General features: G+C 56.3%; 55 protein-coding genes and 2 tRNA genes (2 of these 57 cut by a window edge). 22 read left to right on the forward strand and 35 right to left on the reverse strand.

Annotated elements, in window-relative coordinates; translation table 11 throughout:
* Nucleotides 1–1,614, forward strand: partial view of a ribonuclease E gene (rne, locus tag EDF81_RS21915; protein WP_123350285.1) — the 3' portion only. 1,548 nt of this gene lie to the left of the window's left edge; 1,614 of the gene's 3,162 nt are visible here — the last part of the coding sequence; its start codon lies off the left edge, out of view; the stop codon is at nt 1,612–1,614.
* A 40-nt stretch (nt 1,615–1,654) separates the two neighbouring features.
* On the opposite strand, the gene EDF81_RS21920 is transcribed toward rne, so the two are convergent.
* A complete protein-coding gene (locus EDF81_RS21920) occupies nt 1,655–2,587 on the reverse strand; it encodes a LysR family transcriptional regulator (RefSeq protein ID WP_123350286.1) in 933 nt (310 codons plus the stop codon).
* Nucleotides 2,588–2,696: 109 nt separating this feature from the next.
* Here EDF81_RS21920 and EDF81_RS21925 point away from each other — a divergent pair, with 109 nt between their 5' ends.
* Nucleotides 2,697–3,914: an MFS transporter gene (locus EDF81_RS21925; protein ID WP_123350287.1), complete on the forward strand. Its 1,218-nt coding sequence runs from the start codon at nt 2,697–2,699 to the stop codon at nt 3,912–3,914.
* 85 nt (nt 3,915–3,999) lie between these two features.
* On the opposite strand, the gene flgL is transcribed toward EDF81_RS21925, so the two are convergent.
* The 11 genes from flgL to flgB all read right to left on the reverse strand — a co-directional run bounded on the left by flgL (nt 4,000) and on the right by flgB (nt 13,852).
* Nucleotides 4,000–4,953, reverse strand: coding sequence for a flagellar hook-associated protein FlgL (flgL, locus tag EDF81_RS21930; protein ID WP_123350288.1), 954 nt, complete (start codon nt 4,951–4,953; stop codon nt 4,000–4,002).
* A gap of 13 nt (nt 4,954–4,966) precedes the next feature.
* The gene (flgK, locus tag EDF81_RS21935) at nt 4,967–6,616 is read right to left on the reverse strand and encodes a flagellar hook-associated protein FlgK (RefSeq protein WP_123350289.1); all 1,650 of its coding nucleotides are present in this window, start codon (nt 6,614–6,616) and stop codon (nt 4,967–4,969) included.
* A 75-nt stretch (nt 6,617–6,691) separates the two neighbouring features.
* Nucleotides 6,692–7,639, reverse strand: a complete 948-nt coding sequence (flgJ, locus tag EDF81_RS21940; protein ID WP_123350290.1) for a flagellar assembly peptidoglycan hydrolase FlgJ — start codon at nt 7,637–7,639, stop codon at nt 6,692–6,694.
* The gene (locus tag EDF81_RS21945; RefSeq protein WP_123350291.1) at nt 7,639–8,736 is read right to left on the reverse strand and encodes a flagellar basal body P-ring protein FlgI; all 1,098 of its coding nucleotides are present in this window, start codon (nt 8,734–8,736) and stop codon (nt 7,639–7,641) included. The genes flgJ and EDF81_RS21945 overlap by 1 nt, the downstream gene beginning before the upstream one ends.
* Nucleotides 8,737–8,747: 11 nt before the next feature.
* The gene (locus tag EDF81_RS21950; RefSeq protein WP_184999577.1) at nt 8,748–9,446 is read right to left on the reverse strand and encodes a flagellar basal body L-ring protein FlgH; all 699 of its coding nucleotides are present in this window, start codon (nt 9,444–9,446) and stop codon (nt 8,748–8,750) included.
* A 56-nt stretch (nt 9,447–9,502) separates the two neighbouring features.
* A complete protein-coding gene (gene flgG / locus EDF81_RS21955) occupies nt 9,503–10,285 on the reverse strand; it encodes a flagellar basal-body rod protein FlgG (protein WP_123350293.1) in 783 nt (260 codons plus the stop codon).
* A 13-nt stretch (nt 10,286–10,298) separates the two neighbouring features.
* A complete protein-coding gene (locus EDF81_RS21960) occupies nt 10,299–11,054 on the reverse strand; it encodes a flagellar basal body rod protein FlgF (protein ID WP_123350294.1) in 756 nt (251 codons plus the stop codon).
* Nucleotides 11,055–11,074: 20 nt separating this feature from the next.
* On the reverse strand, nt 11,075–12,319 hold the full coding sequence (gene flgE, locus EDF81_RS21965; protein WP_123350295.1) for a flagellar hook protein FlgE: 1,245 nt from the start codon (nt 12,317–12,319) through the stop codon (nt 11,075–11,077).
* A 25-nt stretch (nt 12,320–12,344) separates the two neighbouring features.
* Nucleotides 12,345–13,016: a flagellar hook assembly protein FlgD gene (flgD, locus tag EDF81_RS21970; protein WP_123350296.1), complete on the reverse strand. Its 672-nt coding sequence runs from the start codon at nt 13,014–13,016 to the stop codon at nt 12,345–12,347.
* A gap of 11 nt (nt 13,017–13,027) precedes the next feature.
* Nucleotides 13,028–13,432: a flagellar basal body rod protein FlgC gene (flgC, locus tag EDF81_RS21975; RefSeq protein WP_123350297.1), complete on the reverse strand. Its 405-nt coding sequence runs from the start codon at nt 13,430–13,432 to the stop codon at nt 13,028–13,030.
* 3 nt (nt 13,433–13,435) lie between these two features.
* On the reverse strand, nt 13,436–13,852 hold the full coding sequence (flgB, locus tag EDF81_RS21980; RefSeq protein ID WP_123350298.1) for a flagellar basal body rod protein FlgB: 417 nt from the start codon (nt 13,850–13,852) through the stop codon (nt 13,436–13,438).
* Nucleotides 13,853–14,009: 157 nt separating this feature from the next.
* Between flgB and flgA the strand changes: the two genes are divergently transcribed.
* From flgA to flgN, 3 genes are all read left to right on the forward strand, one after another.
* Nucleotides 14,010–14,669, forward strand: coding sequence for a flagellar basal body P-ring formation chaperone FlgA (gene flgA, locus EDF81_RS21985; RefSeq protein ID WP_123350299.1), 660 nt, complete (start codon nt 14,010–14,012; stop codon nt 14,667–14,669).
* A gap of 92 nt (nt 14,670–14,761) precedes the next feature.
* The gene (gene flgM / locus EDF81_RS21990) at nt 14,762–15,055 is read left to right on the forward strand and encodes a flagellar biosynthesis anti-sigma factor FlgM (RefSeq protein ID WP_123350300.1); all 294 of its coding nucleotides are present in this window, start codon (nt 14,762–14,764) and stop codon (nt 15,053–15,055) included.
* 4 nt (nt 15,056–15,059) lie between these two features.
* Complete coding sequence (gene flgN, locus EDF81_RS21995; RefSeq protein WP_123350301.1) at nt 15,060–15,485, forward strand: flagella biosynthesis chaperone FlgN; 426 nt, start codon at nt 15,060–15,062, stop codon at nt 15,483–15,485.
* Nucleotides 15,486–15,556: 71 nt separating this feature from the next.
* Here flgN and murJ read toward each other — a convergent pair whose 3' ends face one another.
* The 4 genes from murJ to rimJ all read right to left on the reverse strand — a co-directional run bounded on the left by murJ (nt 15,557) and on the right by rimJ (nt 19,371).
* On the reverse strand, nt 15,557–17,092 hold the full coding sequence (gene murJ / locus EDF81_RS22000) for a murein biosynthesis integral membrane protein MurJ (protein WP_123350302.1): 1,536 nt from the start codon (nt 17,090–17,092) through the stop codon (nt 15,557–15,559).
* A 111-nt stretch (nt 17,093–17,203) separates the two neighbouring features.
* On the reverse strand, nt 17,204–18,130 hold the full coding sequence (locus tag EDF81_RS22005; RefSeq protein WP_260232763.1) for a Gfo/Idh/MocA family protein: 927 nt from the start codon (nt 18,128–18,130) through the stop codon (nt 17,204–17,206).
* A gap of 2 nt (nt 18,131–18,132) precedes the next feature.
* On the reverse strand, nt 18,133–18,777 hold the full coding sequence (locus EDF81_RS22010; RefSeq protein ID WP_123350303.1) for a YceH family protein: 645 nt from the start codon (nt 18,775–18,777) through the stop codon (nt 18,133–18,135).
* Between the two features lie 9 nt (nt 18,778–18,786).
* Nucleotides 18,787–19,371, reverse strand: coding sequence for a ribosomal protein S5-alanine N-acetyltransferase (rimJ, locus tag EDF81_RS22015; RefSeq protein ID WP_123350304.1), 585 nt, complete (start codon nt 19,369–19,371; stop codon nt 18,787–18,789).
* A gap of 229 nt (nt 19,372–19,600) precedes the next feature.
* On the opposite strand from rimJ, the gene mdtH reads away from it, so the two are divergent.
* The 9 genes from mdtH to EDF81_RS22060 all read left to right on the forward strand — a co-directional run bounded on the left by mdtH (nt 19,601) and on the right by EDF81_RS22060 (nt 26,949).
* On the forward strand, nt 19,601–20,809 hold the full coding sequence (gene mdtH / locus EDF81_RS22020) for a multidrug efflux MFS transporter MdtH (protein WP_123350305.1): 1,209 nt from the start codon (nt 19,601–19,603) through the stop codon (nt 20,807–20,809).
* A 63-nt stretch (nt 20,810–20,872) separates the two neighbouring features.
* Nucleotides 20,873–21,520, forward strand: coding sequence for a glutaredoxin 2 (gene grxB / locus EDF81_RS22025; protein WP_123350306.1), 648 nt, complete (start codon nt 20,873–20,875; stop codon nt 21,518–21,520).
* A gap of 123 nt (nt 21,521–21,643) precedes the next feature.
* The gene (locus EDF81_RS22030) at nt 21,644–22,204 is read left to right on the forward strand and encodes a lipoprotein (protein WP_123350307.1); all 561 of its coding nucleotides are present in this window, start codon (nt 21,644–21,646) and stop codon (nt 22,202–22,204) included.
* 128 nt (nt 22,205–22,332) lie between these two features.
* On the forward strand, nt 22,333–23,376 hold the full coding sequence (gene pyrC / locus EDF81_RS22035; protein ID WP_123350308.1) for a dihydroorotase: 1,044 nt from the start codon (nt 22,333–22,335) through the stop codon (nt 23,374–23,376).
* Nucleotides 23,377–23,441: 65 nt separating this feature from the next.
* The gene (gene dinI, locus EDF81_RS22040; RefSeq protein ID WP_123350309.1) at nt 23,442–23,687 is read left to right on the forward strand and encodes a DNA damage-inducible protein I; all 246 of its coding nucleotides are present in this window, start codon (nt 23,442–23,444) and stop codon (nt 23,685–23,687) included.
* 280 nt (nt 23,688–23,967) lie between these two features.
* A complete protein-coding gene (gene bssS, locus EDF81_RS22045; protein WP_123350310.1) occupies nt 23,968–24,222 on the forward strand; it encodes a biofilm formation regulator BssS in 255 nt (84 codons plus the stop codon).
* A gap of 137 nt (nt 24,223–24,359) precedes the next feature.
* A complete protein-coding gene (gene solA, locus EDF81_RS22050) occupies nt 24,360–25,481 on the forward strand; it encodes an N-methyl-L-tryptophan oxidase (RefSeq protein WP_123350311.1) in 1,122 nt (373 codons plus the stop codon).
* Between the two features lie 322 nt (nt 25,482–25,803).
* Nucleotides 25,804–26,370, forward strand: a complete 567-nt coding sequence (locus EDF81_RS22055) for a cytochrome b (RefSeq protein WP_123350312.1) — start codon at nt 25,804–25,806, stop codon at nt 26,368–26,370.
* Nucleotides 26,371–26,373: 3 nt separating this feature from the next.
* A complete protein-coding gene (locus tag EDF81_RS22060) occupies nt 26,374–26,949 on the forward strand; it encodes a YceI family protein (protein ID WP_123350313.1) in 576 nt (191 codons plus the stop codon).
* A 35-nt stretch (nt 26,950–26,984) separates the two neighbouring features.
* On the opposite strand, the gene EDF81_RS22065 is transcribed toward EDF81_RS22060, so the two are convergent.
* A complete protein-coding gene (locus tag EDF81_RS22065) occupies nt 26,985–28,049 on the reverse strand; it encodes a rhodanese-related sulfurtransferase (protein ID WP_123350314.1) in 1,065 nt (354 codons plus the stop codon).
* Between the two features lie 224 nt (nt 28,050–28,273).
* Here EDF81_RS22065 and EDF81_RS22070 point away from each other — a divergent pair, with 224 nt between their 5' ends.
* Nucleotides 28,274–29,197 carry a Kdo(2)-lipid IV(A) acyltransferase gene (locus EDF81_RS22070; RefSeq protein WP_123350315.1) on the forward strand — a complete coding sequence of 308 codons (924 nt, stop codon included), beginning with the start codon at nt 28,274–28,276 and terminating at the stop codon, nt 29,195–29,197.
* 17 nt (nt 29,198–29,214) lie between these two features.
* On the opposite strand, the gene EDF81_RS22075 is transcribed toward EDF81_RS22070, so the two are convergent.
* From EDF81_RS22075 to mdoG, 3 genes are all read right to left on the reverse strand, one after another.
* The gene (locus EDF81_RS22075) at nt 29,215–29,442 is read right to left on the reverse strand and encodes a YceK/YidQ family lipoprotein (protein WP_123350316.1); all 228 of its coding nucleotides are present in this window, start codon (nt 29,440–29,442) and stop codon (nt 29,215–29,217) included.
* A 73-nt stretch (nt 29,443–29,515) separates the two neighbouring features.
* Nucleotides 29,516–32,050 (reverse strand): glucans biosynthesis glucosyltransferase MdoH, encoded by a 2,535-nt coding sequence (mdoH, locus tag EDF81_RS22080; protein WP_123350317.1) that lies wholly within the window; start codon nt 32,048–32,050, stop codon nt 29,516–29,518.
* Nucleotides 32,043–33,596 (reverse strand): glucans biosynthesis protein MdoG, encoded by a 1,554-nt coding sequence (gene mdoG / locus EDF81_RS22085; protein WP_184999576.1) that lies wholly within the window; start codon nt 33,594–33,596, stop codon nt 32,043–32,045. The genes mdoH and mdoG overlap by 8 nt, the downstream gene beginning before the upstream one ends.
* Nucleotides 33,597–33,847: 251 nt before the next feature.
* Here mdoG and mdoC point away from each other — a divergent pair, with 251 nt between their 5' ends.
* A complete protein-coding gene (gene mdoC, locus EDF81_RS22090) occupies nt 33,848–35,008 on the forward strand; it encodes a glucans biosynthesis protein MdoC (protein WP_123350319.1) in 1,161 nt (386 codons plus the stop codon).
* 37 nt (nt 35,009–35,045) lie between these two features.
* Here mdoC and ymdB read toward each other — a convergent pair whose 3' ends face one another.
* From ymdB to ghrA, 6 genes are all read right to left on the reverse strand, one after another.
* Nucleotides 35,046–35,573 carry an O-acetyl-ADP-ribose deacetylase gene (gene ymdB, locus EDF81_RS22095; RefSeq protein WP_123350320.1) on the reverse strand — a complete coding sequence of 176 codons (528 nt, stop codon included), beginning with the start codon at nt 35,571–35,573 and terminating at the stop codon, nt 35,046–35,048.
* Between the two features lie 88 nt (nt 35,574–35,661).
* A complete protein-coding gene (locus tag EDF81_RS22100) occupies nt 35,662–35,988 on the reverse strand; it encodes a type 1 fimbrial protein (RefSeq protein WP_148049950.1) in 327 nt (108 codons plus the stop codon).
* 208 nt (nt 35,989–36,196) lie between these two features.
* Entirely contained in the window at nt 36,197–36,679 is a 483-nt protein-coding gene (locus EDF81_RS22105; RefSeq protein WP_221180839.1) for a DUF1097 domain-containing protein, read from the reverse strand.
* Nucleotides 36,680–36,782: 103 nt separating this feature from the next.
* Nucleotides 36,783–37,337 carry a molecular chaperone gene (locus EDF81_RS22110; RefSeq protein WP_123350323.1) on the reverse strand — a complete coding sequence of 185 codons (555 nt, stop codon included), beginning with the start codon at nt 37,335–37,337 and terminating at the stop codon, nt 36,783–36,785.
* 22 nt (nt 37,338–37,359) lie between these two features.
* A complete protein-coding gene (locus EDF81_RS22115; RefSeq protein WP_123350324.1) occupies nt 37,360–38,097 on the reverse strand; it encodes a phosphatase in 738 nt (245 codons plus the stop codon).
* An 87-nt stretch (nt 38,098–38,184) separates the two neighbouring features.
* Nucleotides 38,185–39,123, reverse strand: coding sequence for a glyoxylate/hydroxypyruvate reductase GhrA (gene ghrA / locus EDF81_RS22120; protein ID WP_123350325.1), 939 nt, complete (start codon nt 39,121–39,123; stop codon nt 38,185–38,187).
* 272 nt (nt 39,124–39,395) lie between these two features.
* Between ghrA and EDF81_RS22125 the strand changes: the two genes are divergently transcribed.
* The 4 genes from EDF81_RS22125 (at nt 39,396) to EDF81_RS22140 (ending at nt 41,537) form a co-directional block, all read left to right on the forward strand.
* Nucleotides 39,396–39,483 (forward strand) — tRNA-Ser (locus EDF81_RS22125).
* A 225-nt stretch (nt 39,484–39,708) separates the two neighbouring features.
* A tRNA-Ser gene (locus EDF81_RS22130) sits at nt 39,709–39,796 on the forward strand.
* Nucleotides 39,797–39,985: 189 nt separating this feature from the next.
* Entirely contained in the window at nt 39,986–40,618 is a 633-nt protein-coding gene (locus EDF81_RS22135; RefSeq protein ID WP_123350326.1) for a TetR/AcrR family transcriptional regulator, read from the forward strand.
* Between the two features lie 109 nt (nt 40,619–40,727).
* The gene (locus EDF81_RS22140; protein ID WP_123350327.1) at nt 40,728–41,537 is read left to right on the forward strand and encodes a CPBP family intramembrane glutamic endopeptidase; all 810 of its coding nucleotides are present in this window, start codon (nt 40,728–40,730) and stop codon (nt 41,535–41,537) included.
* A gap of 87 nt (nt 41,538–41,624) precedes the next feature.
* Here the strand turns inward: EDF81_RS22140 and wzz(fepE) are convergent, their stop codons facing one another.
* From wzz(fepE) to efeU, 5 genes are all read right to left on the reverse strand, one after another.
* Nucleotides 41,625–42,731, reverse strand: coding sequence for an LPS O-antigen length regulator Wzz(fepE) (gene wzz(fepE) / locus EDF81_RS22145; RefSeq protein ID WP_123350328.1), 1,107 nt, complete (start codon nt 42,729–42,731; stop codon nt 41,625–41,627).
* A 239-nt stretch (nt 42,732–42,970) separates the two neighbouring features.
* Nucleotides 42,971–43,759 carry a phosphate starvation-inducible protein PhoH gene (gene phoH / locus EDF81_RS22150; protein WP_184999575.1) on the reverse strand — a complete coding sequence of 263 codons (789 nt, stop codon included), beginning with the start codon at nt 43,757–43,759 and terminating at the stop codon, nt 42,971–42,973.
* A 511-nt stretch (nt 43,760–44,270) separates the two neighbouring features.
* Complete coding sequence (gene efeB, locus EDF81_RS22155; protein ID WP_123350330.1) at nt 44,271–45,554, reverse strand: iron uptake transporter deferrochelatase/peroxidase subunit; 1,284 nt, start codon at nt 45,552–45,554, stop codon at nt 44,271–44,273.
* Between the two features lie 5 nt (nt 45,555–45,559).
* Nucleotides 45,560–46,687, reverse strand: coding sequence for an iron uptake system protein EfeO (gene efeO, locus EDF81_RS22160; protein ID WP_123350331.1), 1,128 nt, complete (start codon nt 46,685–46,687; stop codon nt 45,560–45,562).
* A gap of 55 nt (nt 46,688–46,742) precedes the next feature.
* Complete coding sequence (efeU, locus tag EDF81_RS22165; protein ID WP_123350332.1) at nt 46,743–47,576, reverse strand: iron uptake transporter permease EfeU; 834 nt, start codon at nt 47,574–47,576, stop codon at nt 46,743–46,745.
* A 259-nt stretch (nt 47,577–47,835) separates the two neighbouring features.
* Here efeU and EDF81_RS22170 point away from each other — a divergent pair, with 259 nt between their 5' ends.
* Entirely contained in the window at nt 47,836–49,020 is a 1,185-nt protein-coding gene (locus EDF81_RS22170; RefSeq protein WP_123350359.1) for a NupC/NupG family nucleoside CNT transporter, read from the forward strand.
* A 30-nt stretch (nt 49,021–49,050) separates the two neighbouring features.
* Here EDF81_RS22170 and EDF81_RS22175 read toward each other — a convergent pair whose 3' ends face one another.
* Both EDF81_RS22175 and putP read right to left on the reverse strand, forming a co-directional pair.
* Nucleotides 49,051–49,473 carry a DUF3574 domain-containing protein gene (locus EDF81_RS22175; protein ID WP_123350333.1) on the reverse strand — a complete coding sequence of 141 codons (423 nt, stop codon included), beginning with the start codon at nt 49,471–49,473 and terminating at the stop codon, nt 49,051–49,053.
* A 102-nt stretch (nt 49,474–49,575) separates the two neighbouring features.
* Complete coding sequence (gene putP / locus EDF81_RS22180; RefSeq protein ID WP_123350334.1) at nt 49,576–51,087, reverse strand: sodium/proline symporter PutP; 1,512 nt, start codon at nt 51,085–51,087, stop codon at nt 49,576–49,578.
* 409 nt (nt 51,088–51,496) lie between these two features.
* Here putP and putA point away from each other — a divergent pair, with 409 nt between their 5' ends.
* Nucleotides 51,497–55,456 (forward strand): trifunctional transcriptional regulator/proline dehydrogenase/L-glutamate gamma-semialdehyde dehydrogenase, encoded by a 3,960-nt coding sequence (putA, locus tag EDF81_RS22185; RefSeq protein WP_123350335.1) that lies wholly within the window; start codon nt 51,497–51,499, stop codon nt 55,454–55,456.
* Nucleotides 55,457–55,508: 52 nt separating this feature from the next.
* Here the strand turns inward: putA and rutR are convergent, their stop codons facing one another.
* Both rutR and EDF81_RS22195 read right to left on the reverse strand, forming a co-directional pair.
* Entirely contained in the window at nt 55,509–56,150 is a 642-nt protein-coding gene (gene rutR / locus EDF81_RS22190) for an HTH-type transcriptional regulator RutR (protein WP_123350336.1), read from the reverse strand.
* 44 nt (nt 56,151–56,194) lie between these two features.
* Nucleotides 56,195–56,876, reverse strand: partial view of a DMT family transporter gene (locus tag EDF81_RS22195; protein WP_123350337.1) — the 3' portion only. Its footprint extends 242 nt past the window's final position; 682 of the gene's 924 nt are visible here — the last part of the coding sequence; its start codon lies off the right edge, out of view — the gene reads right to left on this strand; it ends in the stop codon at nt 56,195–56,197.

A 56,876-nucleotide genomic window follows, 5' to 3' on the forward strand; every position in this document is an offset into this window, starting at 1 on the left:
GAGCGCACCGAACGTAAGCTTCCGGAGCAGCCAGCCCTGGCCGCTTTCGTCATGCCTGACGTACCGCCAGCACCGCCGGCTGAAAATGCACCGCGTAACGCGCCTGCCGCTACAGCCACAGCGCCAGCTGCTGCCCCGGCCGCACCTGGCCTGCTTAGCCGCTTCTTTGGTGGTCTGAAACAGCTATTTGCCGGTACGCCGGAAAGCAAACCGGCTGAAGAAGTCGTCACCGAGAAGAAAGAACAGAAGCAGGAACGTTCTCAGGAACGCCGTAAGCCGCGCCAGAACAACCGTCGTGACCGCAACGACCGTAACGATCGCCGTGATAATCGCGCCGAAGGCGGTGAAGCCCGCGAAGGCCGTGAGAATCGCGAAGGTCGTGAAAACCGTGAAGGCCGCGAGGGTCGTGATGACAACCGCCGTAATCGCCGCCAGGCCCCGCAGCAGAACGCCGAAACGCGTGACGCTCGCCAGCAGCCGCAGGCCGACGATAGCGAGAAGGCCAAAGGACGTGAAGAGCAGCAGCCGCGCCGCGAACGCAATCGTCGCCGTAACAGCGATGAGAAGCGTCAGGAGTCGCAGGACGTTAAAGCCATTGACGAACAGCAGCCGGTCGCGGTTCAGGAAGACGATCAGGAAACCCGCGGTCAGGTGATGACGCGTCGTAAACCGCGTCAGCTGAGCAAGAAAGTGCGCTTCACGTCTGAGGCCGATGCCGCAGCCGAAAGCGCTGCCGTCGCTCAGGTACAGGACAAGGTTGAGACCGGCACGCCGGAAGTTGCAAAACGCGATCTTCCTGCCGTCGTCGAGACGCCGGTTGAGCAGGATGAAAACACAGAATCACGTGATACCTCAGGTATGCCGCGTCGTTCACGCCGTTCACCTCGCCATCTGCGCGTCAGCGGCCAGCGTCGTCGTCGCTATCGTGACGAGCGTTACCCGCTGCAGTCCCCGATGCCGCTGTCCATCGCCTGTGCCTCACCTGAAATGGCCTCCGGCAAAGTGTGGATCAACTACTCTCTGCCGCGTCAGCAAGAGCAGGAGCAGATTGTTGAAGAGCAGGTTGAGCAAGAGATCGCACAGCCGGTTGCAGAAACCGTTAACGACGCCGTTGTCGCTGAACAGGTTGAGCAGGCCGTCATTGCTGAGCCAGAAGCTCCGGTTAGCGAACCGCAGGCTCCGGTCGTTGAGACTGCCCATCCTGAAGTGATTGCTGCCCCGGTTGACGAGCAGCCTGAGCTGATTGAACCGCAGGATCGCGTTGTTGCTGAAGAGACCGCTGACGCTGCTGAACCGGCTGCCGAAGCACCGGTAGCAGAAGAGCCAGTTGTTGCCGCTGAGCCAGCGCCGGTGGTACAGCCGCAGCCTGAGCCTGTTGCAGCGGCACCTGTTGCAGCGGCACCTGTTGTTGCTGCACCTGTTGTTGCTGCGCCGACCCGTTACGCCACCGCGCCGATGACCCGTGCTCCGGCACCGGCCTACGTCGCGGAAGCACCGCGTCACAGCGACTGGGTTCGCCCGGCGTTCGACTTCGAGGGTAAAGGTGCTGCGGGTGGCCATAGCGCAACCCACACTGCCACCGCAGAAGCGACGCGTCCGCAGTCTGTTGACTAAGCGAACGCGCTCTGAAAAACCGGCCTGATGGCCGGTTTTTTTATGCCTGCGATTTACGCATCCCGGAAACCTGCGGCATAACCTCGCGCATCAGCTCGAGAAACTTACGCAGACGCGCCGGATAGTATCGCGCCCACGGATAGACCAGATGCACCGGGAGCGGTGCCGCCTGCCACTCGGGAAGCAGCTCAACCAGGCGTCCCTCACGAATATCCTCTTCCACGGTCCAGCTGGAGACAATCGCCACGCCCAGACCGGCCAGCGCGCTGTTACGCGCCACGTAAATGCTGTCCGTGCTGAGCCGCGGCGAAATCGCGATGGTTGCCGTCTGCTGCCCGTCCCGATGCGTCAGCACAACCTGGTGCCGGTAAAAGGAGCTGACGGCAATCCACGGCAGTGCGGAGAGCGATTGCGGGTCGTGAGGGTTATCAAGAGAGGCCGCAAGTGACGGGACGGCGACCAGGCTGCGGGGCACCTCCGCCAGCTGTACCGTTACCGTGGCCGGGTCAATCTCCGCCCCAACCCGGATCGCACAGTCGATATTGTCGCTGAGAAAATCGACGGCTTTATCATTCAGCATCCACTCCACGTCCAGTTTCGGATGGCGGGTGAGAAAGGCAACCAGCGGCGTTAACAGCTGCTGCTGACCAAACGCGTGAGGTGCCCGCACCCGCAATACCCCGACCGGATCGTCCCCGGACTGCTGGAGCTCATCTTCCAGCGCCAGCCAGCCGTCGATGAGCTGCTTCGCATGCTGATAGCAGCGCTCGCCGTCATCGGTCAGCTTCATGGCGTGCGTGGTACGCAGGATCAGCTTCGCGCCCAGGAGCAGCTCAAGCGACTGCAGACGGCGGCTGATCGTCGCCTGGGTTGTCGCCATCTGCCCTGCCGCCGCCGACAGGGAACCCGCCTCCACGATACGGACAAACGTCCGCATCAGCTCAATACGGTCTATACGCTCAGCTCTTTTCATTATCGCCATAGTTATACGCTACATGTATAACCGTTTTACCACCGCAGCGGCTACCGCGCCAGCGTCCGGCGGGTAAAAATAGCCTCACTTTGATGTTGAGGAAACAACCATGACGACCCATACAGCTCCATCTGCCGCCGCCCGCTGGATAATTTTTATCCTTGCCCTCGGCGCCGGCACCAGCGTTGCCGCAATTTACTACGCCCAACCCCTGCTCCCGCTGATCGGCAACGATCTGCATCTTAGCGTTGAAGGAATGGGGCTGGTGCCGACGCTGACCCAGGCGGGCTATGCCCTGGGCATTCTCTTTCTGCTGCCGCTGGGCGACCGCTATGACCGCCGGACGCTGATCCTGGTCAAGAGCGCCGTACTGGCCTTACTGCTGTTCGCCTGCAGCCTCTCCGGGCAGCTCAACTCCCTTCTGGTGATGAGCCTGCTGCTGGGGATGGCAGCCACCATGGCACAGGATATTGTCCCGGCGGCGGCGATCCTCGCCCCTGCCGGTCAACAGGGTAAAATGGTCGGAACGGTGATGACCGGTCTGCTGCTGGGGATCCTGCTGTCGCGTACCGTCAGTGGTCTGGTCGGTGCCGCGTTCGGCTGGCGAATCATGTATCAGGCTGCGGCGGCCTGTATCGCGCTGATCGGTATCCTGATGTGGCGCGTCCTGCCACACTTTACCGTCCAGTCAGATTTGAGTTACCCGGCACTGATGCGTTCGATGGCTCAGCTCTGGCAGCGCTACCCGGCTCTGCGCCGTGCCGCGCTGGCTCAGGGGTTCCTTTCCATTGCCTTTAGCGCCTTCTGGTCAACTCTGGCCGTGATGCTGCTGGAACGCTATCAGATGGGCAGCGCTATTGCCGGGGGGTTCGGTATTGCCGGGGCCGCAGGTGCGCTCGCCGCGCCTCTGGCAGGTGGCCTGGCGGACAAAATCGGTGCCGAACGGGTGACCCAACTGGGTGCAGCCCTGGTTACCGCCTCTTTTGCGCTAATGTTCTTCCTCCCCGCACTGCCGCCGCATGCTCAGCTGGTGCTGATTGCGCTGTCGGCGGTAGGATTTGACCTTGGCCTGCAGTCCAGCCTGGTGGCGCACCAGAACCTGGTGTACGGTCTTGAACCCCAGGCGCGTGGCCGCCTTAACGCTCTGCTGTTTACCGGCGTGTTTATCGGGATGGCGTTGGGTTCAGCGGTGGGCAGCAAGCTTTATACCCTGGCAGGCTGGCCGGGCGTGGTGATACTGGCAACGGTGACGGGAGGGATTGCCCTGGCTATCCGCATCGCAGAAAGTGCACGCCTTGCCAGAGTACAAATTTCACACGCGGAATAAAAAAAAGCCCGCTCCGGGGTGGTGGAGCGGGCAGACAAAACATACCCAGTTTCGAAGCATGTTTTAAAGCGAAGATTCAATCGTGTTATCTATTCAGCTGGAACAGGGACATTCCCTGCAGGTCGCTAAACGCTTTATAGGAGGCCTGAAGCGCCGCCTGATTCATGATGTAAGACGAAATGGCCGCGGTGGTATCCACATCAACCAGATTACTCATCTGCTCTTTCTGACCCAGTTCACGGTCTTCACCCAGTTCGTTCAGTGCTGTCAGTTCCTGCATCTGGACACCGACTTCAGCGCGTACAGTAACAACGTTATCCAGTGAGTTTTTCAGCCCACGTTGACTTTTTTCGATACGCGCCGTTTGTGCAGCCTGTGCGGTGGCATCACCGTCAGTCGGCGTTTTCAGGGCAGCAATAGCCGTGTCAAGCATGACAAAAAGACTGGTTTCCGTATCCGCAGGGTTGGCTTCCTGAGTCGCATTACTGGTGATGCTGTCAAAAATTTGCTTGCCCGTATGACCAATGACCATCGAACGAGCCGCATCAACCTGCTGGGTTACCGCATTCGTTCCGCCCTGATAGACACCGGTCGCCGGATCGAATGAGGGGTCTTCCGTTTTAAAGCCACCAAAAATATAGCGACCGTTGCCATCAGACGTATTGGCCAGGTTCATCAGCTGATCGCGAATCCCCTGCAATTGCGTGGCCAGAGAAGCACGGTCAGAATCTGCCAGTACGCCGGTGTTAGCCTGAATCAGCGTTGATTGAGCAGATGAAATAACAGTAGCAACATTACCCAGAACGCTATCTTCAAGCGCCACGCGCTGATAAGCAAAGCCACGCGCCGTCGCATACTGGCTGTTCTGCGCCTGCGCCTGGGAGAGCACAACCGCCTGCGCCGCCGCAACCGGGTCGTCAGAGGCGTTGACGACGCGTTTACCGGTCGACATCTGCTCACCGCTCTTCAGCCATTCGGCCTGGCTGCTGGTGACGCTACGCATATTCTGGTCATACATCATTTGAGTACTAATACGCATCTTTCATTACTCCTTAGCGAATGCCCAGTATCGCGTCAAAAAGCGCGTTGGCGGTTTGCAGAACCTGGGCATTAGCCAGATAGTACTGCTGATAACGCTGCAGATTGCCGTACTCTTCGTCAAGGTTGACGCCAGAGATGGACTGCTGCTGGTTGCTCAGTTGTGTCACAACGTTGGCCTGCGTGGTGCTGGTGGTTTTCAGGCTCTTGGTGGTGTTACCCACTTCGCTGACCAGGGTCGCATAGGCATCGTTAAAGCTTTTTTTGCCGCCAACGAGGGTGCCGTCTTTCTGCAGATCCAGCAGTTTCTGGCCGTTACGGTTATCGCTCGCGCCGTTATCCGCATCGTCCACCCCAAGGGCAATTTTCGATTCGTCTTTAATCAGCAGTTCCATATTGATAATGGTGTCGCTGACCGGACGAACGGTAAAGCTGTCATTTTCGGCGGCCGTTCCGGCGATGGAGACTTCCATTCCGCCGAAGGTCAGCGTCCCGGCACCGGCATCGAAGTTTGCGGCAACGGGCGCGTTATCGGATAGACGCGTCACCTGCCAGGTCCCGCCGGTAAACGCAACTTTATAGTCGGATGCCGTCACGTCTTTTGCCGTCTGAATAGTCGGCGTCAACACCGCATTACCGGCGTTTTTGGTGTTATTCAGAGAATACGGCTGACCCAGTTTAAAGAAGTCGGTGCCGTCAGCGCCGTCGGCATCGATACCCTGCTTATGCTGGGCGTTAAACGCGCTGCCGAAGGCCATAGCCAGCTGGTTGACGCTGTTACGCGCGCCGTCCAGATCTTTGCTGCGGAAGCTCAGCAGGCCGCCAAGGCTACCGTTGGTAATCAGCTTCTCAGGAATTTCAATGTTACCGGCCAGGGCATCAACATAGGCAACGGTAGTACGGGTTGGGTCCGCGCTGGACGGTACTGCCGCCAGCTGACGTGCGGTGCTGCCCTGAACCAGGGTGTAGCCGTTCGCCATGGTGATGTTGTAGTTCTTGCCGTCCTGGACGGAGACATCAACACCGACAATTTTATTCAGGTTGCTGACCAGCTGATCGCGCTGATCCAGCAGGTCGTTCGGCGATGCACCGCCGCCCACCGCGGTCAGGCGAGAAATCTGCTCGTTAAGCGAGGCGATTTGCTTGCTGTAGGTATTGATCTGCTCAACGCTGGAGGTCACCGCGAGATTGACCTGTTTATCCTGATCGCGCAGGTACTGGTCGGTGACTTTAAACTGGTTAACCAGTCCTTCAGCCTGACCCAGCAGAGACTGGCGCGACGCCGGGTCTTCTGCGTTACCGGCCAGGGTTTGCAGCGTCGAGAAGAAGCTCTGCAGCGTGCTGGAGAGCGTGTTGGTTGAGCCAGAGAGAATATTGTCGATTTTCGACATCTGCTCATACTGCGTGGTCAGACCGGCACTCTGGGTCTGCGCACCGCGCAGCTGATTGGTGATAAACGAATCATATTCACGCTGCACGCCGGCCACGTAAACACCGTTACCGATCCAGCCGCCCGAGGTCAGCGTGTTGTTCGACTGACCCAACAGCGTCGTCTGGCGGGTATAGCCAGCAACGTTATAGCTGGCAATGTTGTTACTGGCGGTATTCAGAGCAGCCTGGGCTCCGCTTAGCCCGCTCATGGCGCTGTTAATCAAACTCGACATGGAGATTCCTTATACTCGTTCAGACTGAAGTCTTGATTATCTTTATCGGCACCAGTGCCATGAACTTGAGACGTTTCAGAACAGATTTTCGATATCGTTGCTGTAAGCTTTGCTGACTTTTTCACCCATCGATTTCATCTGCTGGATCATACTGGTCAGCTTACGGGCATAGTTCGGGTCAGTGGCATAGCCTGCGCTCTGCAGCGCCTGTGCGCCCTGCTCTGCGGTCGATGCCGTAGTCACCGCGGCGTAGCGCGGGTTACGGGTCAGCAGACCAACATAGTCGGACAGCGCTTCAAGATAAGAGCTATAGACGCGGAATTTGGCTTTCACCTTCTTCGCTTCGCCGTTTTCAAATTCGGTGGTGGTAATTTCCGTGACCGGACCTTTCCAGTTGCCAGACGCTTTCACACCAAACAGGTTAAAGCTCGGATCGCCGTTTTCACGGCGAATCTGCCGCTGACCCCAGCCCGATTCCAGCGCCGCCTGGGCCAGAATCAGATGATGCGGGATCCCGCTCTGCTGGCTCGCCAGACGCGCAGGCAGCGAGAGCTGGGCCAGGAAGTCTTTACTGTCACCGGAGAGATCGGCATCAGAACCATCCGGCGCTTTCGGCATGGCTTTACGTACCATCTGCGTCAGCGCCTGATTCTGATAGCTGGTCACCGTTTCGAGATCGAACTTCATCGGCACCTGCGGGGTTTCATCCGTCGGTCCCTGGGCTGCCGTCATCTGCTTCACCATCATATCCGCCAGTCCCAGCCCCTTGCCCGCCGTCATCTGCTGGGCAATTTGCTGGTCATACATACTGGTGTATAGCCGGGTTGAATCGCTGCTGAATAAACCGTCCTTCGGCAGCGCTTCACGCATGCTTTTCAGCATCATCTGGACAAACATCCCTTCCACCTGACGGGCCACAGGCTTGAGATTCGCCTGCGGATCCTGTCGGGTGCTGGATTTCAGTTCGTTCAGCGACTGGGCATCCCATGCCGCACTGGAGAGCAATCGGCTATCGGTCAGCATTAGATGATTTCCACTTTAGCGCGCAGGCAGCCCGCGGTTTGCATTGACTGAATAATCGACATTAAATCGATCGGCGTTGCGCCAAGCGCATTCAGTGCCCGCACCACGCTGTTCAGGTTGGCGCTGGAACGCACGCTCTGCAGGGAGCCGCCGCTCTGACGCATATCGATCTGCGTTTGCGGGGTGACCACCGTCTGCCCACCGCCAAACGGCGTGTTCGGCTGGCTGACGTTCGCGGTCTGGTTAACCGTCACGGACAGATTACCCTGAGCAATAGCACAGGTGTCGAGCGTCACTTCGCGGTTCATTACCACCGAACCGGTACGCGAGTTGATAATGATTTTGGCATCCTGAACCGGAACATTGACTTCCAGGTTCTGGATATCGGCCAGCAGACGGACCTGATTACTGGCACCCGATGAGGCGCGAACCTGGACGGTACGAGCATCCAGCGCCGTGGCGCTGCCGAAACCGCCGCGACGATTGATGGTGTCAGCAATCTGCTGCGCCATCGTAAAGTCTTCCTGGTTCAGCTGCAGGTTAATGCTGTTACCGGCACCAAACTGGGTCGGCAGCTCACGCTCGATAGTTGCACCGTTAGTGATACGACCACCGTTAAGCTGGTTGACCTGAACGCTACTGCCGCCAGCCGCCGCACCGGCACCGCCGACCAGGATGTTACCCTGCGCGAGGGCGTAAACCTGGTTATCAACGCCTTTCAGCGGCGTCATCAGCAGCGTACCGCCACGCAGACTTTTGGCGTTACCCATAGAGGAAACCACCACGTCGATGCCCTGCCCCTGGCGAGCAAACGCCGGGAAGTTGGCCGTCACCATCACCGCAGCCACGTTTTTCAGCTGCATGTTGGTGCCCGTGGGAACGGTAATCCCCATCTGGGACAACATGTTGTTAAGACTCTGCGTCGTAAACGGAGTCTGGGTCGTCTGGTCACCCGTTCCGTCCAGACCGACCACCAGACCATAACCAATCAGTGAGTTTCCACGCACGCCCTGTACGCTGGTGAGATCACGGATGCGCTCGGCCTGGGCAAAGGTTGCCGCCAGCGTCAACACAACACAAATCAGTGATTTAAACATAGTCACCTCGCTTACATCGGCGATAAATTCAGGAAGAAACGTTGCAGCCAGCCCATATTCTGCGCTTCGTTGATGTAGCCGTTGCCGACATACTCAATGCGCGCATCCGCCACCTGAGTGGAGGGTACGGAGTTGCTGCCACTAATGGTGCGGGGGTTAACCACACCGGAGAAGCGGATGAATTCAGTGCCCTGGTTGATGGCAATCTGTTTTTCACCCACGACGTGTAAATTGCCGTTCACCAGGACCTGATCGACGGTCACGGTCAGCGTGCCGCTAAAGGTGTTGGTAGCGTTGGCGCCGCCTTTACCGTCAAAGGTGTTCCCGCCGGACGCGCTCATATCAGCGCGCGCATTGCCGAACAGTCCCTGCAGATAACGCGGTACGGTATCGAAGCCAAACGAGCTGTTGCTGGTACGGCTGGCATTGGCCGAAGAACTCTTACTGGCACTGACGTTTTCCTGGAGGACAATCGTCAGCGTATCGCCGATATTGCGCGGGCGACGGTCTTCAAACAGCGGCTGATAGCCGGTGTTAACAGGCTGCGCAATCTGGAAAATAGACCCGTTCGCTACCATTACAGGGCCAGGCGTCGGCTGTGCCGTCGTGGCACCGGCGACCAGCGGTTTAGAGGGAACCAGGGCGCATCCGGTCAGGGATATCGCCAGTATGGCCAGGAGCGGATAGCGTAACGCAGCAGTTTTTAGCATTGCTTTCATCTTCAAAATCAGGGTGCCGGTGCAGCCAAAGCCACACCGGCTACGCCTTAGAGTTGCGTCAGTTTTTGCAGCATCTGATCGGTCGTCGACACGGCCTTGCTGTTAATTTCGTAAGCGCGCTGAACCTGGATCATATTGACCAGCTCTTCGGCTACGTTAACGTTAGAGGTTTCAACATACCCCTGGTACAGCAGACCGGCACCGTTCAACCCAGGCGTGCTGTCGGTCGGCGCGCCGGAAGAGAGGGTTTCGGTGTAGAGGTTTTCACCAATACTCTCAAGACCGGTATCGTTCATAAAGGTGGTCAGGTTGAGCTGGCCCACCTGGACAGGCGCAGCCTGACCCTGCTGGGTAACGCTAACCACACCGTCACGCCCGATGGTGATGCTCAGGCTGTTGGCCGGAATGGTAATCGCCGGCTGAACCTGGAAGCCACCGGCGGTAACCAGCTGACCATTCTGATCGACCTGGAAAGAACCGTCGCGGGTGTAAGCAGCCGTTCCGTCTGGCAGCGCCACCTGGAAGAAGCCCTGGCCTTTAATCGCCACGTCTTTACTGTTGTTGGTCTGCGACAGGTTACCCTGGCTATGCAGGCGTTCAGTCGCTACCGGACGAACACCGGTACCAATCTGCAGGCCAGACGGCAGGTTAGTCTGCTCGGAGGACTGTGCGCCCGGCTGACGAATTGTCTGGTACAGCAGATCTTCAAAGACCGCACGCTGACGCTTGAAACCATTGGTGCTTACGTTCGCCAGGTTGTTGGCGATCACGTCCATATTGGTTTGCTGAGCGTCCAGACCGGTTTTAGCAATCCACAATGAATTGATCATAAATATCCCGTTATTAACTCATGTTCAGCAGCTGGTTAGCACGCTGCGCGTTCTCGTCCACGCTGCCGATAACCTTCATTTGCATTTCAAACCGGCGGGCGTTGGCGATCATATCGGTCATCGCGTCAACGGCGCTTACGTTACTGCCTTCCAGCACGCCCGACATCACGCGGATGGTGGCATCAGCCTGCAGAACAGGACCACGCGCCGCGGTCGCCGCCTGGCTCAGACGGAAAACACCGTCGTCACCGCGAACCACTTCATTGGCATCGGCTTTGACCAGCTTGAGCCGGCCAACCGGTGCCACGGTGTTCGGCGGATCGCCCGGGTTCATCGCGGAGATAGTCCCGTCGGCGGCGATCGTGATCTGGCTGCCTTCCGGAACCGTAATCACCCCGGCTTCACCCACGACCGGACGGCCCTGAATGGTTAACTGCCCGGTGGCGCTCACCTGAATATTACCGTTACGGGTATACCCTTCCGTACCGTCCTGCGTTTGCACCGCCAGCCAGCCATCCTGCTGCAGGGCAACGTCCAGCGGACGGGAAGTGTAATCAAACTTACCCGGCGTCATGTCGGCACCCGGCGTGGACGCCGTAACCAGCGTACGCGTTGGCAGCGACAGGCCTTCAACCGGCACCGCACGCAGCGCATTAAGCTGCGCACGGAAGCCCGGCGTGGAGGCGTTGGCGAGGTTGCTTGCGGTGACAGCCTGCTGATTCAGCGTCTGGCTGGCGGCCCCCATCGCGGTATATATTGCGTGATCCATTAAGCCATCCCGTCAGGCGCTTAGCGCAGGTTAACCAGCGTGTTAAGGATCGAGTCCTGAGTCTTGATGGTCTGCGCGTTCGACTGATAGTTACGCTGCGCGACGATCATGTTGACCAGCTCTTTACTCAGATCGACGTTCGAGGACTCCAGTGCACCGTTGGTCAGCTTACCGAAGTTACCGGTACCGGCGAGGCCAAGCAGCGGAACGCCGGAAGCCTGAGTGGCGGACCAGACGTTGTCACCTTCGGACTGCAGACCTTCGTTGTTGGCGAAGTTTGCCATCACGATCTGGCCCAGCAGCTGGCTCTGCTCGTTCGAGTAAGTGCCGGTTACGGTGCCGTCGTCGTTAATCGCGTATTTCACCAGCTCGCCCGGCTTGTAGCCGTTCTGAGTATTGGAGCCAATGGAGGTTGCGCCGTTGTTCTGCTGGATGGAGCCCAGCATATTCAGCGAGAATGTCGATGGCGCAGACCCGTTCAGGGCCGCAATCGGCACGCCGATCGTACGGTTACCACCGGGAGCAACTTCGTTGGTCATACCGGTCAGAACACCATTGGTATTGAAGGTCATGGTGGTCAGAGCGGCTTTACCGCCCGCAGGCCAGGTTTCACCGGTGCTGGCGTCCATGGAGTAGACATTCCAGACATTGTCGCCAGTCTTGACGTAGTACATGTTCAGGTTGTGCTCATTACCCAGGCTGTCATAGACGGTCATCGGCACGCTTTTGTTATAGCTGTCGACGTTGGTCGGGTTGAACGGGGTAATGGTCGGAACTTTATCCGTTGAGTTCAGGTTCATCACCAGCGTACCGCTGGTGGTGGCGCTGGCCGGCATCAGTCCGTTAGGAATGGTGATCGGCGTCGGTGCAGCACCCTGCTGAATGGTCGGCGGTGTGCCGGTTGCCGGATAGCCCGTCAGCTTCATGCCGTTCATGTTGACGATGTTACGGTCGGAATCCAGTTTGAACTGGCCGTTACGGCTGTAGTACACCGCGCCGCTGTCGTCAGTCAGGCGGAAGAAGCCGCTCTGGCTGATCGCCACGTCCAGGCCACGACCGGTGTTGGTGGTGGTACCGTCGGCAAAGTCCTGGGTAATCGCCTGTACTTTTACGCCCAGACCCGCTTTCGAACCGGCAAACATATCGGCAAAAGAGACGGAGCCAGACTTAAAGCCATAGGTGGCGGAGTTGGCGATGTTGTTACCAATGACATCGAGGTTGGTGGCCGCAGCATTCAGGCCGCTAACCGCTTGAGAAAAGGCCATGACTTACTCCTGATAGTTTTAAGTCTTAGATGATCTGCCGAACTTCATCGAGTGTGGTGGTACCGTAAGTACCCAGGTCTAACAAGTTACCGGTACTGCTGCGGGTAACACCCTGCACCAGCGCAAACTGCAGCGGCTGGGCAACAAGCTGGGTGCTGCCACTGCTGGCGGCAATGCTGACGTTATAAGCACCGTCCGGGGCTGTTGAACCATCGGTCATGGAGCCATCCCAGGTAAAGGAGTGAACCCCTGCCTTGAGTGCGCCGATATCAATGGTCCGAACCACGGCACCGCTCTTGTCGGTGACGGTGACGGTGACTTTGTCCGCCGGCTGCTGCAGCTCAATACCAAATGGCGTAGTGGTTTCACTCCCCGCAAGAACTTTCGTCCCCGGGATCATGACACCGTGACCGATCAGGTTACTGGCCGCCAGCGACTGGCTGTTGTCGATCTGACCGGAAATAGAACCCAGAGTGGTGTTCAATTTTTCAATGCCGCTTACGGTACTGATCTGCGCCAACTGAGTGGTCAGTTCGTTGTTCTGTAGCGGGTTGGTCGGATCCTGGTTTTTCAACTGCGCCACCAGCAGCGTCAGGAAGCTGCTCTGCAGATCGGAGGCGCTGTTCGTGCCCGTCGCCGAGGTGCTGCTGGTCGCGGAGCTGCTGTATGTGTCGTTAACATTTACTGCAATAGACATCAGAGCCTCCTTTACTGGCCAAGAGTCAGCGTCTTGAGCAGCATGCTCTTGACGGTGTTAAGTACTTCAACGTTTGCCTGGTAGCTGCGGGATGCGGACATGGTGTTCACCATTTCGCCTACCACATCCACGTTTGGCATCTTCACATAACCGTTGGCATCCGCCAGCGGGTTGCCTGGCTGATAAACCAGCTTGTCCGGGGCCTGACTTTCCACAACGTCAGACACCTTCACCCCGCCCGTCGCCGCACCCGGTGCTGCATCAAGCTGGAAGACAACCTGTTTTGCACGGTACGGCTGTCCGTCCGGTCCGGTAACGCTGTCGGCGTTGGCCAGGTTACTGGCGGCAACGTTCAGTCGTTTGGACTGGGCGGTCAGCGCTGAACCGGAGATTTCAAAAATATTCAGCAACGCCATCTATTAATTCCCCCCTTGCAGGACGGTCATCATGCCTTTGATCTGGCTTCCCAGCAGGGTCAGACCGGTCTGGTACTGCAGGCTGTTATCAGCAAACTGCGTCCTCTCGCGATCCATATCGACGGTATTACCATCCAGCGCAGGCTGGTCGGGAATGCGGTACAACAGATCGACAGAAGGAGTAGAAATAGTCTGGGCCGGAATATGACGAGAAGATGTCAGTGCCAGAGAAACGCCACTGTTTTCCGCCCTTCCTCGCTCCATCACTTTTTTCAGTTCACTGGAAAAATCCACATCGCGCGCCTGATACCCGGGGGTATCCGCGTTGGCGATGTTGGCAGCCAGAATCTCCTGGCGCTGCGCGCGTAGATTCAGCGCTTCCTGTTGGAAACGAAACGCGGCATCGAGCTTATCGATCATGTTTCCTCCGCTGGTGGTAAATTTTCAGTCAACAGCTTAATTCTCCTTATGCCCGCACCATCGTCAGAATAAGCGCTAAATGCGTCGCTATTTATTGCGTTGATAGATCTTGTGCGCGGGTAGAATGAGGCCATTCCTGAACAGACCGGAGCTTGCGATGTACACCGTTAAAGGCAGTATTGCCGCGATCTTGCTGCTATTGAGTCCCCTTGCGCTGGCGCAGGATCTCAATGCTCAGCTGACAGATTTTTTTGTTCAGCGTCTGTCCGGGTTCAGTGATGAAGTGACGGTTAAAGTGCGCACCGCGGAAAAGATGTGGCCGACATGCGAGCAGCCTCAGCTCAGCGTTCTTTCCAGCGCAAAGCTGTGGGGAAATCTGAATGTGCTGGCGCGTTGCGCCGGTGAGAAACGCTATTTGCAGGTCCAGGTACAGGCTGTCGGTAACTATGTTGTTGCGGCTGAACCGATCGTCCGCGGCAGTACGCTGCAAAGCAGTAGCGTAGAGCTTAAGCGTGGCCGTCTCGATCAGCTTCCTCCGCGTACGATGCTCGATATCAATCAGGCGCAGGAATCGGTCAGCCTGCGCGATCTGGCTCCGGGTCAGCCGCTTCAGCTGTCGATGCTGCGCCAGGTCTGGCGGGTCAAAGCCGGGCAGAAGGTGCAGGTTGTCGCCTCCGGCGATGGCTTTAGTGTAAATGGTGAAGGTCAGGCGCTGAATAATGCTTCCGTTGCGCAGAATGCGCGTGTCAGAATGGCTTCAGGCCAGATAGTCAGCGGCACCGTCGATTCTGATGGGAATATTCTTATTAATTTATAATCGCTGTAAAGAATTCACGGCTCCTGCCGATAAGAAATTAACAAATGACGAAGCAGGCCATAAACGCCGCGAAACCTCAATGAGGACCTGATATGAGCATTGACCGTACATCGCCACTGAAACCAGTAACAACTGTTCAATCTCGCGAGACCACCGACTCTTCTGTTGCTAAAACGCGCCAGGAGAAATCTTCGGCTGCCAACAGTACCAGCGTGACCCTGAGCGATGGGCAGGCAAAACTGATGCAGCCGGGTCCCGCTGATATCAACATGGAGCGTGTTGAAGCATTGAAAACCGCCATTCGTAACGGTGAACTGAAAATGGACACCGGTAAGATTGCGGATGCACTGCTGGAAGACGCCCAGAGTTATTTGCAGAGTAAATAACCGCATGAGTCGCCTGTCGGAAATACTGGATCAAATGACCGCTATCCTCAACTCGCTAAAAGAGGTGATGGATGCCGAGCAGCTGCAGCTCTCTGCTGGTAGTCTTAACGGCAGCGAACTGCAGCGGATTACGGAAGATAAGAGCTCGTTACTGTCAACGCTCGACTACCTTGAGCAGCAGCGTCGTGGCGAACAAAATGCCACTCGCGGCGCCAATGATGACGTTGCGGGACGCTGGCTGACGATTACGCAAAAGTCGCAGCAGCTGCGCGAGCTGAACCAGCACAATGGCTGGCTGCTTGAAAGCCAGATTGAGCGCAACCAGCAGGCGCTGGCTGTACTGAAGCCCCATCAGACGACCGGACTCTACGGCGCAGATGGTCAGGCTTCCTCTTTTTCGCACGGCGGCGGTAAAAAGTTCTCTATCTGAACTGACATTCCCGCGTAGCGAAAAAAGCAAAAAGACGGCAATGACCGTCTTTTTGTCGTTCTCTTTTTTGGTTATATCGTCCGCTGGACAAAGGCCTTAAGACGAAAGCCCAGCAATGCCAGCGCGGCAAAATAGGCCGCAGCGCCCACCACGACGACCACCGTCAGCCGGAGCAGACGCACCAGCATGGTTCCCTCTGACCACGACGGCATCACATAGAGCACGCCGATTAGCGCGGCGGTCATCACCACGACCGCGACCACAATACGCACCAGGAAAGATCCCCAGCCCGGCTGAGGGGTAAAAATATTGCGCTTGCGCATCTGCCAGTAGAGCAGGCCGGCATTCAGACAGGCTCCCAGGCCGATAGAGAGCGCAAGTCCCGCATGTCTGAACGGCCCAATAAACGCCAGGTTCATCAGCTGAGTCACAATCAGGGTCACGATAGCAATCCGCACCGGCGTTTTAATGTCCTGGCGGGAATAGAAGCCCGGCGCCAGCACCTTCACGACGATAATCCCCATCAGCCCCACCGAGTAGGCCACCAGCGCCTGCTGGGTCATGGCGGCATCAAACGCGGTAAATTTGCCGTACTGGAACAGGGCTACCGTCAGCGGCTGGGCCAGCACGCCCAGCGCGACGGCACTCGGCAGCGCCAGCAGGAAACAGAGGCGCAGGCCCCAGTCCAGCAGTCGACAGTAGGCATCGTGATCGCCGCTGGCAAAGCTCCGCGACAGGGAGGGCAGCAGAATCGTACCCAGCGCCACGCCCAGCACCCCGGACGGAAACTCCATTAGCCGGTCGGCGTAATACATCCAGGAGACGGAGCCGGATACCAGGAACGAGGCGAAAATGGTATTGATGATCAGCGAAATCTGGCTGACGGATACCCCGAGAATTGCCGGGCCCATCTGCTTAACCACCCGCATTGCGCCCGTATCCCGCAGGTTAATACGCGGCAGCACCAGCATGCCGATTTTCTTCAGATGCGGGAGCTGCCAGCCCAGCTGCAGCACACCCCCGACGGTCACCGCCCAGGCCAGGGCCAGAATCGGCGGATCGAAGTAAGGCGCGGCGAACAGGGCAAAGCCGATCATACTGACGTTCAGGAAAGTCGGGGCAAACGCCGGGACCGAGAAGCGGTTCCAGGTATTGAGGATCGCCCCCACCAGCGAGGCCAGCGAGATCAGTAGGATATAAGGAAAGGTAATACGCAGCAGCGACGAGGTTAACGCGAATTTGTCAGCGCTATTGGCGAACCCCGGCGCGGTCACCGCAATCACCCAGGGTGCGGCGAGCATTCCGACGATAGTGACAATGGCCAGTGCCAGCGTCAGCAGACCGGAAACATAGGCGACAAAGACGCGGGTCGCGTCTTCGCCCTGTTTGGATTTGTATTCCGCCAGAATGGGTACAAATGCCTGAGAGAATGCGCCTTCGGCAAAAATACGCCGCAACAGGTTAGGCAGTTTAAACGCGACGAAAAAGGCATCTGTTGCCATTCCCGCACCGAACACCCTTGCCACAATGGCATCGCGCGCAAAACCCAACACGCGCGAAAACATGGTCATTGAGCTGACGGCCGCCAGCGATTTTAACAGATTCATTATTATGGTTCCGGACCCTGGAGCAGAATGCCCGCGCACGGGCGGGCATTCGATGAGGCGAGTAGTCTACCCCGATTGAAGTGAATTACTACTCACAGATGTTACAGCAGGTTATTCGCTGATCGCCTCCTGCCACAGCTTTTCGACCACTCGCTGGGCCACCAGCGCCTGCTCGCCAGCGGTTTCCGGAACCGTCTGATTTTGCACGCATTCGATAAAGTGGCGCGCGCAGCCGACAAAGCCACGCTGCTCCAGAGTACTCATCCAGCCAGCGACCGGCCGCGTCACCACGCCCGCGCCCTTCTCTTCCCGCCATTCGCGCATATCGGTAATGTCGTACAGCCCACCGTCGGTCACCGCCTGCACCCACTCCCGCTGGCTACCGGCCCGGCGATGCATGCTGGTGGTCACCTGAAGGTGCTCATGGCTAAAATGATGCTCGGCGTAGAGCATTTCGCCCTGTTCATTGGTCAGCAGCGTCCCGTTATCGAGGCGGGCGTTGCCACCCGTGAGCCACAGGGCCGTATCGACCACGTGGAGATAATCATCCAGCAGGGTAAAACGCAGATCGTGCGGCCCAACGCTGTCGGTCCGGTGTTTGTCCATGCGCAGCGATGCCAGCGCGCCAGGCTGGCTTTTGAGATCGCGATACAGGGGGGAAAAGCGACGGTTAAAGCCCACCATCAGAGTGAGTTTTTTCCGTGCCGCCAGCTCGACAAGGCGCTCGGCGTCCGGCAGGTTTTCCGCCAGCGGCTTATCGACGCAGACGTGTACGCCCGCGTTCAGCAACTCGCTGACCACGTCGAAATGGGATGCCGTCGAGGTATGAACGAAGACCGCGTCGCAGTCAGCGGCCAGACTCTGCAGGGAATCGGCGCAGGGCAGACGATAGCTTTCGCAGATCCGCTGCGCTTTCTCTTTGCCCGGGGACCAGGCCGTCTGCAGGGTCCAGTCCGTCGCGGCACTCAGTACCGGTAGCCACGCCTTCTGCGCAATCCCACCCAGACCCACCACGCCTATTTTTAATTTTGCCGTCACGGTTATTCTCCCAGGTGTGCCAGCAGCGATGCCAGCCGTTGTTTTAGTTCCGCGACTTCTGTCTCCAGCGCCTCGACGCGCGCCGTCAGTTCATCGCCTGAAGTCGCAGGTTCGCTCGTCTCAACCTGCGGGATGGTGTCGCCGCAGAATAACTGCATATAGCGGCTCTCTCGTTTACCGGGTTCACGCGGCAGACGAGCAACAAAGGGGCCGTCTTCTCTGGCGGCCAGCGCGTCCAGGGTATTTTCCACCTCGGCCATATCGCTGAATTCGTGCATCCGCTGAGCGCGGCTGCGCAATTCCCCCGGCGTCTGCGCGCCACGCAGTAGCAGGGTCGCGATCAGCGCCACTTCGGCCGGGCTGAGTTTTAAATCACCGAATTCAGAGTTACAGAAGCGCTGCTCATATTTCGTGACCCGATTGCCGAAGCCGCTGACCGTGCGCAGATAGTGGCGCTTCACCAGCGCATCCAGCAGATCCTGTACCTCGCTCTCACTGAGGGAGAGCACCGGCTCGCGGTTCGTTTTCTGATTACAGGCGGTAACGACGCCATTCACCGAAAGCGGATATTGCTCCGGCGTCGTCACCTGCTTCTCCAGCAGGCTGCCGATGACACGCGCTTCGTTAGCGCTTAGCTGATACTTCATCTTTTCTCCTTAACGCCCTGCAGTCCAGTTCGGGGTGATCAACGCGGTTAAGACATGGTCGCGCCACTCGCCGTCAATCAGCAGATAGTCTTTGGCGTATCCCTCTTTTTCAAAGCCCAGCCTCGCCAGAAGGCCGCCGCTGCGCTTATTGTGCGGCATATAGTTCGCCATAATGCGGTGGATATGCTGAGTGCGCTGCATATACCGGATCGCAGCCGTGAGGGCCTCGAACATCAGTCCCTGCCCCTGCCATTTCTGCCCGATAGAGTATCCCAGATAACAGGCGTGGAAAGATCCGCGTACCACGTTCGAGAAGTTGGCCACGCCGATCACTTCCTTCTCTTCCGGGTCCAGCAGGGCAAAATAGAAGGCGGTGCCCTGCTTATGGAATTCGTTGATCATACTCAGCCGCGCCTGCCAGCCGGAGGGATAGCAGTGGCTGTCATCACGAATCGGCTCCCAGGGTTTCAGGAACTGCCGGTTCTCCGCATAGTAGTCCGCCAGACGCCAGGCATCGCGCTCAAACACCAGGCGCACCACCAGTCGGTCCGTCGTTAAGCGCACTTTCGGCACGTTACTGCGATAGCCAAACATCGATACCCCTCCTCAGGGCCCGTTCATCTTTCCTCTAACTATACCCGCCCACGAGGGCTCTGTGAAAACAGCAACATACGTTTTTCTGTCTCATCACGACATTTTCGATTAACAACGTCAATCAAAGCACGCTTTTGATAAAAAAATATTGTCACCGTTACGATGGGAAAACGCGCATTAACCCCGCAGAATAGCGTGGCACACCTCTTTTTATTTCCCTGGAGGGGAAATGTCCCGCGTATCGCAGGCACGGAACCTGGGTAAATACTTCCTTTTAGTCGACAACATGCTGGTTGTCCTCGGCTTTTTCGTGGTATTTCCACTGATTTCCATCCGCTTCGTCGATCAGATGGGCTGGGCGGCATTAATGGTGGGAATAGCGCTCGGCCTGCGTCAGTTCGTTCAGCAGGGGTTGGGAATATTCGGCGGCGCCCTCGCCGACCGTTTTGGTGCCAAACCGATGATCGTCACCGGTATGCTGATGCGTGCGGGCGGTTTTGCCGCAATGGGGATCGCTCACGAGCCCTGGGTACTCTGGCTCTCCTGCCTGCTTTCTGGCCTTGGCGGCACCCTGTTCGATCCGCCGCGATCGGCGCTGGTGGTGAAGCTGGTACGTCCGCAGCAGCGCGGCCGTTTTTTCTCTCTGCTAATGATGCAGGACAGCGCCGGTGCGGTGATCGGTGCCCTGCTGGGTAGCTGGCTGCTGCAGTATGATTTCCGCCTGGTCTGTGCCGCAGGCGCGGTGCTGTTTATCCTCTGCGCCCTGTTCAACGCCTGGCTGCTGCCGGACTGGAAACTCTCTACGGTTAAAGCCCCGGTGAAGGAAGGGCTGCAGCGCGTGCTGCAGGATAAGCGTTTTGTTGCCTATGTGCTGACGCTGACGGGCTACTATATGCTGGCGGTGCAGGTGATGCTGATGCTGCCTCTGATGGTCAATGACATCGCCGGTTCTGCCTCTGCGGTGAAGTGGATGTACGCCATTGAAGCGGCGCTTTCCCTGACGCTGCTTTACCCTATTGCCCGCTGGAGCGAAAAACGTTTTCGTCTTGAGCAGCGCCTGATGGCCGGACTGCTGCTGATGACCCTGAGCATGCTGCCCATCGGCATGGTCAGCAGCCTGCAGCAGCTGTTTATGCTGATCTGCACCTTCTATATCGGTTCAATTATTTCTGAACCGGCCCGTGAAACCCTCGGCGCTTCGCTTGCCGATTCCCGCGCGCGCGGCAGCTATATGGGCTTTAGCCGTCTGGGCCTGGCCTTTGGCGGCGCGCTCGGCTATGCCGGCGGTGGCTGGTTCTTTGATGCCGGAAAAGCGATGGGTCAGCCGGAGCTCCCCTGGGCGATGCTGGCCCTGGTCGGGCTGATTACGCTGCTGGCGCTGTACTGGCAGTTTAGCCTGCGCCGCGTGGAGCCGCGTATGCCTGAACCCCTGGGCTAATTTGATAAGGGCTTGTTTCTCTTCCATACTGAATGCTGAACGGCAACTACCTGGAGGAGAAACGTGAAGCTCTATATTTACGACCACTGCCCTTTCTGTGTTAAAGCCCGTATGATCTTCGGCCTGAAGAACATCCCTGTCGAACTCAACGTTCTGCTTAGCGACGATGTCGATACCCCTACCCGGATGATTGGCCAGAAAATGGCGCCGATCCTGCAAAAGGACGACAGCCGCTATCTGCCGGAAAGTCTGGATATCGTCCACTATGTCGATAAACTCGACCATAAGCCGCTGTTAACCGGTAAACGTAACCCGGCCATTGAAGAGTGGCTGCGTAAGGTCAACGGCTATGTTAATCGCCTGCTGATCCCGCGCTTTGCCAAATCCGCCTTCGATGAGTTTTCCACCCCAAAAGCCCGGGCGTATTTCGTCGAGAAAAAAGAGGCGGCAATCGGTGATTTTGCCGAACACCTCAGCCACTCTGCCGGGCTGATTAAGAATATCAGCGACGATCTGCTGCGCCTGGATAAGCTTATCGTCCAGCCGAATGCGCTGAACGGCGAGCTGTCTGAAGATGATATTCATCTGTTCCCGCTTCTGCGCAACCTGACGCTGGTCGCCGGCGTTAACTGGCCCACCCGAGTCGCCGACTATCGGGATAATATGGCCAAACAGACGCAGATAAACCTGCTGTCATCGATGGCTATCTGACCACACGGCGGGCGGTCAATCCCCCGCCGTCATTTTCGGCCCATTCCTCTGGTACCTTCCCGGCTGACAGGCCATGATGCTTTATGTCAGGATAGACGGACAGGCATTGCGTTGAGGAACCTCATGAAGAAAATACTTATTGCCGCCGCGCTGGCGGTATCAACCCTGCTGGCAGGCTGTAACCAGCTTACGCAATACAGCGTCAGCGAGCAGGAAATCAATCAGGCGCTGCAAAAGCGCAATAACTTTGCCAAAGATATTGACCTGCCCGGCGTGGCGGGCGCGCATATTGTTCTGACGAATCTCGTCAGCGCCATTGGCCGCGAAGAACCGAACAAGGTTACGCTCAACGGTGATGCCCTAGTGGATATCAATTCGCTGTTTGGCAGCCAGAAAGCCACCATGAAACTGAAGCTGAAAGCGCTGCCGGTGTTTAATAAAGAGCGCGGGGCTATCTATCTCCAGGAAATGGAAGTGGTGGATGCGACCGTGACCCCGGAGAAAATGCAGACCGTGCTGCAAATGCTGACGCCGTATCTTAATCAGGCCCTGCGTAGCTACTTTAATCAGCAGCCGGCGTATGTTCTGCGCGAGGACGCCAGCAAGGGCGAAGCGCTGGCGAAAAAATTCGCCAAGGGTATCGAAGTCAAACCCGGCGAAATCATTATTCCGCTTACCGACTAATTCTGTCAGGGCGCATATTGCGCCCTTTTTTATGGAAAACGAGTGCAAACGAAAACGTTTACGCTTATCCTTAGTGCCCGGCAAAAAGCAGCCATTGATGACTGATTCTCACCAAGCCGGAGCACTCCATGACACCAACCCCTCAGCTGTTAAAGATCCGCCGTCCTGACGACTGGCACATTCATCTGCGCGATGGCGAGATGCTGAACACCGTTGTTCCCTATACCAGCGAGGTGTATGGCCGGGCGATTGTGATGCCGAATCTGGTGCCGCCGGTGACCACCGTTGACGCCGCGATCGCCTATCGTCAGCGTATTCTTGATGCGATTCCGGCCGGGCATAACTTTACCCCGCTGATGACCTGCTATCTGACCGACACCCTGGATCCGGCCGAGCTTGAGCGCGGCTTTAACGAAGGGGTGTTTACCGCCGCCAAACTCTATCCGGCCAATGCCACCACCAACTCCAGCCACGGCGTGACCAGTACGGATGCCATTATGCCGGTTCTGGAGCGGATGGAAAAACTGGGGATGCCGCTGCTGGTTCACGGTGAAGTCACCCATGCGGAGATCGACATTTTTGACCGCGAAGCGCGTTTTATCGAAAGCGTGATGGATCCCCTGCGTCAACGTCTGCCGGGCCTGAAGGTGGTCTTCGAACATATCACCACCAAAGATGCCGCTGAGTATGTCCGCGACGGCAACGAACTGCTGGCCGCCACCATTACGCCCCAGCACCTGATGTTCAACCGCAACCATATGCTGGTGGGTGGCATCCGTCCGCACCTGTACTGTCTGCCGGTACTAAAACGTAATATCCACCAGCAGGCGCTGCGTGAACTGGTCGCCAGCGGCTTCACCCGTGCTTTCCTCGGAACCGACTCCGCCCCGCACGCCCGCCACCGTAAAGAGGCCAGCTGCGGCTGCGCCGGCTGTTTTAATGCGCCAAGCGCGCTGGCCAGCTACGCCACCGTCTTTGAAGAGATGAATGCGCTGGAGCACTTTGAAGCCTTCTGCTCCCTGAACGGCCCACGTTTTTACGGCCTGCCGGTGAATGAGGATTTTATTGAGCTGGTACAGGAACCTTATCAGGTCCCGGAAACCATCGCTCTGCCTGACGACACTCTGGTGCCGTTCCTTGCCGGTGAAAACGTTCGCTGGCGCGTAAAATAAGAAAGAGTTGCGCCCCCTGCGCAATATACTGTATATATAAACAGTAAATAACACAGGGGGCAATTATGCGTATTGAAGTGACCATCGCCAAAACCAAACCGTTACCGCCCGGCGCTATCGATGCGCTGTCGCAGGAGTTTTCCCGTCGTATTCAGGACCATTTCCCGGATGTGGGTGACAAAATCACCGTGCGCTATGCCGGTGCCAATAACCTCTCCGTGATCGGCGGTGCTAAAGAAGACAAAGACAGGATCAGTGAAATTCTGCAGGAGACCTGGGAAAGCGCCGACGACTGGTTTATCACCGACTAATTTTTGCTCTCTTTGTGTTTTTTTGCCGGGTCGCCCCGGCTTTTTTCTGTCTTTAGCCTGCCATTTTTTAAGCACATATCTGAAATCCAGCCGAAAACATTAAAAAATAACGAATAAAATCCCGCATTGTTGTTCGAAAAACGGGACGATATGGATAAATTTGTTGCAGAGTATTTATTTCAGATGCATTTCCTATGACTGTTGATATAATTAAATTGCTTCGATAATACGCATTGAACCTCATGAGTCGTTATCTTTTAACACGTAGAAAGGGGTTATAATGAACAAGAATAATGAAGTCATCCAGACCCATCCCCTCGTCGGATGGGACATCAGCACCGTCGACAGCTATGATGCGATGATGCTGCGCTTGCACTACCAGACCCCCAATCAGACCGTGACCGACCAGGCTGAGATTGGCCAGACGCTATGGCTAACGACCGATGTGGCCCGCCAGTTTATTTCTATTCTGGAAGCGGGCATCGCCAAAATTGAATCAGGCGAATACCAGGTAAATGAGTATCGCAGGCATTAAACCTGCACGCGTTTCGGGGTTAATACCCGGGATAATTCTCATTCACAGGCACCCAACGGGTGCCTTTATTATTTCAGACTTGTCTAACTTCTCCAGGTTAATTACTCTGCTAATAAAATACGGGCAATGAGAACAGCATGAAATACGATCTGATCATTATTGGCAGCGGTTCCGTCGGTGCCGCCGCAGGATATTACGCCAGCCGTGCCGGGCTGAAGGTACTGATGACCGATGCACATATGCCACCGCATAAGGAAGGCAGCCACCACGGCGACACCCGGCTTATCCGTCACGCCTACGGCGAAGGGGAAAAGTACGTTCCGCTGGTGCTCAGAGCGCAGACGCTGTGGGACGAACTGGCCGCAGAGAGCGGTGAACAGGTATTTGAACGCACCGGCGTGATTAACCTCGGCCCCGCCAGTTCTGAATTTTTGCGTAACGTCGGCGAAAGCGCCCGCCGCTGGGAACTGGACGTTGAGACCCTGGATGCCGCGGCGGTGATGGCTCGCTGGCCGGAAATCCGCGTACCGGAAGACTATATTGGCCTGTTCGAAAGCCAGTCCGGGGTGCTGCGCAGCGAGCTGGCGATCAAAACCTGGATTGACCTTGCCCGGGAAGCAGGCTGCGCGCAGCTCTTTAACTGCCCGGTGACCGCGATTCACCATCATGATGACGGCATCACCATCGATACCGCCGACGGGGAGTACAGCGGCAGTAAGCTGCTGGTCAGCGCCGGAACCTGGGTCTCTCAGCTCATCCCCAATCTTCCCGTACAGCCGGTGCGTAAGATTTTCGCCTGGCACCAGGCGGACGGGCGCTACAGCCGTAAAAATAACTTCCCGGCCTTCACTGGCGAGCTGCCAAACGGCGATCAGTTTTACGGTTTCCCCGCCGAGGACGACGCGCTCAAAATCGGCAAGCATAACGGCGGGCAGGTCATTAACAGCCCCGAAGAACGCGTCCCGTTCGGCAGCATTGCCAGCGACGGCTCGGAATCCTTCAGCTTCCTGCGTAACGTGCTCCCGGGCATCGGCGGCTGTCTCTATGGCGCATCCTGCACCTATGACAATTCACCGGATGAGGATTTTATTATCGATACCCTCCCCGGCCACCCGAATACGCTGCTGATTACCGGCCTCAGCGGCCACGGCTTCAAATTTGCCCCGGTACTGGGTGAGCTGGCGGTCAGTTTTGCCAGAGATGCCGTATTCCCGCTGGATATTACCCCGTTCTCACTGGCACGCTTTAACCTCTCCTGAAAATTGCGGCCCTTTTCGGGCCGCTTATTTATATACGGTCAATTATGACTGACAAAACACTGACAATAATTGACATTAACTTTAAAAAATACAAATAACGCTCAAAATAATTGAATCATAAGAAAAAAACAAAATCCTGTATAAACAGGACTTGCAGTGGCAAAAACCTCAAACCCCATCTATCACACTGACAATAAACCAATATTAAAATCAATTAATTTGATTATCTAAAAATAACAAATGCAAATGTTTATTTTTTGTTGATTTTATATTTCCTGCGATCAATTGTTACGCCACTTAACTCTTTTTAGTGGTATGTAACATGCAGCTGCGTAATACAACTCAGTGTTTCGGCATCGTGTCCATGGTGCTGCACTGGTCGGTCGCTATCGTCGTATACGGCATGTTTGCTCTCGGCCTGTGGATGGTCACCCTTAGCTACTACGACGGCTGGTATCATCAGGCCCCGGAGATCCATAAAAGTATCGGCATTCTGCTGATGATGGGGCTGGTGTTCCGCCTGATCTGGCGCGCAGTCTCTCCACCGCCTCCGGCGCTTAAGAGTTACTCCCGTATGACGCGGGTGGCTGCCGTCGTGGCACACGCCCTGCTTTATCTGCTGCTGTTCGCTATTTTGATTAGCGGCTATCTGATCTCTACCGCCGACGGTAAGCCCATTAGCGTCTTTGGCTGGTTCGATATCCCTGCGACGCTCAGCGACGCGGGTGCTCAGGCCGACCTGGCGGGACAAATTCACCTGTGGCTGGCCTGGAGCGTGGTGATCCTTTCCGCCCTGCATGCGCTGGCCGCCATCAAACACCATTTCATCGATAAAGACGACACCCTGCGCCGTATGCTGGGTAAATCGTCCTCACAATCTGGAGCCTGAGATATGAAAAAGAGCCTGCTGGGATTCACCCTGGGAACACTGCTGTTCGCCACGGGCGCGGCCACCGCTGCCGACTACAAGATTGATAAAGAAGGTCAGCACGCCTTCGTCAACTTCCGCATTCAGCACCTTGGCTACAGCTGGCTGTACGGGACCTTCAAGGATTTCGACGGGACCTTCACCTTCGATGAAAAAAATCCGGCAGCGGATAAAGTCAACGTCACCATTAACACCACCAGCCTGGATACCAACCATGCCGAGCGTGACAAGCATCTGCGCAGCGCCGATTTCCTCAATGCAGGTAAGTTCCCGCAGGCGACCTTCGCCTCTACCGCGGTGAAAAAAGAGGGTGAGAAACTGGATATTACCGGCAACCTGACGCTGAACGGCGTGACCAAACCGGTCACCCTGACTGCGCAACTTATCGGTCAGGGTGACGATCCCTGGGGTAATAAACGCGCCGGTTTCGAAGCCAACGGTAAAATCAGCCTGAAAGACTTTAACATCACCACTGACCTGGGCCCGGCTTCTCAGGACGTGGAGTTGATTATCTCTGTTGAAGGCATCCAGCAGAAATAAAGACAACGCCCGGCATCAGCCGGGCGTTATTTTTATCAGGAAGAACTTTCCGTATCCGGATCGGGAATGCCCAGTCGGGTATTCAGCCTTCCGCGAGACTTATTAAAGATTTTATTGCCGTTTTCACGACCGGCACGACGCCGACGCTGCTCCTCTTCCGGCAACGCACTCTCTTCCTGACAGGCTTCGCTACAGCATCCGGCAAACTTCTCCGCGCACGCAGGACACTGAATAAACAGCAGATGACAGCCGTCATTCAGACAGTTGGTATGGTCGTCGCAGGGTGTGCCACACTGGTGGCAGTGGGAAATTATCTCGTCGGAGATGCGCTCCCCCATACGCTCGTCGAAAACAAAGTTCTTGCCGACAAAACGTACCGGCAGCCCCTGCTCGCGTGCCCGACGGGCGTATTCGATAATGCCACCTTCAATATGCCAGACTTTACTGAAGCCGTTGTGCTTCATCCAGGCGCTGGCCTTTTCACAGCGGATACCGCCGGTGCAGTACATAACGATTTTCTTGTCCTTATGTTCCTGCATCATCTCCACGGCTTTCGGGAGCTGTTCGCGGAAGGTGTCCGCCGGGATCTCCATCGCGTCCTCAAAATGGCCCACTTCGTATTCGTAGTGGTTGCGCATATCGATAAACACCGCGTCAGGATCGTCAAGCATGGCGTTAACTTCCGCCGCCTTCAGGTATTCGCCCACGTCGGCGGCATTAAAGGTCGGGTCGTCGATGCCGTCGGCCACAATGCGCTCACGCACTTTCATCCGCAGCACCCAGAATGATTTGCCGTCGTCATCCAGCGCGACATTCAGGCGCAGTCCGTTCAGGGCCGGATCAAAAGCGTTGAGCAGCGTCCGGAGCGCCTCAACTTTGCTTTGCGGTACGCTAATCTGGGCGTTGATGCCCTCGCGGGCCAGGTAAATACGCCCAAAGACATCAAGTTCGGTCAACGCTTTATAGAGCGTATCCCGGGTTGCCTTCGGGTCAACAATGGTGAAGTACTTATAGAATGAGATCGTGGTGCGCGGCTCGGTTTCGGCCAGCATGCGCGCCCTCAGTTCCTCATTCGAAATGCGGTTGTGTAACACTGGCATGGTGTTCCTGTCCTGCAGTCGTTGATGAGCGGTTTAAACGCGGCGGATAATATAGTAAACCGCGTTAATTTACATCCACACATTTTACGCTACATTTTCGTCACCCCGCTTTTTTTTGCGATGGAATATAGCGTTGCTGTTGCTTTTTGTGCCGCGTAATTTTGGCGTAAAACAAAAAAATGTAACAATAGAGTGCGTTTGAAAGAAAAAGAGACAGGAGTGGCATGACTCAGTTACCCAAATTTTCCGCCGCGCTGCTGCATCCCCGCTACTGGTTAACCTGGTGCGGTATTGTGGTTTTGTGGTTGATCGTCCAGCTTCCCTACCCGGTCATTTACCGTCTGGGCTGCGCGCTGGGTCGCCTGGCACAGCGCTTAATGCCGCGACGGGTGAAAATCGCCGAGCGCAATCTTGAACTCTGTTTCCCGCAGATGAGCGCGCAGGAGCGCCGCCGCAAGGTACGTGAAAATTTCGAATCGGTTGGAATGGGCGTGATGGAAACCGGTATGGCCTGGTTCTGGTCAGATCGCCGGATCACGCGCTGGACCGAGCCCAGCGGCGTTCACTACCTGCGTGAGTTACAGGCCCAGAAGCGCGGGATCCTGCTGATCGGCATCCACTTCCTCACCCTCGAAATGGGTGCGCGCATGTTTGGTTTGTCCGCACCCGGCATCGGAGTTTACCGTCCCAATGATAACCCGCTTATCGACTGGCTGCAGACCTGGGGCCGTATGCGCTCCAATAAGTCGATGCTCGACCGTAAAGATCTGAAGGGAATGATTCGGGCGCTAAAAAGCGGTGAAGTGATCTGGTACGCACCCGATCACGATTACGGCCCCAACAGCAGTGTCTTTGTACCGCTGTTCGCCGTCGAGCAGGCCGCCACCACCTCCGGGACCTGGACTCTGGCGCGTCTCTCTCAGGCCTGCATCGTGCCTTTCGTTCCGCGTCGTAAACCGAATGGTAAAGGGTATGAGCTGATCATTCTCGAACCGGAGTGCGCGCCACCGCTGGACGACGCCGAAACCACCGCCGCCTGGATGAACACCATTGTCGAGCAGTGCATTCTGATGGCCCCAGAGCAGTATATGTGGCTGCATCGCCGCTTTAAAACGCGCCCGGAAGGCGCTCTCCCGCTCTACGACTAACGCCTCCCTGACGGGCCTTACTCGTAAGGTCCGTGCTGCGCATCTATCGGCAACAGCAAGGTGTCAAACACCAGCGAAAGCGGCAGGTCGAGGATGGTCAGGAAACGCCAGCCGGAATCCCGCACATCCCACTGCACGCCAGGATAATACTGGTTGCCATGCCCCTGGCCGGGGATCGTCCGGCTGATAATGCTGCCGCAGCCGCTGAGCAGCAGCACCATGATAGTGACGGTAAAAAACTTCACGCGTGGCCTCCGTTCAGTGTTATCAGTCAAAAAAATACCGGCACGATGGCCGGTATTTTCCTTTACCTGAAGCTTATTTCGCTGGCAGTGCCTGCGGGTTCAGCTCCAGCGCCTGGTAGTGGCTTACCCATGACGAATACTTCTCAGGTGCCGCCCATACACGATAGTGTAGTCGGGACAGCGTCACAGGATCGCTCAAAAGCACCAGACGACGATCGCGATTGAGTTTATCCGGTGTTTCATTCAGCGCCTGCTCAACGTGACGGTCGCGGGCGATATCCAGCACGTGGCTGGCGCGGTGACGCGCCGTGGCCATCGCCGTGGCCAGGGCGTTGAATGACGGGTTAAACACCGCGTGCATAAAACCATCGTCCAGGGTGCGGCTGCGGTTCAGGGTCAGATATTTGTCCGTATCAACCAGTACCTGCGGCGGGGAGTACTCTTCCGGGATCAGGAACAGCTTCCAGCGTTTGGTTCGCAGACCGATAGTCGACCGACTGGAGATCACCGAGACAAACGGCGACAGGATCAGCGAGAAGACAATCGGCGCCAGCCAGAACAGGAAACGCAGATCCAGCCACGCCATCCCGACTGCCCAGACGAGGCCCAGCAGCAGCTGCGAGCCGTGGCGCATAAACGCTTCGCTCCACGGAGTCGAGTCGTCATCGCGCTGCGGCGAGTTCCAGACCACTTCCCAGCCGAGGAAGGCGCTGACCACAAACACGGTGTGGAAGAGCATACGCACCGGCGCGAGCAGCACCGAGAACAGCACTTCCAGCAGCAGCGACAGGGTCACGCGCAGGAAGCCACCGAACTCTTTCGAGCCTTTACACCAGATCAGAATGATACTGAGCAGCTTCGGCAGGAACAGCAGCACCATGGTTGAAGCAAAGAGCGCAATCGCCAGCTCCGGACGCCACTGCGGCCACACCGGGAACAGCTGCCGGGGTTGCAGGAAGTATTGCGGCTCCGTGAGGGCATGCACCACCTGCAATGCGGTCGACAGGGCGAGGAACATAAACCACAGCGGCGCAGAGAGATAGGACATCACCCCGGTCAGGAACACGGCACGGTGTACCGGATGCATTCCTTTCACCAGGAACAGACGGAAGTTCATCAGGTTGCCGTGGCACCAGCGACGGTCGCGCTTAAGCTCATCGAGCAGGTTTGGCGGCAGCTCCTCATAGGAACCCGGCAGATCGTAGGCGATCCACACGCCCCAGCCGGCACGACGCATCAGCGCAGCTTCAACAAAGTCATGGGACAGAATCGAACCGGCAAAGGAGCCTTCACCCGGCAGCGGCGCGAGGGCGCAGTGCTCGATAAAGGGTTTCACGCGGATGATCGCATTATGGCCCCAGTAGTGGGACTCACCCAGCTGCCAGAAGTGCAGACCGGCGGTAAACAAGGGCCCATAAACGCGTGTCGCAAACTGCTGGCAGCGCGCATAGAGCGTGTCCATACCGGATGCTTTCGGTGAAGACTGGATGATACCGGCGTTCGGGTTGGCTTCCATCAGACGCACCAGCCCGGTCAGACAGTCACCGGTCATCACAGAGTCGGCGTCCAGCACCACCATATAGCTGTACTGACTGCCCCAGCGACGGCAGAAGTCATCGATGTTGCCGCTTTTGCGCTTAACGCGGCGGCGGCGGCGACGATAGAAGATCTGCCCTTCACCCTGCACTTCGGCGATCAGCTCCATCCACGCTTTCTGTTCGGCGACGCAGATATCCGGGTTGTAGCTGTCGCTCAGGATATAGACATCAAAGTGCGCAGCGTTGCCGGTGGCTTTCACCGATTCCCAGGTCGCACGCAGGCCGGCGAAAACGCGATCCACGTCTTCGTTACAGATCGGCATAATCAGCGCCGTGCGGTGTTCCGGGTTCAGCGCTTCATCCCCTACCGTCGAGGCGGAGATACTGTATTTATCCCGACCGATCAGCAATTGCAGGAAGCCCATCAATGCCGTCCAGAATCCGGCTGAAACCCAGCAGAACAGTACCGCAAACAGGATCAGGATCCCCGACTGCAGGATATAAGGCAGGAGCTGCATAAAGGAGACCCACAGATCCTGACCGACCATATCCGTCGGATTGATCAGCGCCCAGCCCTGGTAAGGCAGAATGGTTTTCATATACCAGGTGGCGACCACGGTCTGGGCCAGGGTCAGCAGCAGCAGAATGTAACGGCGAATACTGCCGACGGTACGCCACTTCTGCTCGCTGGCCTGCTGCTCTTTGGTCAGACGGGACAGGTAGCGCGGCGTCACGTCACGTCCACGCAGACGGTCCCAGAAGCGACCAAGGGGGTTGGTGCGCCACTGATCCGGGAACATGGAGGAACGTTTTGCCTTCGGCATCGCCTGCAGCTGGGCACGGCCTTCATCGTCCGCCACCAGCTGCCCTTCCGCCAGGGAGTCAGGCCAACTTCCCTGAAGACGTTTTTCAACGGACTTCAGGGGCGTATCGTCATCACGCATCTCTGCCAAAGCTTCGCCGTTTTCGCTGAGCGCCACGTGCACGCCACGGATATCCGTGGCAGGCAGCAACGCTTTTTCAGCATCCGGGAGCGGCAGCGCGTCGATATACTCAGTTATCTTATTCATTAGCAGGTAGCTGATAGCTCCAGGTTTCACTCAGCGTCTGATCGCCATTAACCAGCGCAGCACGCATTTCGGTCGGCTGTTTGGCATCTTTGACTTTCACACGCAGCATCAGACGCCAGCCTTTGGTTACCGGATTGTAGCGGACGCTGTTTTCAACGATCTCACCATTTTCACCAATACTGGCCTGTGCGGTCAGCGGCGTATCCTGCGGCAGCTTTTTCATGTCCGTACCGGCAAAATCAACCATGAACGCAATGGTGCCGTCCGGCTGACGAATAAGGTTGGACTGTTTCACATCACCGGTTGAACGGCGAGTCTGCTGAACCCAGGCGCTCTCCGGCGAGTGCAGTTTGTCCTCATCGCGGCTAAAGGTGATGGTGTATTTGAAGTTCATCTCTTTACCCGGCTCCGGCAGCTGATCCGGGGTCCAGTAGGTCACGATGTTATCGTTGGTTTCATCGTTGGTCGGAATTTCAACCAGCTCGATTTTACCTTTACCCCAGTCCCCTTTCGGCGTGATCCAGCCGCTTGGACGCAGGTCATAACGATCGTCGAGATCTTCAAAGCGCGAGAACTGACGGCCGCGCTGCAGCAGACCGAAGCCCTGCGGGTTTTCCATCGCAAAGCTGCTGACGGCGAGATGTTTCGGGTTGTTCAGCGGACGCCAGATCCACTCGCCGTTACCGGCGCGGATGGAGAGCCCGTTGGAGTCATGCAGTGCCGGACGGTAGTTGGTTGCCGGCGACGGCTGATTCGGCCCGAACAGGAACATGCTGGTCAATGGCGCCACGCCCAGCTTGCCCACTTTGTCGCGCAGATAGACCTTGGACTGGACGTCCACCACGCTGTCGCGGCCCGGAATAATCACAAAACGGTAGGCACCGGTCGCACGCGGGGAATCCAGTAGCGCATAGATCGTCAGGCGTTTGTCAGTCGGATTAGGACGCTCGATCCAGAACTCGCGAAAACGCGGGAACTCTTCACCGGACGGCAGCGCCGTATCGATGGCCAGACCGCGTGCGGAAAGGCCATAAACCTGGCCCTGGCCAATCACACGGAAGTAGCTGGCGCCAAGCATGCTGACGATCTCGTCATTTTTATCTTTGCTGTTGATCGGGTAGAGCACTTTAAAACCGGCGAAGCCAAGGTCTTTTACCGTGTCTTTGTCATGCTGGACGTTGCCGAAATTGAAGTAATCAGGGCTGTACTTGATTTTACGTACGGCCGTAGCGGTCACTTCGTTGATCGTCACCGGGGAGTCGAAGTACATCCCCTGGTGATAGAATTCGAGTTTGAACGGGGTCTTAGCGTTGTTCCAGTACGCTTTGTCGTGGTTGAACTGAATCTGTTGATAGTCCGCGTATTTCATATCGCGGAACACGGAGGGCAGGTTACTTTTAGGCGCCTCGTAGCTCTTGCCGGCTAACGTTTGTGCCTGCTTCGCAACGTCATCGATGGTGAACGCCCATGCGGATGAGGTGCCCAGAGACAACAGAATGGCTGCGCCTAACCAACGCATTTTCATCATTTGAGATTTGTGTTTCATAGTAACTAAGCACTTCCCCCTTTGTGTGCTTAAATCGATCCGATCCATTTTAATGGAAACTCAGGCAATCCGACAACATAATCCCCTTCTTGTTCAACTTACTGGCTCAGGGATTAAACAACACCGAAATGCATTTTCAGTTTACGCGCATTCCTGGAGACAGGATTTTCGGGTTGGTGTAGGGTGGCTGCGAATCTAAACATTATCGTCGACAGCGATAAGACGAATAGTCCGAGAATGCCATTAACGCTATGAGTAATGTACCCGCACAACGTGAATATTTCCTTGATTCCATTCGCGCATGGTTAATGCTGTTAGGGATCCCGTTCCATATTTCCTTAATTTACTCCAGCCATGTCTGGCATGTTAACAGCGCAGAGCCCTCCTGGTGGCTGACCCTGTTTAATGATTTTATCCACTCTTTCCGGATGCAGGTCTTCTTTGTCATTTCCGGTTACTTTTCATACATGCTGTTCCTGCGCTACCCCATGAAGAAGTGGTGGACGGTGCGCGTCGAACGCGTCGGCATCCCAATGCTGACGGCCATCCCGCTGCTGACCCTGCCTCAGTTTCTGATGTTGCAGTATGTCAAAGGCAAAACCGAGAGCTGGCATACTCTGTCGCTGTATGACAAGTACAATACGCTGATGTGGGAATTAATCTCGCATTTGTGGTTCCTGCTGGTGCTGGTGGTGTTAACCACCTCCAGTCTGTGGCTGTTCCGTACCTTAAAAAATCACCCGCAGGATAATCCGAACGGCTTTATGGCCGGGCTGACAATGGGCAAATTGTCGCTGATCTTTATGCTGCTGGGCCTGTGTTACGGCGTTATCCGCCGCACGCTGCTGATCGTCTATCCGCCGATCCTCAGCGACGGCCTGTTTAATTTTGTGGTGATGCAGAGCCTGTTTTATTTGCCCTTCTTTATGCTTGGCGCGCTGGCCTTTATTCATCCGCGCCTGAAGGCGCTCTTTACCACGCCGTCGAGAGGCTGCCTTATCGGAGCGGCTCTGGCTTTCGTTGCCTACCTGCTTAACCAGCACTTCGGCAGCGGCGATGCCTGGATGTACGAAGTGGAGTACGTGATTACCATGCTGCTGGGACTGTGGATGGTGAACGTGGTGTTTGCGCTCGGCCACCGCCTGCTGAACTTCAAGTCCTCGCGGGTGACCTACTTCGTTAACGCGTCGCTGTTTATTTACCTGGTCCACCACCCGCTGACGCTGTTCTTCGGCGCGTGGATAACGCCGTTTATTCCATCCAATACGCTGGGCTTTATTACCGGGCTGGTGTTTGTGGTGGGGACGGCCATCCTGCTGTATGAAATTCATCTGCGTATTCCGCTGCTACGCTTTTTATTCTCCGGCAAGCCGCAAAACAGCGCGCCCAAACCAGGCGCAACCGCCGGTTAACGTCTTCGGCCTTCCGCTTACGGAAGGCCGCTCTCCCCTACTCCTGCGACTGAACCAGCAACCGTTGATACAGGCTGGTATTTTCTTCGTCAAAGCAAACGAAATAGATCTGTTCCGGCACGGGGCTGTCAGGCAGGTAAGCCATCACCGTATTGAGTGCGATTTGCGCAGCAGCCGCTTTCGGATAGCCGTACACGCCGGTGCTGATGGCCGGAAAGGCTATCGATTCATAGCCGTTGGCTGCCGCCAGCTGGAGGCTATTACGGTAGGCATCCTGCAGAAGCTGCGGTTCATTGTGTTCGCCGCCGCGCCAGACCGGCCCGACCGTATGGATCACCGCCTTCGCCGGTAAATCCCCTGCGGGGGTGATCACCGCCTGTCCGGGGGCGCACTCTCCCTGCTGCTGGCGTATCTGTTTACAGGCCGCCAACAGCGCCGGACCTGCGGCGCGATGGATAGCGCCATCCACCCCGCCGCCGCCCAGCAGAGAGGGGTTCGCTGCATTCACAATCACGTCGACCTGAAGGGTGGTGATATCACCCTGAACAACCTGGATCCTGGACATAACAGAGGCCCTCCTGCTGACAACGATATCGTTAAGTTTATCGCAGGGTTTGCAGGAGGGAGAGAATTGTTGCCCGTCGGTACGTCAACTACTCGTAGGTGACGTTCAGTATTGCCAGTTTGCGCTGCGCATCAAGATAGCGAAGATCCACCGACGCCAGGGATGAGCGCACCCTCTTCTGGGCGAGGGATGCCAGCGGCCAGCGCTCGACCGACTGCACGCCATCACGCTCACAGCGCATCTCCAGGTGCTGCTGTCGGGCGTCGGGCGCGGTTTCACAAACTGGCTCAACAATCTGGCCGGTGAATCGGATGGTGCCACCGAATGTGTGGGGAGAAGATGCCTCTGCGGCAAGCGCCTGAGTTGCAAACAGCGCACACAGCAGGGGAACAGCATGATAGATGGATAGCGTCATAAAGATTGCCTCAATAAGGGGGCCATCCATGAGGGGGATCGTCGTTTCCTTAATGTTCAGCCAATGGCGAACCGATTAATAGAAACATACAAGCAACAAATCATCAACATATTTAACATTCATTATTTCAATGCAATCGTTTGATTTGACGAGTGTAATTCGGGGGATAAAAGGGAGAAGGCATGGCGGCAGCGCGCCATGCCGGAGACTATTCGCTGACAGGCGCCGCATTCTGTTTGCCTTCAGTACGCTGTGCCAGCCACACACCGCTGCTTTTCATGGCAAAACCGAAGGCTAATCCCAGCAGCAGAGAAGGCACGACCAGCCGCCAGTCGCCTTCAGCGGCAAACGTGGCGCAGGCGCCGATAAAGGTGCCAGGGACAAACGACAGCAGCAGCTGGCTGGCCTGCAGACACATCAGAAACGCCACAACGCCGGTCATGGCATAGCTAAGAATTTCCAGATGCGGGGCCAGCGCGCTGCCGTGAATAATCACCAGCGCCCAGACCACGCCGCTCACCATGGTACAGCCTGCGGTCAGCAAACCTTTGACGCCGCCCCGGGGGGAAGCAAACCAGACGGTACAGCCCAGAAATCCGGCCCAGCTTAGCAGGCCAAGAGAGACGGCAACCCAGCCCCACAGAGCGGAGAGGATACCGGTTGTCAGTGCGAGAGAAATAAGTTTGTTCATGGCGCGCATCATAGCAGATGCGCGCCGAAGTAATGCGATCGGAAGCAAGATTATTGCAACACAACAGTCTTCATTACATTTTAACTGTGATGTTAATCACAATTTATTGTTCATCTTCTTCCTGCAACTCTTCCCATATCGCGCCGATGGCATCGCGGGTAACGATCGCCAGCGTGCGCCAGAACGGCGTTGTTGCATGGGCTTCAATTTTGCCGAAGAAGGTGTCGTACCACGGCATAATAAAGTCGGCAAACAGCGTCTCAAGCGCTTCGCTCTCGTCTTCTGCCGCGTTATCTTCCAGCCAGGAGGCGGCCAGCAGCAGCGTGCCGATATGATCGGCCGGTGTATCGGCTAATGGCATACCGCGCGCGGAGAGAAAGGAACGAACGTCCTCTTGCGTAGCGCCTTCGACCCAGGCGCTGCGGTACGGGGACACGCTGCACTCATCCCCGACAAACAGCGCATTATAGTCCGCGGCAATCTGCGGCAGATCGCAGCTTTTTTGCAGACGCGTCAGCAGTTCATCCTGCTCCAGCGGCCAGCTGGCGGCCAGCTTACCTTCGCTAATCAGGGTGAACAGCGGCACCAGCAGCGGATCCTGCGGCTGGCGATAATAGAGAGAACCCAGCACGCGGCAGAGGACAGAAAGCTCGTTCATTCAGTGATTCCGTTTTGTGACATTACAGTTGTGCAAACTCAGGAATAGGCGGCATACCGCGAGATTCCAGAAAATCCAGCAGGCGTCGCGGAGAGACGTTCAGGATACGATCTTCCGGGAAACCCACTTCATCCAGTACCTTGCGACATTCGCTAAAGTCGCCAAGGGTAAAAGCAGTATGTGAATCAGAGCCCAGCGCCACCCAGCCTCCCGCGTCGCGGACCGCTGCAGCCACTGCGCGACAGTTCGCTTCACTGCCCTTTCGCGAATGGATAAACGAGGAGTTATTAATTTCCAGCGCAACCTGGTACTTTGCGGCGGCGGCGGCAATGGCCGGTATATCGACGGGATACCTGGGGTTACCGGGGTGGCTAATAATATGCACATTACCGCTGGCCATGGTCGCAATCATCGCTTCGGTATGCGTCTCGCGATCCTGTGGCGCAAACACCGGCTCGTGAAAGCCCGCGATAATCATATCCAGCGAGGTCAGCATCGGCCCGGTGCAGTCGATCTCGCCGAGGGTATTTTTAATATTGGCTTCGATACCGCGCAAAATGCCAACGCCGTCGACCAGACGCGGCCAGATGCGCATATTGACGAAGTGCCAGTAGTGCGGCGCATCCGCCATATCCGGACCGTGGTCAGTAATGGCAAACAGCTTAATCCCTTTACGTTTTGCTTCGGCAATATAATCGTGGAGGGTACTGTAGGCATGGGTGCTGGCGACGGTGTGCATATGCAGGTCAACAGGATACATCACTCTCTCCTCTTTCTTTTTCAGGCAAGGATAGCAGGAATTACCGGCCGTGATGAGCAAAAACCCGACCTGCGCCGGGTTTTGTCATCAGTAGCCACGAATACGATCGACCTGTCCTGACGCCTGATTTCCGGCCTCAATCTGCTGGATCGTGCGGGCAATGTAGTCCACGGCCTCTGCCGGACGGGTTACCGCCGCGACGTGGGGCGTTATCGCCACTCGCGGATGCGCCCAGAGCGGGTTATCGGCCGGCAGCGGCTCTTTACTGAACACATCCAGCATCGCCGCTTTCACTTTGCCGCTATCGAGCGCGGCCAGAAGGTCAGCTTCCACCACATGTACGCCGCGGGCAAGATTAAGGACATAGCTGTTATCCGGCAGCCGACCGAGCAGGGACGCATTAATCATCCCGGCGGTTTCTGCGGTATTGGGCAGCAGATTTATCAGCACCCGGCTGTGGCGCAGAAAATCGGCCAGCTCATCCCCACCGGCATAACTCGTCACGCCGGGCCACGCTTTTCGGCTGCGGCTCCAGCAGTTTACCGGGAAGCCCCAGGCCTTCAGGCTCTCGGCGACCTTCGCCCCCAGAACGCCAGCCCCCAGAATACCGACAGAGAAATCGTCCCGGTCATAGTCTTCCAGCGATTCCCAGCGCGCCTGCTGTTTTAACGCCTGGTAGTCGTCAAAGCGACGGAACCAGTGCAGCACCTGGCTGACGGCATATTCCTGCATCTGCAGCCCCATACCGGTATCTTCAAGACGAAATAGCGGGATATGCATCGGCAGCATTTCCGGGTGCGCCTTAAGCTGGCCGAGTATCGAGTCCACCCCGGCCCCCAGGGCAAAAACGCCCTTCAGCTCGCGTCCCTTCAACATCTCAACCGGCGGGTGCCAGACCAGGGCGTAATCCGCAGGATCGTTATCGCCCGCCTGCCACAGACGAATGCGGGCTTCGGGAAGGCGTTTTTCCAGTAACGGGAGCCAGTGCTTCGCATCGAAGGTCGGGTGGTAAAAAATAATATCCATCATGTCTCCTGGCAGGTGTTAAACGCGCTGAAAATTGCTCATTACTCAATGGGAAATGTACTGCTATCTGTTTGTATCATCTTGCAGCATAACAGGTTTATTTTACAGACCGCTGACAAGCATTGATTGTAAAAAGGTCAGTTTCAGATTGTTTAAGAAGCAAGTTGGCTGAAGTTTGTTTAAACGCGCTGATTTATCGAAAAAGAAGATTGACGCTGGAGGTACTTTTCCCTACATTAGCGACCGTTCCGACAGCGTCGGAAAGATAATACGGTGAGGTGTCCGAGTGGCTGAAGGAGCACGCCTGGAAAGTGTGTATACGGCAACGTATCGAGGGTTCGAACCCCTCTCTCACCGCCATCTTCAAAGAAGAGCCCGCATGAAAATGCGGGCTTTTTTTCGTCTGCGAAACAAGAAGCCGACAAACAAAACGCACAGCTGCGTCCTGTCTAAGCCAGCTCCCTGCCCTTTGCTCAAGGCTTAACCGAACGAGATCAAAAGAATAAAATCTGCTTGACCGTTTTCACCCGACTCCCTATAGTAGCGCCCCGTTGCCCCCCTAACCGGAAGGCAGCAATACAATACGGTGAGGTGTCCGAGTGGCTGAAGGAGCACGCCTGGAAAGTGTGTATACGGCAACGTATCGAGGGTTCGAACCCCTCTCTCACCGCCATATTTAAAGAAGAGCTCGCATGAAAATGTGAGCTTTTTTTTTCATCTGAATATCCTGTTGTTACAATATATCTCTCAGAATAACTCTTTAAGATTCCTTGATGGCAAATTTTGCCACCCAACCATTGACTGACCGTCAGTCAATGGTTATCTTCTTTTATAACCCAGATAGCGTGAGGGAAGGATAAGCATGAGAATCGTAAAAGCCCCCGATGTACGTAGGGCGGAAATCCTGGAAACGGCAAAGGCTCTTTTTACACGTCAGGGGTATGCCGGGACATCGGTTGCAGACATTGTTGCCGAAGCGAAAATTGCAAAAGGAACCTTTTATTACTACTTCAAAACAAAATCTGACGTGCTGGAGTCGCTGGCCGAACAGATGGTGAATGAGATGGTACTGCGCGCTTCAAAAGTTGCAGAGAAACCCGATCTCACTGCCATTGAGAAAATATGCGGCATTATTATGCAGCAGAATCAAGTTAAGGATGCAGGAGGAGACGTTGTCGCCGGGCTTCATCAGGTAGGGAATAAGGAACTACACGATCGCGTGGCCATTGAAACTGTTTTATCGCTTGGACCGGTGTTTGCTGATGTTATTGCGCAGGGCGTCAGAGAGAATCTGTTTCAGGTAGACGACCCGCTGAGCACCATTCAGTTTATTCTCGCAGGGGCAGATTTCTTACTGGGTGAAAATACCTTTAATTGGACTCCGGAGGAGAAACTGGCACGCTTTGAGGCGATGTTCAAGCTTATTGAGAGAGCTCTCGGAGCTGCACCGAATACGGTAGCACCGGCGTTACAGAAGTGTTTATTGCGCCATTAATAATTAATCTACTGTCACACATTCTGATGCCGCAGGATAGCTGAAGCCAGGTAAGGCATCAAAAGTAACCACCGGCGTTTTAATAGTCGCCGGGACAAGGAGGTCTGAAATGATTACGTTGTACCGTCACACCGTACTTTTCTACTTACTCTCTACCCTGATTCCCTGGGCGTGCTGGTTTGGTGCCGCATGGATTAGCCGGGAGGGAGCTACGCTCAGCTCGTCCGCCAGTTTTCTGGCACTTACGGGGCTCTGTACTCCGATGCTTATCGCCGGATTCCTCATTGGCACGAACAGGATGCTGCGTCGTGACGTCTTCTCCCGGCTGTTACAATGGCGCGCCCCTGGTCGTTACTATTTACTGGCGTGCGTTCTTATGCCGCTGACGATAGCGATCGCCATGGGGATCTCTCTTCTGTTTGGTTACAGCGACAGGCAGTTTGTCATCGACACCCAATTTAGCTTTACGTCTGGTATTTTTCCCGCATGGCTGATTCTGATTGCAGCCCCGGTTCTTGAGGAGTTGGGATGGCATAGCTATGGTACTGACTGCCTGCGACGTAAATATAATCTTTTTATAACCAGCGTTATCTTTGCATTATTCTGGGGGATCTGGCACATGCCGCTGTCAGCTATTCCAGGTTATTACCACAACGATCTCGTTGTAACGGGTCTACTCTATAGCGTGAATTTTTTGCTAAGTCTTATACCCTTCGTTTTTTTGATGAACTGGCTTTATTACAAAACAGAAAGAAATATTTCTGTGGCTGTCGTATTTCATGTTACGGCTGGGCTCTTTAATGAGATTTTCAACCCTCACCCAGACAGTAAAATCATTCAGACTGGCATCTTAATGATTATTACGATATGGGTTGTTCTTGCTGATAAAGACTTTTTTTTCAGGCAAAAGTATAAGTGAGTGGCAGGAGACTGTTGAGATGAATGCTCATGCCTGAAACGCCTGACAGGACTCATCAGGCGTTTCAGGCAAAGCTATGTATTCAGGTCAAACTCTACGGGCGCTCATCGCGTGGCGAAGAAGAACAACAGCACAGGCCAGCACGCCACCGATCATAGCAGCCAGCAGTATCACAATCGCTTTTCCCGGATTATCTTTTGTCACCGGTAAAGAGGGCGAGAGCTGATATTTGAAGGGCTCAAACTGCGTATCCTCAACCGTGATTTTCCGCAGCTGATCCAGCTGGTACTGATGGTTGTTGAAATCTGCATCAAGCTGAGCCACATCGGTAATCGATTTTTCAATGGCTAATTTCCGTTCAATCCCGTCAGCACCAAGCACTACCGAGAAATCCGGATCGTCTTTTACCGCCATGCCGCTGCTGTACACAGGTTTTTTGATCCCTGCCGCATTGGCAATCTCCAGGGCATAGTTCAGTCGCTGAATATTTGCATTACGAAGATTGGTCAGATGGACACGCTTCTGCTCCAGACGACTGTCCTCCAGCAGAATTTTTACCGTGACCGCATTAGTGATATTTTGCATTGTCTCTTTATCAACGGCTGCAGAGACATAATCGATATACCCTTGCAGGACCACCTGAGCATCCTGTGCCGTCGGCGCAACAAAGCTGAGTGTCCAGGCTAAATAGGGTGAGCCTGCAGCATCTGCCGGGTTGTGGTTACTCGTTGATTTCATTTTCGCCGCCAGATTCACCACGGCACGATGCAGCTCGGCAGGGTTAATATCCGCCCCTTTCAGCTGTTCAAGGATATAGGGGGAAGAGGCCAGATACTCCTCCAGCAGAGACTGCGACTGGAATTTTTTGATAAAGAGTTCGAAAACGCTACCGCGGGTAATCTGGGTATCGATATCCAAAACCTGAAGCTTCACCAGTTGCTGCTGCATTTCATGCCACTGCATCGTTTCCGCCGGCGTCACAATGGCCTGACTGCTCCATTTCTGCGGCAGCAAAGAGGCAATCGCCAGCCCCATTAGCGCAAAGGCGACGATCCCGGCCACAATTTGCTTTTTCGCCTCATAAAGCACACTGACTAACTCAAGAATATCGGTCTCTCTGTCCTGCAATACGACGGGCGGCGCATTCTCAGCAAGATTGAGTTCCGTGACTTTTTTGACGTCGATAACAGACATGTGAGTCTCTTTTATAGCGGTAGATAGAAGATGGCCGCGGGCGCGGAAAACTGAGAGGAATATTACAACGGAACAGGAGGAATCCGAAAAAAAATCGCTACTCAGCTAAGTAAACTACCAGACATTGTAGCGAGTATTGACTATACGAAATATCAATAGATTCACCCCAATCCATTGATATGCCCTTGAAAAGAAAAAACCGGTACACGTCTGGTGCACCGGTTTTCGGATTTCAATCGCTAGTTGTAAGCGCGTAGCGTACGCTGACAGAGCGCCGAGCGGACGCAGTCATCTTTGGTAAAGCGAACCACTCCCACCATCTCATCTTCCTCAAAACGCGCCAGCGCATCGCTGAGGCCAGACTGCACCCCTCGCGGTAAATCACACTGGGTAATATCCCCGTTCACAATGACGGTCACGTTTTCCCCGAGGCGAGTTAAAAACATTTTCATTTGCGCAGCGGTCACGTTCTGAGCCTCGTCAAGAATGACGACCGCATTTTCAAATGTACGTCCGCGCATATAGGCGAACGGCGCGATTTCCACCTTACCGATCTCTGGTCGCAGGCAGTATTGCATAAAGGACGCGCCCAGCCGTTTTACCAGAATGTCGTAGACTGGCCGGAAGTAAGGCGCGAACTTCTCCGAGATATCGCCGGGTAAGAAGCCGAGATCTTCGTCGGCTTGCAGGACCGGTCGGGTGACAATGATCCTGTCCACATCCTTATGAATCAGGGCTTCCGCCGCTTTCGCTGCGCTGATCCAGGTTTTACCGCAGCCCGCTTCACCGGTTGCAAAGATCAGCTGTTTACTCTCGATAGCATTCAGGTAGTGCGCCTGAGCCTCATTACGCGCTGCAATTGGCGAGGTGTCGCGACTGTCGCGCGCCATGCCAATGGCTTCTACGCCGCCCATCTGCACAAGCGAGGTGACCGATTCTTCTTCACGCTGTTTATGGCTACGTGAATCCCGTCTCAGCACACGTTTTGCTTCACGACGAGCTTTGATCACTGCTTTTTGTCTTCCCATGGATAGCACCTTGAGTTGTTGGTTTACATCACACGCGTCGGACTCAACGCGATTATGCGCACAAACGTCTGAGGTTTGGCTTCCTTGTAAGCCATTGCTTGTTGTCGAAGAGGAAATAGCACAGCGTCCGGAAGGATCGCCGGTTATTTCAGAGGACACATGATTCAGTGGGGAGGGTGAAAATTTGGCGGTGAGGAAATCGCTGCCGGAGGTGGGGCCTCCGCGCCGGGTCTTGCGGTGGATCTTACTAAATTGTCCAGTGCAGGACTTTACCATTCGCGATCTCCATAGTGAAAAACATCACAGCCGGGAACTACCGCATAGTTAATTAATACAGCAAAAATTATCATAAATGCAACAATATTTTTACTGATTCATAACGAGCATCGATTTCCCTGCTTTCAGGAGTGTCTGAAATTTATATTACAGAAATATAACAGTCGGCCGTACATACGAAAAAATTATGTTTTTCAGTGAAAACCGCAATTCCGCGCCCGGCGGAATTGCGTTATCAGGCTTCAAGCAACGGCTGTGCCAGATAGCCTGTGGCATCGCGAACACCGGGCAGCACAAAGAAATAGCCGCCGCCGATGGGCTTGATGTACTCCTCCAGCGCTTCACCATTCAGCCGCTTCTGCACGGTCAGGAAACCTTTCTCCAGATCGTGCTGGTAGCACACAAACAGCAACCCCATATCCAGCTGTCCTGAGAGGGTCACCCCCAGCGAGTAGCTATAGCCACGGCGCATCATCAGGCTGGAGTCCGTCTCACGGGTGCGGGGATTGGCCAGCCGAATATGGCTGTCCAGGGCAATCAGATTGCCCTCAGGATCCTGAGCATAGTCCGGCACATCATGCTCATTCTGCATGCCTAACGGCGCCCCGCTCTGCTTATCCCGGCCAAAAATGGTCTGCTGCTCTTTCAGCGGCGTACGATCCCAGAACTCAACCCGGAACTGAATAATCCGCGCTGCCTGATAGCTGCCTCCCACCGTCCACGGCGGTTCATTCTGATCCGGTGTGACCCAGACCACCGCATCCATCAGGGCCGCATCGCGGCTGTCGGGATTGGCCGTACCGTCTTTAAATCCCAGCAGGTTAATCGGCGTCTCTTTCCCCTGGCTGCGGGCGGCGTGATCGGAGATAAACCCTTCCCGCTTCCAGCGCACGCTGAGCAGGTCAGGCGTATGCTTGATGACGTCGCGCAGGGCATGAATCACCGTATCCTGGGTATTGGCGCAGATTTGCAGGAGCAGATCGCCGTGGCACAACGCAGCATCCAGCGAATCATTCGGGAAGCGGGTCATTTTCTGCAGGCGCTTTGGCCGGTGCGCCTGTAAACCGAAGCGGTCATCAAACAGCGCATCGCCAACGGATACCGTTATCGTCAGGTTATCCGGCGCAATAAAGCCGCCGAGAATGCCCGAGTCCATCGGCGGCAGACGCGTGTTGGGCGTATCCGGCGCAGGCCCGCCGGTTGTCAGAAACGCAATTCTCGCCGTCAGCAGACGAAACAAACGCTCCAGCCCGGCTTTATCGCTGGCCAGCACGTCAAAGGCGACCAGCATCATCGACGCCTGCTGTGGCGTCAGCACGCCCGCCTGATGAACACCATAAAAGGGCTGCGTTTCCATTCGCGCCGATGGCGATAATGTTCCCGGGGCGCTTTGCGGTTTTGCCGCATGCGCAACCGGGCAGCCGCCGACCAGTGCGAGCGCGCCTCCCAGCGCACCCATTCCTTTTAGTAAGCGACGCCTTGACGGCTCGCTTACGTTCTCAGAATCCTGTTCAGTCATGATACTTAGTCCAGACCCAGCACGCCGCGCAGCTGAGCCAGATCTTCCGCCAGCGCGGTAATCGGCCCTTTCAGCGCGTTGCGGTCGGCATCGGTCAGCTTATCGTAGGTTTCAAAGCCCTCTTTGGTGCGATACTTCGCCAGGATCGCATCCACTTTGGCAAAGTTGGCATCCACTTTCGCCAGCAGTTCCGCATTCCCTTTTTGCAGCTGCGGGCGCAGCAGGTCGACGATTTTCTTCGCACCGTCAATGTTGGCCTGGAAATCCCACAGATCCGTATGGCTGTAGCGATCTTCTTCACCGCTGATTTTGCTGGCGGCCACTTCTTCAATCAGACCCGCCGCACCACCGACCACTTTTGACGGCGGGAATGCCAGCTCGCTGATGCGTTTTTGCAGATCGACGACGTCGGTATAGAGCTGGTCAGCATAGTTATCCATGCCCTTCACGCTCTTATCCCCGAACAGGGCTTTTTCCAGACGGTGGAAACCGGTGAATTTCGGATCGGCCGCTTTCTGCTCGTAGTCATCTTCACGGGCGTCAATGCTACCGTCCAGATCGGAGAACAGCTCGGCAATAGGCTCGATACGCTCATAGTGTTGGCGAGTCGGCGCATACAGAGACTGCGCTTTGGCCACATCACCGGCTTTCACCGCATCGGTGAAGGCTTTCGTCCCGGTCACCAGCGCCGCGGTTTCCGCCATAACGTAGTTTTTATACTCGGTAATCGCTCCGCCCAGGCTGAGCAGAGCTTCACCCTGTGCAGCATCGGCCGTTGCCTCACCTTTGACAATCAGCTTGCCTTTCGGGTTGGTCAGCAGGCCGCAGGTCATCTCATACTCGCCCGGCTGGAGGTTGGCCGTCATCTTCTGGCTAAAGCCCGGCGCGATGTTTTCACGCTCCTCAACCACCATCACCCCTTTAAGGATCTCCCACTCCAGCGCTTTCTGGCTGTGGTTTTTAATAATGAACTGGGTTTTTCCCGAGTTGACCGTAATGCTCATCGGCTCGCACTGTTTATCGGTTACGGTAACGTTAACCTGGGGAATATCGGCGGCCTGCGCGGCAAACGCGCCGGACAACAGAGCGGTAAGAGCAACCTGCAAAGCACTACGGCGGAAGTTAATCGTCATGTTCCATCCCTTAAAAGTATGTTGTAACTACGTATGCTGTAACGACCAGAAGCGATCAGGGTGCGGCGCGTGAAGCCGTCGTACCGGTACGAGGCGGCAGCGCAAACAGCACCAGCGCCGGAATCAGATAGATAAAGTAGACCGCGACTTCGCTGACGCTCGGCGCTTCCTGGTAACCGAAGACGCCTTCCAGCAGCGTACCGAACAGCGAGTGGGTCGAGAGCACATTGCTCAGGTCAAAGGCGATATCCTGGAAGTGGTTCCACAGGCCTGCCTCATGGAAGGCGCGAATTGCCCCCGCAGCCAGCCCGGCCGCCACCAGCAAAATAAACAGGCTGGTCCATTTGAAAAATGCGCCCAGATTGAGGCGGATCCCGCCCCAGTAGAGAAGAAAGCCCAGCACAACCGCACTCAGCAGTCCCAGAATCGCTCCAACGGGCGGCCAGATACCGACATCCTGCTGGAAGGCAGCAAGCAGAAAGAAGACCGACTCCAGGCCTTCGCGGGCCACGGCAAAGAAGACCATCATCACCAGCGCCCAGCCCTGGTGATTGCCGCGACGCAGCGCGTTATCGACGGCGCTTTCCAGCTCCGCTTTCACATTGCGGGAAACTTTGCGCATCCAGAACACCATCCAGGTCAACACGATGACCGCAATGACCGCAACGATCCCCTCAAACAACTCCTGCTCTTTTTGCGGAAATTCACCGGTGGTTTCATTGATAAAGATGCCCAGCCCCAGACAAAGGCCTGCCGCCAGAAACACCCCAAGCCACATCACGCCGATAAAATGCCCGCGCTGGGTGCGCTTCAGATAGCTGGCAATGAGGCTGACAATCAGCGCGGCCTCAAGCCCTTCGCGTAACATAATGAGAAATGGAACAAACATGCCAGACATCCTCGAATGTGAGTCGCAGTCATTTAGTGTAAAAACAGGTAAATGTTATGATAGTGATTATCATTACGGCAACGGGAAACTCAAGCGAAATATCGGCAGATTGATGACAGGATGTAAAAACTGCGCGCACGGTTACAGTCGAAATTGATCTGCTGCAAATTCATCGGCAAAGAGAGGTCGCAGAAGGTGGTTTACGCCCACCCTGCCTTATGGCTAAATGTGCGACCTGTTTACCTGCGAAATTAATAACATGTTAACTCTTCTGCATTTCCTGCTGGCGCTGGTGGTGATCCTTGCCCTGGCCTGGCTGGTCAGTTTCGATCGTCGCAAAATTCGTTACCGGTTTGTCCTGCAGCTCATCGTGATTGAAGTCGCGCTGGCATGGTTTTTCCTGCACGCCGAAAGCGGATTGTCGATGATCAAAACCGTCTCCGGGCTTTTTGAATCTCTGCTTAAGTTTGCCGCAGAGGGCAGCGGTTTTGTCTTCGGTGGGATGGGTGAAAAAGGCCTGGCGTTTATTTTCCTTGGCGTGCTGTGCCCGATTATCTTTATCTCTGCGCTGATTGGGATCCTGCAACACTGGAAGATCCTGCCGATATTTATTCGCCTGATTGGCACCCTGCTGTCGAAGCTGAACGGTCTGGGCAAGCTGGAGTCGTTTAACGCCGTCAGCTCGCTTATCCTCGGCCAGTCGGAAAACTTTATTGCCTATAAAGGCGTGCTGGGCGATCTCTCTTCCCGCCGTCTGTTCACCATGGCGGCCACCGCCATGTCGACGGTGTCGCTCTCCATCGTCGGGGCTTATATGACCATGCTGTCGGCGCAGTACGTGGTGGCAGCACTGATCCTGAATATGTTCAGCACCTTTATTATTCTGTCGGTTATCAACCCGAGCGCTCCGCAGGATGAGCCTGACGTGAAGCTGGAAAAACTGCATGAATCGCAGAGCTTCTTTGAGATGCTGGGGGAGTATATTCTCGCCGGTTTCAAGGTGGCGATGATTATTCTGGCGATGCTGATCGGCTTTATCGCGCTGATCAGCGCGGTTAACGCCCTCTTCTCTGCGCTCTTCGGCCTCAGCTTCCAGCAGCTTCTGGGATATGTTTTCTACCCGCTGGCCTGGCTGGTGGGCATCCCTCTGAGCGATGCGCTTAACGCGGGCAGCATTATGGCGACCAAGCTGGTTGCGAACGAGTTTGTGGCGATGATTGAACTGCAGAAGGTTGCAGCAGAGATGACACCGCGCGGCCTGGGGATCCTCTCGGTATTCCTGGTGTCGTTTGCCAACTTTGCCTCTATCGGCATTATTGCCGGAGCCATCAAAGGCCTGAATGAGCAACAGGGCAACGTGGTTTCCCGCTTCGGCCTGCGCCTGGTTTACGGCGCAACCCTGGTCAGCCTGCTTTCCGCCAGCTTTGCCGGGCTGGTACTGTAATGAAAACGGCGGGGAAACCCGCCGTTTTTCTTAAAACTGTACGCAGACTTTCTGGTCAACCCGCATCACCGACTCCTGGGCAAAGCGCGATTTATAGATCCCACGCAGCGCTTCGATATCGCTGTTACTGCGGGCATCTTTACCGTGGATCAGCATCAACGCTTTGCTGGCTTCGCGGGCGACCTTACCGTCATTGCCCAGCCACTGCCCCCGCGCATCAAACACAGTCAGGCCATCGCGAAAACGCGGCGTCACGTCGCCATCGACAAAACTCTGCCACTCTGCAGCCGTAATCGCCTCCCCGGCCGGGCGGTTTAAGCCGAAATAGAGCGTAGTTTGCATCATCTGGTTATCAGCAGCGCAGTCCGCCGCCGTCCGGGGCGCAGATACCGTCGTACACCCTGTCGCCAGCGCCGCCAGCAACACGACCGCCAGGCCTGTCTTGATCCTCATAGTTCGCTATCCTCATTGTTATTTGTGTTTTGATATCAGCGTATTTCGTTGCCGCTGGCAAGAAAAAGGCCCGCCGAAGCGAGCCTGTTTACCGTACAGCGGTTATTTTACCTTCGCCAACGCCGGTGCCGGAGAGTGGTAATGGGCATCGGCCTCGGCAAAGCGCTGCTGCATCGCGGCAGACGGGGCCTTACCGATCAGGCTAAAGACCACAATCCCGATGCTGCCGAAGAGGAATCCCGGAATAATTTCATACAGATCCAGCCACGCGTAGTGCTTCCAGACCAGCACGGTGACCGCACCGATGATCATCCCGGCCAGCGCGCCGTTGCGGGTCATACGCGACCAGAGCACGGAGAAAAGCACCACCGGCCCAAACGCAGCGCCGAAGCCGGCCCAGGCGTAGCTCACCAGACCCAGCACGCGGTTTTCCGGGTTTGCCGCCATCGCGATGGAGACCAGCGCCACCAGCAGGACCATAAAGCGCCCGACCCAGACCAGCTCGATCTGACTCGCCCCTTTGCGCAGGAAAGCTTTATAAAGATCTTCGGTAATCGCACTGGAACAGACCAGCAGCTGGCAGCTCAGGGTCGACATCACCGCCGCCAGAATCGCCGACAGCAGGATCCCGGCAATCCACGGGTTAAACAGCAGCTGCGCCAGCTCGATAAAGATACGCTCGGCATTCTGATTAACCGAACCGGCCATCAGCGGATTGTTTTCGTAGTACGCGATCCCGAAGAACCCCACCGCCACGGCACCCGCCAGGCAGAGGATCATCCAGGTCATGCTGATACGGCGGGCGTGCACGATAGTGTGATGGGAATCGGCCGCCATAAAGCGCGCCAGAATGTGCGGCTGACCAAAGTAGCCCAGCCCCCAGCCCATCAGCGAGATAATCGCTACAAAGTTCAGGCCCTTCAGCATATCGACGTTCTCAATGCTTTTCTGCTTGATCACTTCCAGAGAATCACCGAAGCCGCCAACGTGGATAACCACCATCACCGGCGTCAGGATCAGGGCAAAAATCATCAGGCTGGCCTGGACCGTATCGGTCCAGCTAACGGCGAGGAAACCGCCGATAAAGGTATAGACGATAGTCGCCGCTGCCCCGGCCCAGAGCGCGGTTTCGTAGCTCATCCCGAAGGTGCTTTCGAACAGGCGGGCACCCGCAACGATGCCGGAGGCGCAGTAGATGGTGAAGAAGACCAGAATCACGACCGCAGAGATAATACGCAGCAGGCGGCTGTTATCTTCAAAGCGACCGGTGAAATAATCCGGTAACGTCAGAGCGTTATTGTTCACTTCGGTGTGCACGCGCAGGCGTCCGGCCACCAGTTTCCAGTTAACCCATGCGCCCAGCGTCAGACCAATGGCAATCCAGCTTTCGGAGATCCCGGCAATAAAAATCGCACCGGGTAATCCCATCAGCAGCCAGCCGCTCATATCGGATGCACCGGCAGACAGCGCGGTCACCATCGGACCCAGGCTGCGCCCGCCAAGAATATAGTCATCGAAATTTCTGGTTGAACGCCAGGCCACAAATCCAATTAGGATCATGCCAAAGATATAAACAAGAAACGTCACCAGCATCGGTGTACTTATTGTCGCCATTAAAGGTCTCCAGAATTATTTTCAGACTGCCTGTTTTTCTTCTACCGGAACGAGGTATCAGGGAGGAGGATTTACAGAAAGCGACGTATCCTGCCGCATGTGTTTTGCATTCACAATCTTTTTAACACGGCATTTACATCAAATTCATCCCGGCTTTCATACCATTTTTCTATAGGTTGCACTCGCTCACGGTTTTACGGGTTGTACCATAAAAAAGTGTTATGCACCGCATAAAATCAATGTAATACATGAAATCCATCTCGCGGAATCACCGCTTTATTTATTAACAACTTATTCATTTTTAATCCTGCGCACAGACCTGAATTAACAAGGTTGCACAAAGTTGCAACATAGCGGATATTCCTTGCTAACCAAACTTATCGAACCAAATACAACAGGAGTGAACGGCATGGGCACCACCACCATGGGGGTTAAGCTGGACGACGCCGCGCGCGAACGAATTAAGGCCGCCGCCGCCCGTATTGATCGCACGCCGCACTGGCTGATTAAGCAGGCCATTTTTAATTATCTGGAAAAACTCGAAAGCGACGCGTCTCTGCCGGAGTTGACCGGACAGTCGGCCGCAGACGATGAGCGTGAAGAGACGGGCATGCGGGCGGATGAAAACCACCAGCCGTTCCTCGATTTTGCCGAGCAGATCCTGCCTCAGTCGGTCGCCCGTGCGGCGATCACCGCCGCCTGGCGTCGCCCGGAAACCGAGGCCGTGCCGATGCTGCTTGAACAGGCCCGACTGCCGCAGCCCATCGCCGAACAGGCGCACAAGCTGGCTTATCAGCTGGCGGATAAACTCCGCCATCAGAAGAATGCCGGTGGCCGCGCCGGGATGGTACAGGGGCTGCTGCAGGAGTTCTCTCTCTCTTCTCAGGAGGGCGTTGCCCTGATGTGCCTCGCCGAAGCCCTGTTGCGTATTCCGGATAAAGCGACCCGCGATGCGCTGATCCGCGACAAGATCAGCACCGGTAACTGGCAGTCGCATATTGGCCGCAGTCCGTCGCTGTTTGTGAATGCGGCCACCTGGGGGCTGCTGTTTACCGGCCGCCTGGTCGCCACCCATAATGAGGCGAATCTGTCCCACTCCCTGAACCGTATTATCGGTAAAAGCGGCGAGCCGCTGATCCGCAAAGGGGTGGATATGGCGATGCGCCTGATGGGCGAACAGTTTGTTACCGGCGAAACCATCGCCGAGGCGCTGGCTAACGCCCGCAAGCTGGAAGAGAAAGGCTTCCGCTACTCTTACGATATGCTGGGTGAAGCGGCGCTCACCGCCGCCGATGCCCAGGCCTATCTGCTCTCCTATCAGCAGGCGATCCACGCCATCGGCAAAGCCTCTAACGGACGCGGGATTTACGAAGGTCCGGGGATCTCCATCAAGCTTTCTGCCCTGCACCCGCGCTATAGCCGCGCTCAGTACGATCGGGTGATGGAAGAACTCTATCCTCAGCTTAAGTCCCTGACCCTGCTGGCGCGTCAGTATGATATCGGGATTAATATTGACGCCGAGGAAGCGGACCGGCTGGAGCTCTCCCTCGACCTGCTGGAGAAGCTCTGCTTTGAACCTGAGCTGGCAGGCTGGAACGGGATTGGCTTTGTTATCCAGGCCTATCTGAAGCGCTGCCCGATGGTGATTGATTCCCTGATCGACCTGGCGACGCGCAGCCGCCGACGCCTGATGATTCGCCTGGTGAAGGGCGCCTACTGGGATAGCGAAATTAAGCGTGCGCAGATGGAGGGGCTGGAAGGCTATCCGGTCTATACCCGCAAGGTTTATACCGACGTCTCCTACCTGGCCTGCGCCAAAAAGCTGCTGGCAGTGCCGAATCTTATCTACCCCCAGTTCGCCACCCACAATGCCCACACCCTGGCCGCCATCTATCATCTGGCCGGACAGAACTACTATCCCGGTCAGTATGAGTTCCAGTGCCTGCACGGGATGGGTGAACCGCTATATGAGCAGGTGGTCGGCAAAATTGCTGACGGCAAGCTTAACCGACCATGCCGTATCTATGCCCCGGTCGGCACCCACGAGACCCTGCTGGCCTATCTGGTGCGCCGTCTGCTCGAAAACGGGGCCAACACCTCCTTCGTAAACCGTATTGCCGATACCACCCTGCCGCTGGACGAACTGGTGGCCGATCCGGTCACGGCGGTAGAGAAACTGGCGGCGCAGGAGGGCCAGGCCGGTCTGCCGCATCCCAAAATCGCCCTGCCCCGGGATCTTTATGGCGAAGGACGCAGGAATTCGGCGGGTCTGGATTTAGCCAACGAGCACCGTCTGGCCTCTCTCTCCTCCGCCCTGCTAAACAGCGCCCTGCAAAAATGGCAGGCGAAGCCGATGCTGGAGCAGCCGGTTGACGAGGGTGAAATGACGCCGGTCATCAACCCGGCAGAGCCGCGGGATACCGTGGGCTTCGTGCGGGAAGCCAGCCGTGACGAAGTGGAACTGGCGCTCAGCAACGCGGTGAACAACGCGCCTATCTGGTTTGCGACCCCGCCGCAGGCGCGGGCAGCGATCCTTGAGCGCGCCGCTATATTGATGGAAGGCCAGATGCAGCAGCTTATTGGTATCCTGGTCCGTGAAGCGGGGAAAACCTTCAGTAACGCCATTGCCGAAGTGCGCGAAGCGGTGGATTTCCTGCACTATTATGCCGGTCAGGTCCGCGACGATTTCGATAACGAAACCCACCGCCCGCTTGGCCCGGTGGTCTGTATCAGCCCGTGGAACTTCCCGCTGGCCATCTTTACCGGCCAGGTCGCCGCGGCGCTGGCTGCCGGTAACTGCGTGCTGGCGAAACCGGCGGAGCAGACACCGCTGATTGCCGCTCAGGGTATTGCGATCCTGCTGGAAGCCGGTGTCCCACCTGGCGTGGTGCAGCTTCTGCCCGGCCGTGGCGAAACCGTGGGCGCACAGCTTAGCGGCGATGACCGGGTGCGCGGAGTGATGTTTACCGGTTCGACGGCGGTCGCCACCCTGCTGCAGCGCAATATCGCCACGCGTCTGGATCCCCAGGGACGCCCGACGCCGCTTATCGCCGAAACCGGCGGCATGAACGCCATGATCGTCGACTCGTCGGCGCTGACCGAACAGGTGGTCATCGATGTCCTGGCCTCGGCGTTTGACAGTGCGGGCCAGCGCTGCTCGGCCCTGCGCGTGCTCTGTCTGCAGGACGAGATCGCCGACCATACCCTGACCATGCTGCGCGGTGCGATGGCGGAGTGCCGGATGGGCAACCCCGGCCGCCTGAGTACCGATATCGGTCCGGTGATCGATGCAGAAGCCAAAGCCGGGATTGAACAGCATATTCAGGCCATGCGCGATAAAGGCCGCAACGTATTCCAGGCCGCCCGGGACAACCCTGACGATGTCCGCGAGTGGCGGAGCGGCACCTTTGTCACCCCGACCCTGATTGAGCTGGAGAGCTTTGATGAGCTGAAGCAGGAGATCTTTGGCCCGGTGCTGCACGTGGTCCGCTATCGTCGTAAAGATATCGATGCCCTGATCGCGCAGATTAACGCCTCCGGCTACGGCCTGACGCTGGGCGTACATACCCGCATCGATGAGACCATTGCGAAGGTGACCGGGCAGGCTAACGTCGGCAATCTGTACGTGAACCGTAATATGGTTGGCGCGGTCGTGGGCGTACAGCCGTTTGGCGGCGAAGGGCTGTCCGGCACCGGTCCGAAAGCCGGTGGGCCGCTCTATCTGTACCGCCTGCTGGGCAGCCAGCCGGATACGGCTTCTCTGGTCACCCTCGCCCGCCAGGATGCCGTCCGCCCGGTTGATGCTCAGCTGAAAGCGCAGCTGTTGCAGCCCCTGGACGCGCTTACCCGCTGGGCCGAAGGCCGACCCGCTTTACAGGCTCTGTGCCAGCAGTTTGCCGAACGCAGCCAGTCCGGGACTCAGCGCCTGCTGCCGGGGCCAACCGGCGAGCGTAACAGCTGGACGCTGATGCCGCGTGAACGCGTGCTCTGTATGGCTGATAACGAAGAGGACGCCCTGATTCAACTGGCCGCCGTCCTCGCCGTTGCCAGCGAAGCCCTGCTGCCGGATACTCCGGTGCTCCACCAGCTTGCGCAGTCGCTTCCGCCGGAGGTGACGCAGCGTATTCAGCTGGCGCCTGAAGATACCGTGATGACCCAGGACTTTGACGCCGTGATCTACCACGGCGACTCTGACCAGCTGCGTGAACTCTGCCAGCAGGTCGCGTCAAGGGACGGCGCTATTGTGTCGGTACAGGGTTTTGCCCGCGGGGAAACCCATCTGCAGCTGGAACGGCTGTATGTTGAGCGCTCGCTCAGCATTAACACCGCCGCCGCCGGGGGCAACGCCAGCCTGATGACTATCGGCTAGCGCCAGATGAAAAAGGCTCCTGCCGTGCAGGAGCCTTTTTTAAAAGGAAAAATCACTCGCGAACGCGGATCCCTTCGATAATCATGCGCTGCACATTATCGACCGTGCCCTGAAAGAACACCGGATCCTGTAGCGTAGACCCGCTCACGGCTTCCACCTGAGTGGCGAAATCCGCATAGTGTTGCGTGGTGGCCCAGATCATAAAAATCAGATGCTGGGGATCAACCGCCGCCAGCTTGCCCTGATCGATCCAGCCGGCAATGATCGCCGATTTCTCATCCACCAGCGCCTTCAGATCCCCGCTTAGCCGGGCCATCAACAGCGGTGCGCCCTGAAGCATCTCCAGACAGAACAGCCTTGAGGCCTGGGGATGATCCCTTGAGACTTCGAGCTTCAGACGGATATATTCACGAATCGACACCAGCGGGGCGCAATCCTCACGAAAAGCCTTTAGCGGTGCCAGCCAGATATCGAGGATCTGCTGCAGCACCGCGATATAGAGCGCCTCTTTGGACGGGTAGTAGTACAGCAGGTTGGTTTTCGATATGCCCGCCAGTTCCGCCACCTGTTCCAGACGCGAGCCGTGGATACCCACGCGGGAGAAGATATCCAGGGCTGCACTCAGGATGGCCTGACGCTTTGCGCTTACCGAACGCGACCGCTTACCCGTTTTTTTCGCTGCATCCTCACTCATCGCCATCTCCTTTTTGCGTTGCCGGGAGCATAGCAAATCGCGGCTCAGGATTCCTGATTAAGCGAGCCTTCGCTGGAGGGCCCTGCGACTTTTTTCTTTTTCAGCTTCAGCTCGCTCACCAGCACGCCAAGAATAATGAAGGCTCCGCCCAGCAGCGCCAGCCCGGGCAGTCGCTCACCGGCGATGCGCCCGAAAATCCCGGCCCAGACCGGCTCTCCGGTGTAGATCACCGTAGCCCGCGTCGGCGACACGCTGCGCTGGGCCCAGTTCATCACCACCTGGATAATGGCACTGAAAATGCCCAGCCCTGCGCCAACCATCAGCAGCGATGGCGACAGCGGCGGGACCGATTCGCCGGCGGGCACCATCGCGATAAAGGCCACCAGCGAGGCGGTCGCGAGCTGCACAACCGTCACCCGGCGCACGTCAACTTTACCGGCCCAGGCGCTAATCAAAATAATCTCTGCCGCGATAGCCAGCGCCCCGACGAGGGTAATCAGCTCCCCTTCGCCCAGCGCCAGCAGATTGTCGCCCGGCCCGGCCAGCAGAATCAGACCAATAAAGGCCAGTATAATCCCGATACAGGACTTCACCCCCGGCAGTCGCCCGAGGCAGAGCCACTGTAGCAAAGGAACCAGCGGAACATACATGGCGGTAATAAAGGCGGATTTACTGCTGGAGATAGACTGCAGGCCCCAGGTCTGCAGGCTGTATCCCATGGCGATA

The sequence above is a fragment of the Enterobacter sp. BIGb0383 genome, from assembly GCF_003751845.1.
In the GTDB taxonomy this organism is placed as follows: Bacteria; Pseudomonadota; Gammaproteobacteria; order Enterobacterales; family Enterobacteriaceae; genus BIGb0383.

Coding starts and splice junctions, on each gene's coding strand:
- EDF81_RS21920 (WP_123350286.1), bottom strand. CDS start 2,587: ATGAAAAGAGCTGAGCGTATAGACCGTATTGAGCTGATGCGGACGTTT.
- EDF81_RS21925 (WP_123350287.1), top strand. CDS start 2,697: ATGACGACCCATACAGCTCCATCTGCCGCCGCCCGCTGGATAATTTTT.
- flgL (WP_123350288.1), bottom strand. CDS start 4,953: ATGCGTATTAGTACTCAAATGATGTATGACCAGAATATGCGTAGCGTC.
- flgK (WP_123350289.1), bottom strand. CDS start 6,616: ATGTCGAGTTTGATTAACAGCGCCATGAGCGGGCTAAGCGGAGCCCAG.
- flgJ (WP_123350290.1), bottom strand. CDS start 7,639: ATGCTGACCGATAGCCGATTGCTCTCCAGTGCGGCATGGGATGCCCAG.
- EDF81_RS21945 (WP_123350291.1), bottom strand. CDS start 8,736: ATGTTTAAATCACTGATTTGTGTTGTGTTGACGCTGGCGGCAACCTTT.
- EDF81_RS21950 (WP_184999577.1), bottom strand. CDS start 9,446: ATGCTAAAAACTGCTGCGTTACGCTATCCGCTCCTGGCCATACTGGCG.
- flgG (WP_123350293.1), bottom strand. CDS start 10,285: ATGATCAATTCATTGTGGATTGCTAAAACCGGTCTGGACGCTCAGCAA.
- EDF81_RS21960 (WP_123350294.1), bottom strand. CDS start 11,054: ATGGATCACGCAATATATACCGCGATGGGGGCCGCCAGCCAGACGCTG.
- flgE (WP_123350295.1), bottom strand. CDS start 12,319: ATGGCCTTTTCTCAAGCGGTTAGCGGCCTGAATGCTGCGGCCACCAAC.
- flgD (WP_123350296.1), bottom strand. CDS start 13,016: ATGTCTATTGCAGTAAATGTTAACGACACATACAGCAGCTCCGCGACC.
- flgC (WP_123350297.1), bottom strand. CDS start 13,432: ATGGCGTTGCTGAATATTTTTGAAATCTCCGGTTCAGCGCTGACCGCC.
- flgB (WP_123350298.1), bottom strand. CDS start 13,852: ATGATCGATAAGCTCGATGCCGCGTTTCGTTTCCAACAGGAAGCGCTG.
- flgA (WP_123350299.1), top strand. CDS start 14,010: ATGTACACCGTTAAAGGCAGTATTGCCGCGATCTTGCTGCTATTGAGT.
- flgM (WP_123350300.1), top strand. CDS start 14,762: ATGAGCATTGACCGTACATCGCCACTGAAACCAGTAACAACTGTTCAA.
- flgN (WP_123350301.1), top strand. CDS start 15,060: ATGAGTCGCCTGTCGGAAATACTGGATCAAATGACCGCTATCCTCAAC.
- murJ (WP_123350302.1), bottom strand. CDS start 17,092: ATGAATCTGTTAAAATCGCTGGCGGCCGTCAGCTCAATGACCATGTTT.
- EDF81_RS22010 (WP_123350303.1), bottom strand. CDS start 18,777: ATGAAGTATCAGCTAAGCGCTAACGAAGCGCGTGTCATCGGCAGCCTG.
- rimJ (WP_123350304.1), bottom strand. CDS start 19,371: ATGTTTGGCTATCGCAGTAACGTGCCGAAAGTGCGCTTAACGACGGAC.
- mdtH (WP_123350305.1), top strand. CDS start 19,601: ATGTCCCGCGTATCGCAGGCACGGAACCTGGGTAAATACTTCCTTTTA.
- EDF81_RS22030 (WP_123350307.1), top strand. CDS start 21,644: ATGAAGAAAATACTTATTGCCGCCGCGCTGGCGGTATCAACCCTGCTG.
- pyrC (WP_123350308.1), top strand. CDS start 22,333: ATGACACCAACCCCTCAGCTGTTAAAGATCCGCCGTCCTGACGACTGG.
- dinI (WP_123350309.1), top strand. CDS start 23,442: ATGCGTATTGAAGTGACCATCGCCAAAACCAAACCGTTACCGCCCGGC.
- bssS (WP_123350310.1), top strand. CDS start 23,968: ATGAACAAGAATAATGAAGTCATCCAGACCCATCCCCTCGTCGGATGG.
- solA (WP_123350311.1), top strand. CDS start 24,360: ATGAAATACGATCTGATCATTATTGGCAGCGGTTCCGTCGGTGCCGCC.
- EDF81_RS22055 (WP_123350312.1), top strand. CDS start 25,804: ATGCAGCTGCGTAATACAACTCAGTGTTTCGGCATCGTGTCCATGGTG.
- EDF81_RS22060 (WP_123350313.1), top strand. CDS start 26,374: ATGAAAAAGAGCCTGCTGGGATTCACCCTGGGAACACTGCTGTTCGCC.
- EDF81_RS22065 (WP_123350314.1), bottom strand. CDS start 28,049: ATGCCAGTGTTACACAACCGCATTTCGAATGAGGAACTGAGGGCGCGC.
- EDF81_RS22070 (WP_123350315.1), top strand. CDS start 28,274: ATGACTCAGTTACCCAAATTTTCCGCCGCGCTGCTGCATCCCCGCTAC.
- mdoH (WP_123350317.1), bottom strand. CDS start 32,050: ATGAATAAGATAACTGAGTATATCGACGCGCTGCCGCTCCCGGATGCT.
- mdoG (WP_184999576.1), bottom strand. CDS start 33,596: ATGAAACACAAATCTCAAATGATGAAAATGCGTTGGTTAGGCGCAGCC.
- mdoC (WP_123350319.1), top strand. CDS start 33,848: ATGAGTAATGTACCCGCACAACGTGAATATTTCCTTGATTCCATTCGC.
- ymdB (WP_123350320.1), bottom strand. CDS start 35,573: ATGTCCAGGATCCAGGTTGTTCAGGGTGATATCACCACCCTTCAGGTC.
- EDF81_RS22100 (WP_148049950.1), bottom strand. CDS start 35,988: ATGACGCTATCCATCTATCATGCTGTTCCCCTGCTGTGTGCGCTGTTT.
- EDF81_RS22105 (WP_221180839.1), bottom strand. CDS start 36,679: ATGAACAAACTTATTTCTCTCGCACTGACAACCGGTATCCTCTCCGCT.
- EDF81_RS22110 (WP_123350323.1), bottom strand. CDS start 37,337: ATGAACGAGCTTTCTGTCCTCTGCCGCGTGCTGGGTTCTCTCTATTAT.
- EDF81_RS22115 (WP_123350324.1), bottom strand. CDS start 38,097: ATGTATCCTGTTGACCTGCATATGCACACCGTCGCCAGCACCCATGCC.
- ghrA (WP_123350325.1), bottom strand. CDS start 39,123: ATGGATATTATTTTTTACCACCCGACCTTCGATGCGAAGCACTGGCTC.
- EDF81_RS22135 (WP_123350326.1), top strand. CDS start 39,986: ATGAGAATCGTAAAAGCCCCCGATGTACGTAGGGCGGAAATCCTGGAA.
- EDF81_RS22140 (WP_123350327.1), top strand. CDS start 40,728: ATGATTACGTTGTACCGTCACACCGTACTTTTCTACTTACTCTCTACC.
- phoH (WP_184999575.1), bottom strand. CDS start 43,759: ATGGGAAGACAAAAAGCAGTGATCAAAGCTCGTCGTGAAGCAAAACGT.
- efeB (WP_123350330.1), bottom strand. CDS start 45,554: ATGACTGAACAGGATTCTGAGAACGTAAGCGAGCCGTCAAGGCGTCGC.
- efeO (WP_123350331.1), bottom strand. CDS start 46,687: ATGACGATTAACTTCCGCCGTAGTGCTTTGCAGGTTGCTCTTACCGCT.
- efeU (WP_123350332.1), bottom strand. CDS start 47,576: ATGTTTGTTCCATTTCTCATTATGTTACGCGAAGGGCTTGAGGCCGCG.
- EDF81_RS22170 (WP_123350359.1), top strand. CDS start 47,836: ATGTTAACTCTTCTGCATTTCCTGCTGGCGCTGGTGGTGATCCTTGCC.
- EDF81_RS22175 (WP_123350333.1), bottom strand. CDS start 49,473: ATGAGGATCAAGACAGGCCTGGCGGTCGTGTTGCTGGCGGCGCTGGCG.
- putP (WP_123350334.1), bottom strand. CDS start 51,087: ATGGCGACAATAAGTACACCGATGCTGGTGACGTTTCTTGTTTATATC.
- putA (WP_123350335.1), top strand. CDS start 51,497: ATGGGCACCACCACCATGGGGGTTAAGCTGGACGACGCCGCGCGCGAA.
- rutR (WP_123350336.1), bottom strand. CDS start 56,150: ATGAGTGAGGATGCAGCGAAAAAAACGGGTAAGCGGTCGCGTTCGGTA.